Annotated in this window: 43 protein-coding genes and 2 tRNA genes (1 of these 45 only partly in view); 23 read left to right on the forward strand and 22 right to left on the reverse strand. The window is 45.5% G+C overall.

Going from position 1 to position 57,671, the window contains the following annotated elements:
- Nucleotides 1-128: 128 nt before the first annotated feature.
- The 3 genes from BC643_RS06555 to BC643_RS06565 all read right to left on the reverse strand — a co-directional run bounded on the left by BC643_RS06555 (nt 129) and on the right by BC643_RS06565 (nt 3,250).
- Nucleotides 129-2,060 (reverse strand): dipeptidyl-peptidase 3 family protein, encoded by a 1,932-nt coding sequence (locus BC643_RS06555; RefSeq protein ID WP_120274178.1) that lies wholly within the window; start codon nt 2,058-2,060, stop codon nt 129-131.
- A gap of 138 nt (nt 2,061-2,198) precedes the next feature.
- Nucleotides 2,199-2,891, reverse strand: coding sequence for a TrmH family RNA methyltransferase (locus tag BC643_RS06560; RefSeq protein WP_120272332.1), 693 nt, complete (start codon nt 2,889-2,891; stop codon nt 2,199-2,201).
- 89 nt (nt 2,892-2,980) lie between these two features.
- On the reverse strand, nt 2,981-3,250 hold the full coding sequence (locus tag BC643_RS06565) for an HU family DNA-binding protein (protein ID WP_120272333.1): 270 nt from the start codon (nt 3,248-3,250) through the stop codon (nt 2,981-2,983).
- Nucleotides 3,251-3,526: 276 nt separating this feature from the next.
- On the opposite strand from BC643_RS06565, the gene BC643_RS06570 reads away from it, so the two are divergent.
- Nucleotides 3,527-3,611, forward strand: a tRNA-Ser gene (locus tag BC643_RS06570).
- Between the two features lie 122 nt (nt 3,612-3,733).
- On the opposite strand, the gene BC643_RS06575 is transcribed toward BC643_RS06570, so the two are convergent.
- From BC643_RS06575 to BC643_RS06620, 10 genes are all read right to left on the reverse strand, one after another.
- Nucleotides 3,734-4,324, reverse strand: a complete 591-nt coding sequence (locus BC643_RS06575) for a hypothetical protein (RefSeq protein WP_120272334.1) — start codon at nt 4,322-4,324, stop codon at nt 3,734-3,736.
- Nucleotides 4,311-5,864 carry a hypothetical protein gene (locus tag BC643_RS06580; protein WP_120272335.1) on the reverse strand — a complete coding sequence of 518 codons (1,554 nt, stop codon included), beginning with the start codon at nt 5,862-5,864 and terminating at the stop codon, nt 4,311-4,313. Before BC643_RS06580 ends, BC643_RS06575 begins: the two co-directional genes overlap by 14 nt.
- Before the next feature lie 141 nt (nt 5,865-6,005).
- Entirely contained in the window at nt 6,006-7,634 is a 1,629-nt protein-coding gene (locus BC643_RS06585) for a sulfatase family protein (RefSeq protein WP_120272336.1), read from the reverse strand.
- Between the two features lie 31 nt (nt 7,635-7,665).
- Entirely contained in the window at nt 7,666-9,402 is a 1,737-nt protein-coding gene (locus BC643_RS06590; RefSeq protein WP_120274179.1) for a family 43 glycosylhydrolase, read from the reverse strand.
- Nucleotides 9,403-9,434: 32 nt separating this feature from the next.
- Entirely contained in the window at nt 9,435-11,786 is a 2,352-nt protein-coding gene (gene bglX, locus BC643_RS06595; RefSeq protein ID WP_120272337.1) for a beta-glucosidase BglX, read from the reverse strand.
- A 51-nt stretch (nt 11,787-11,837) separates the two neighbouring features.
- Nucleotides 11,838-13,190: a glucoamylase family protein gene (locus BC643_RS06600; RefSeq protein WP_120274180.1), complete on the reverse strand. Its 1,353-nt coding sequence runs from the start codon at nt 13,188-13,190 to the stop codon at nt 11,838-11,840.
- A 12-nt stretch (nt 13,191-13,202) separates the two neighbouring features.
- A complete protein-coding gene (locus BC643_RS06605) occupies nt 13,203-15,176 on the reverse strand; it encodes a glucoamylase family protein (protein WP_120272338.1) in 1,974 nt (657 codons plus the stop codon).
- A gap of 90 nt (nt 15,177-15,266) precedes the next feature.
- Entirely contained in the window at nt 15,267-17,006 is a 1,740-nt protein-coding gene (locus BC643_RS06610; RefSeq protein WP_120272339.1) for a LamG domain-containing protein, read from the reverse strand.
- Between the two features lie 11 nt (nt 17,007-17,017).
- Complete coding sequence (locus tag BC643_RS06615) at nt 17,018-18,550, reverse strand: RagB/SusD family nutrient uptake outer membrane protein (RefSeq protein WP_120272340.1); 1,533 nt, start codon at nt 18,548-18,550, stop codon at nt 17,018-17,020.
- Nucleotides 18,551-18,561: 11 nt separating this feature from the next.
- Nucleotides 18,562-21,597, reverse strand: a complete 3,036-nt coding sequence (locus BC643_RS06620) for a SusC/RagA family TonB-linked outer membrane protein (RefSeq protein ID WP_120274181.1) — start codon at nt 21,595-21,597, stop codon at nt 18,562-18,564.
- A gap of 346 nt (nt 21,598-21,943) precedes the next feature.
- Here BC643_RS06620 and BC643_RS06625 point away from each other — a divergent pair, with 346 nt between their 5' ends.
- Nucleotides 21,944-24,769 carry a helix-turn-helix and ligand-binding sensor domain-containing protein gene (locus tag BC643_RS06625; protein WP_120272341.1) on the forward strand — a complete coding sequence of 942 codons (2,826 nt, stop codon included), beginning with the start codon at nt 21,944-21,946 and terminating at the stop codon, nt 24,767-24,769.
- 61 nt (nt 24,770-24,830) lie between these two features.
- On the opposite strand, the gene BC643_RS06630 is transcribed toward BC643_RS06625, so the two are convergent.
- Nucleotides 24,831-26,192, reverse strand: a complete 1,362-nt coding sequence (locus tag BC643_RS06630) for a rhamnogalacturonidase (protein ID WP_211338000.1) — start codon at nt 26,190-26,192, stop codon at nt 24,831-24,833.
- Nucleotides 26,193-26,536: 344 nt separating this feature from the next.
- Between BC643_RS06630 and BC643_RS06640 the strand changes: the two genes are divergently transcribed.
- The 5 genes from BC643_RS06640 to BC643_RS06660 all read left to right on the forward strand — a co-directional run bounded on the left by BC643_RS06640 (nt 26,537) and on the right by BC643_RS06660 (nt 29,569).
- Nucleotides 26,537-26,609 (forward strand) — tRNA-Trp (locus BC643_RS06640).
- Between the two features lie 164 nt (nt 26,610-26,773).
- Entirely contained in the window at nt 26,774-27,721 is a 948-nt protein-coding gene (locus BC643_RS06645; RefSeq protein WP_120272343.1) for a glycoside hydrolase family 43 protein, read from the forward strand.
- Between the two features lie 87 nt (nt 27,722-27,808).
- A complete protein-coding gene (locus BC643_RS06650) occupies nt 27,809-28,531 on the forward strand; it encodes a (Fe-S)-binding protein (RefSeq protein ID WP_120272344.1) in 723 nt (240 codons plus the stop codon).
- A gap of 239 nt (nt 28,532-28,770) precedes the next feature.
- A complete protein-coding gene (locus BC643_RS06655; RefSeq protein ID WP_120272345.1) occupies nt 28,771-28,974 on the forward strand; it encodes a hypothetical protein in 204 nt (67 codons plus the stop codon).
- Nucleotides 28,975-29,374: 400 nt separating this feature from the next.
- Entirely contained in the window at nt 29,375-29,569 is a 195-nt protein-coding gene (locus tag BC643_RS06660) for a hypothetical protein (protein WP_120272346.1), read from the forward strand.
- Nucleotides 29,570-29,635: 66 nt separating this feature from the next.
- On the opposite strand, the gene BC643_RS06665 is transcribed toward BC643_RS06660, so the two are convergent.
- The 3 genes from BC643_RS06665 to purB all read right to left on the reverse strand — a co-directional run bounded on the left by BC643_RS06665 (nt 29,636) and on the right by purB (nt 33,796).
- Entirely contained in the window at nt 29,636-30,463 is an 828-nt protein-coding gene (locus BC643_RS06665; RefSeq protein ID WP_245994880.1) for an alpha/beta hydrolase, read from the reverse strand.
- Nucleotides 30,464-30,571: 108 nt separating this feature from the next.
- The gene (locus BC643_RS06670) at nt 30,572-32,392 is read right to left on the reverse strand and encodes an ABC transporter ATP-binding protein (RefSeq protein ID WP_120272347.1); all 1,821 of its coding nucleotides are present in this window, start codon (nt 32,390-32,392) and stop codon (nt 30,572-30,574) included.
- 57 nt (nt 32,393-32,449) lie between these two features.
- On the reverse strand, nt 32,450-33,796 hold the full coding sequence (gene purB / locus BC643_RS06675; RefSeq protein ID WP_120272348.1) for an adenylosuccinate lyase: 1,347 nt from the start codon (nt 33,794-33,796) through the stop codon (nt 32,450-32,452).
- A 254-nt stretch (nt 33,797-34,050) separates the two neighbouring features.
- Between purB and BC643_RS06680 the strand changes: the two genes are divergently transcribed.
- The 7 genes from BC643_RS06680 to BC643_RS06710 all read left to right on the forward strand — a co-directional run bounded on the left by BC643_RS06680 (nt 34,051) and on the right by BC643_RS06710 (nt 43,076).
- A complete protein-coding gene (locus BC643_RS06680; RefSeq protein ID WP_120272349.1) occupies nt 34,051-34,584 on the forward strand; it encodes a lipocalin family protein in 534 nt (177 codons plus the stop codon).
- 69 nt (nt 34,585-34,653) lie between these two features.
- Complete coding sequence (locus tag BC643_RS06685; RefSeq protein ID WP_120272350.1) at nt 34,654-36,060, forward strand: NfeD family protein; 1,407 nt, start codon at nt 34,654-34,656, stop codon at nt 36,058-36,060.
- A 196-nt stretch (nt 36,061-36,256) separates the two neighbouring features.
- Complete coding sequence (locus tag BC643_RS06690) at nt 36,257-38,605, forward strand: TonB-dependent receptor (protein WP_147377156.1); 2,349 nt, start codon at nt 36,257-36,259, stop codon at nt 38,603-38,605.
- Between the two features lie 82 nt (nt 38,606-38,687).
- Nucleotides 38,688-39,794, forward strand: a complete 1,107-nt coding sequence (locus BC643_RS06695) for an alpha/beta hydrolase (protein WP_120272352.1) — start codon at nt 38,688-38,690, stop codon at nt 39,792-39,794.
- A gap of 27 nt (nt 39,795-39,821) precedes the next feature.
- On the forward strand, nt 39,822-40,991 hold the full coding sequence (locus BC643_RS06700) for a PepSY-associated TM helix domain-containing protein (protein ID WP_120272353.1): 1,170 nt from the start codon (nt 39,822-39,824) through the stop codon (nt 40,989-40,991).
- 127 nt (nt 40,992-41,118) lie between these two features.
- Nucleotides 41,119-42,492, forward strand: coding sequence for an SO_0444 family Cu/Zn efflux transporter (locus BC643_RS06705; RefSeq protein ID WP_120272354.1), 1,374 nt, complete (start codon nt 41,119-41,121; stop codon nt 42,490-42,492).
- Entirely contained in the window at nt 42,492-43,076 is a 585-nt protein-coding gene (locus tag BC643_RS06710) for a methyltransferase family protein (protein WP_120272355.1), read from the forward strand. Before BC643_RS06705 ends, BC643_RS06710 begins: the two co-directional genes overlap by 1 nt.
- A 445-nt stretch (nt 43,077-43,521) precedes the next feature.
- Here the strand turns inward: BC643_RS06710 and BC643_RS06715 are convergent, their stop codons facing one another.
- The 4 genes from BC643_RS06715 to BC643_RS06730 all read right to left on the reverse strand — a co-directional run bounded on the left by BC643_RS06715 (nt 43,522) and on the right by BC643_RS06730 (nt 49,030).
- A complete protein-coding gene (locus BC643_RS06715; RefSeq protein ID WP_120272356.1) occupies nt 43,522-45,681 on the reverse strand; it encodes a protein-disulfide reductase DsbD family protein in 2,160 nt (719 codons plus the stop codon).
- Between the two features lie 177 nt (nt 45,682-45,858).
- Nucleotides 45,859-46,905 carry a helix-turn-helix domain-containing protein gene (locus BC643_RS23675; RefSeq protein ID WP_170154484.1) on the reverse strand — a complete coding sequence of 349 codons (1,047 nt, stop codon included), beginning with the start codon at nt 46,903-46,905 and terminating at the stop codon, nt 45,859-45,861.
- A 66-nt stretch (nt 46,906-46,971) separates the two neighbouring features.
- A complete protein-coding gene (locus BC643_RS06725) occupies nt 46,972-48,522 on the reverse strand; it encodes an Rne/Rng family ribonuclease (RefSeq protein WP_120272358.1) in 1,551 nt (516 codons plus the stop codon).
- A 220-nt stretch (nt 48,523-48,742) separates the two neighbouring features.
- Nucleotides 48,743-49,030, reverse strand: coding sequence for an HU family DNA-binding protein (locus tag BC643_RS06730; RefSeq protein ID WP_120272359.1), 288 nt, complete (start codon nt 49,028-49,030; stop codon nt 48,743-48,745).
- A 129-nt stretch (nt 49,031-49,159) separates the two neighbouring features.
- Between BC643_RS06730 and mutY the strand changes: the two genes are divergently transcribed.
- The 9 genes from mutY (at nt 49,160) to BC643_RS06775 (ending at nt 57,655) form a co-directional block, all read left to right on the forward strand.
- A complete protein-coding gene (mutY, locus tag BC643_RS06735; RefSeq protein ID WP_120272360.1) occupies nt 49,160-50,218 on the forward strand; it encodes an A/G-specific adenine glycosylase in 1,059 nt (352 codons plus the stop codon).
- A gap of 131 nt (nt 50,219-50,349) precedes the next feature.
- Nucleotides 50,350-50,787 (forward strand): single-stranded DNA-binding protein, encoded by a 438-nt coding sequence (locus BC643_RS06740; protein ID WP_120272361.1) that lies wholly within the window; start codon nt 50,350-50,352, stop codon nt 50,785-50,787.
- A 19-nt stretch (nt 50,788-50,806) separates the two neighbouring features.
- The gene (gldE, locus tag BC643_RS06745) at nt 50,807-52,126 is read left to right on the forward strand and encodes a gliding motility-associated protein GldE (protein ID WP_120272362.1); all 1,320 of its coding nucleotides are present in this window, start codon (nt 50,807-50,809) and stop codon (nt 52,124-52,126) included.
- Nucleotides 52,127-52,141: 15 nt separating this feature from the next.
- Nucleotides 52,142-52,711 carry a gliding motility lipoprotein GldD gene (gldD, locus tag BC643_RS06750; RefSeq protein WP_120272363.1) on the forward strand — a complete coding sequence of 190 codons (570 nt, stop codon included), beginning with the start codon at nt 52,142-52,144 and terminating at the stop codon, nt 52,709-52,711.
- A 47-nt stretch (nt 52,712-52,758) separates the two neighbouring features.
- Nucleotides 52,759-53,379 carry a 4'-phosphopantetheinyl transferase family protein gene (locus BC643_RS06755; protein WP_120272364.1) on the forward strand — a complete coding sequence of 207 codons (621 nt, stop codon included), beginning with the start codon at nt 52,759-52,761 and terminating at the stop codon, nt 53,377-53,379.
- Between the two features lie 158 nt (nt 53,380-53,537).
- Nucleotides 53,538-55,049, forward strand: coding sequence for a glucose-6-phosphate dehydrogenase (gene zwf, locus BC643_RS06760; RefSeq protein WP_120272365.1), 1,512 nt, complete (start codon nt 53,538-53,540; stop codon nt 55,047-55,049).
- A gap of 52 nt (nt 55,050-55,101) precedes the next feature.
- Nucleotides 55,102-55,827, forward strand: coding sequence for a 6-phosphogluconolactonase (pgl, locus tag BC643_RS06765; protein WP_120272366.1), 726 nt, complete (start codon nt 55,102-55,104; stop codon nt 55,825-55,827).
- Nucleotides 55,828-55,846: 19 nt separating this feature from the next.
- Entirely contained in the window at nt 55,847-56,242 is a 396-nt protein-coding gene (locus tag BC643_RS06770) for a DUF1801 domain-containing protein (RefSeq protein ID WP_170154485.1), read from the forward strand.
- Nucleotides 56,243-56,428: 186 nt separating this feature from the next.
- Nucleotides 56,429-57,655: a DUF6051 family protein gene (locus BC643_RS06775; protein WP_120272368.1), complete on the forward strand. Its 1,227-nt coding sequence runs from the start codon at nt 56,429-56,431 to the stop codon at nt 57,653-57,655.
- Here the strand turns inward: BC643_RS06775 and BC643_RS06780 are convergent, their stop codons facing one another.
- Nucleotides 57,656-57,671, reverse strand: partial view of an alkaline phosphatase family protein gene (locus tag BC643_RS06780; RefSeq protein ID WP_120272369.1) — the final stretch only. The gene runs 1,622 nt beyond the window's last position; 16 of the gene's 1,638 nt are visible here — the last part of the coding sequence; its start codon lies off the right edge, out of view; the stop codon is at nt 57,656-57,658. It abuts the gene before it with no gap.

Raw genomic sequence — 57,671 nt, forward strand, 5'->3', positions numbered from 1 at the left:
GTGATACCACCCTTTCTCCACTTCCCAGTGCTCAATGCTCAGTTCTCTTCCTTTCGTGCATCGAATTTTAGGCAACTAGCTTCAGAAAAAATCCGGAGCTAATCATCCGATGACTCATTGGGCAAAGCTTACTTCACCAGGAAACCAAATTGATCGCTATATTGGAGCATCTGCGCCGTGTAGTCCGACTGGTATTCCACCGCCACATCGGTCACCGTTCCGTCGGCCGCAGTTACCAGCTTCAGTTCCGGGTTCAGGAAACCGGCGTAAGGCGCAATATTCAGCTTTTTGAAACGCTCCAGCACTTCACGGTGCAGGTCGATATCAATCTTAACGGCATAGCTTTCAACCAATGTCTTTGCCGCCGCATAATCGCCCTCCGATTTAATGCGCTGCACTTCCTTCAGCAGCTCACCGAACAGCTCGCGCAAACGGGCGTAATCGTTAATCTGCACATAGGTTTTGCCGTCGCGCTTTACCAGTTCCACCACCCCATCGGCCTTGCCGTGTTCGTAAGCCCATTTGGCAATCAGCTGGCGGTTGCGCATGTGCGATTCCTCCAAGTCCTTACCCAATTCAATGCGGGTTAACTGGGTCAGCAGTCCGTTGCGCAGGTAGGCATCAAATTCAGCCTTCCCTGTCTCAACCGACGGCACCAGGCCTAGCTCCAGCAACTTCTCGTCGGCAATGTAGTACAGGGCAAACAAGTCAGCACGGGTTTCTTCCAGGGTCGAATAGTAGTTCTTCAAATCTTCGGGCTTCACGCCTTGCATCATACGTCCCGAACCATGTCCCAAACATTCGTGCAGGTCGGTGTGCAGGTTTCCGGCCAACTGCCCAAATTCCCGGGCACGTTTTATTTCGGCTTCCGAACCGGCAAACTCTTCCAGCATGCCGTTGCCCAGCGAATCCTGGAAATAAGCCTGTGTAATGTTTTCGATGGTCACCGATTTGGAACCGAATTCCTCGCGAATCCACTCCGAGTTGGGCAAGTTAATACCGATCGGGGTAGCCGGGTAACAGTCGCCGCCCAGCATGGCCACGTGAATCACCTTGGCGCTGACTCCTTTAACCTCCGTCTTTTTATACTTCGTATCGACCGGAGAATTGGCTTCGAACCAACCCGCATTCTCCGACAAAATGAGTGCCCGTTTGGTTCCCTCCAGGTCTTTGTAGTTCACAATCGACTCCCAGCTGGCCTTGATGCCAAGCGGGTCGCCGTATATTTCGATGAAGCCGTTGACAAAATCAACCAGCCCCTCATTTTCGTTTGTCCAGGCAATGCTGTAATCGTCAAAGCGCTTCAGATCGCCGGTTTCGTAATAATCCACCAATTTGGCAATCACTTCTTTTTGCAGGTCGTTTTCAGCAAATTCAACGGCCTTCTTCAACCAGGAAACAATCTGTTGAATGGCCTTCCCGTATTTACCGCCGCTAAACCAAACGTCTTCTTTCAAGGTCCCGTTTTCCTTCACCAAGGTTGAATTCAGTCCAAACGAAGGCGCGTGTTTCGGAACGCTCTTGCGCTTGGCTTCATAAAATTCTTCAGCCTCCTCCTGCGCCACGCCCTGGTAATAGTTCATGGCCGATGCTTTCAGCAAGTCGCTGTTGCTGTCGAGGCTGATTCCTTTCGCGTCCAGTTCCGGGTTGAAAATCACATCCAGCACCGCTGGCAATTCATGTTGAAAACTCAAACCACTCAAATCAGCCTGCGCTAAAAGTTGTTCAAATGCCTCGCGACTCAAAGTCGGTTTAAACTTCTCGGTGGAATAATGATGGTGAATGCCGTTGCCAAACCATACCTGTTTCAGGTACAGGTGAAAAGCCTTGAACTCGTCCGAGTCCCGATCGCCACCAAAAGTTTTGTAGACCGTCTCCAGTAATTGACGAATCCGCAGGTTCCAGCGGTTATTCTGATCGAACAAAATATCGCGGCCGCACAAAGCCGCCTGACTCAAATAGTAGATGTATTGCTTTTGCTGAAGGCTCAACTTTTCGAAGCCCGGCAATTCATAACGCAATATTTTGATATCAACAAATTTCTCAACAAATACAGTCATAATCAATTGACAGTTTAAAGTTTTCAGTTTCAAGTTTCGGGTTTCGGGTTCACAACCACCTCAAATTATAAACGGAGCATTAAGCCCCTTTAGGGGTTTGGGGTAACTTTTGGGTTGTCGGTATGCATCTCTCAACCACTATTTACTGGAAGTTGCTCCGCCCTGGTGTGCGTAATATTCTTCTTCAATTAAATCGGAAGATTTGATCGTCCGGCGTAACCATTCCAGCTTAATCGCGGCCCGTTCCTCCGGGCTCAGTCGCCAGTCGATCTCGGGATCGTTCCGCATCTTCCAGGTCAGGTGATGTAGAATAACAGAAGCGGAAACAGAAATGTTGAAACTTTCGGTGAAACCATGCATGGGAATTTTCAGGAACTCGTCGGCTTCATTTTTCACCACATCGGAAATCCCGGTCAGCTCAGTTCCAAAAACAAATGCAGCTTTTCCTTTTCTCAAGTCGAAGTCTTCCAGGTTGGTGTCGCCTTCGTGCGGTGTTGTTGCCACAATGCGGTAGCCTTTTTGACGCAAGCTACGGATGGCGTCCAGACTATTATCATCTTTTTTATTATAACTCTTCACGCTCAGCCATTTTGTAGCTCCCATCGCCACCTCCCGATCCACTTCAAACGAGTTGCTGTTTTCGATCACATGCGCATCCTGCAAACCGAAACAATCGACCGACCGCATGGCGGCGCTGGCGTTTTGAGGCTGGTAAATATTTTCCAAAACAACCGTTAAATATTTGGTGCGTTGATCTAAAATCCGTTCAAACAATTCGTTGCGTTCGTCAGTGATAAAACCGGAGAGATAATCGACTAGTTGGTAATCCATTTTAAATGCTAACAATTTGGTGATGGCACAAAATTAAGAAAGGGAAGCTAAAAAGCCTCCCTTTCAAATCTCTTTCTATCGGAAATGTCTTAGATTGCGTCGTCCAATTCAGCTCCTGGCTTAAATTTCACCACTTTCTTTTCAGGAATTTCAATTGGAGCACCTGATTGTGGGTTTCTGCCAGTTCTGGCACTACGTGTTGATACAGAAAATGATCCGAATCCGATTAGGGCAACACGATCGCCATTTTTCAATGCATCAGTGGTAGCAGCAACAAATGCATCGAGGGCTTTTTTTGAGTCGGCTTTGGTCAAACCAGCTTTCTCAGCGATGGCGTCAATTAATTGAGCTTTGTTCATAGGAAAACATGTTTAGGGTTAAAAAAATAAACTGATTATTATTATTTGTTTATTGACATAGTTACCATTATTTTTCTTAAAAAGCAACTGCCCCATCCCAAAACCTCAGTAAAATCAATACTTTCGGTTGCTTAAATTTTAAGTTTCATAAAATTCTAAAATAACATTTAAATATGCAAACCAATCGGGCTTTTTTTTTTTTTGAAAATATTGGATTTTTTTGGGTTCAAATTTTTGCAGTTTAAAAATTTCATATACTTTTGCCGCCACATCCACGGAGAGATGGCAGAGTGGTCGAATGCGGCGGTCTTGAAAACCGTTGATCTTCACGGGTCCGGGGGTTCGAATCCCTCTCTCTCCGCGATCAAAAGCCGAAGCAAATTGCTTCGGCTTTTTTTGTTTTTAAGTCTTTTGGTTTCATTATTTTAAACAAATGTCCTTAAACATATCTAAAGCCTGAAGGTCTCGGAACCTCCAAGGGGACTAACGGGATCTTTTCCCTGGCCCTGATTTATAGGGAGATTGACGTTCCGGCTCAGATAGAATAAACAGACGCGGCTCCAGCTCTTTCAGACTTATCTCAGCACTCAGCCCCTGCGGAAACCGGGCATACTTGCGAAATTCAGCCCACGGTTGCTCCGGAAAATCGATGTAGTTCACCCGCTTCGCTTCCTCGTTAACCGTTACTGCTCCTGTGATCATCCACAACGGAAACGAAAAGACAAAGAAATATCCATTCGTTATGGACAGAAATCCTCCCGCTGCCGTCCAGCTTGTGAATCGCTGCGCATCCGTTTTATAGAAAATCAGACGTGCCTTATTCACATCCTGAAGTAACACCGTCTCCACCCCCGTATTGGTCAGCACATAAACACTCTCCGGCGTCAGGGCGATCAACTCCCCTGTCAATTCATTCACGCCGACCAGGTAGTTGACAGAGATCCACCCTCCGAAGGTATTCTCGGCAAGCTCTGTCCTCCGGGGTACAGTGCCCCGAGGCGCATTGACTGCTGTCTTACAACTCCACAGCGACAGCACAAGGCAAAACCAGATTAGATGTTTAATTTTTAACATAGCGGCTGTTCCAAAAAGTCTCTTCCATGGTTGGCTCAACCAACTTATAATCCTTGGCTGCCCTTTTTAAAAACAGCTCAGGCTTGTTCACCATCAGGTTCAGTTTCTTAAAATTCTGCTCCTTTACCCATTCATCGCGAATCCATTCGAGGTAATAGCCACGGGACCGCAGAAAAATCTCCGCCGATTCAAAAGGCAATTCATAGTGAATCGTGTAGGCATCACCGGGCATCGTCACCAGGTATTCATCGTCATTCAACAAGCGGGCTAACGCATCCTCTTCCTGCCCGACCAGCGTTTCTACCCGACATGACTCAACAATAATAGGCTCAGCTTTCCCTTCGATATTCGCGAGTGCTAAGTAATCGATGCGCCACAATCCCTTGTTCATTTTCAATTTCAGCCGAACGGTTTCGGCTTGCTGGTCGGGTAACAGAACGAGATTAAAATCGGTAGCAATTGGCCCCGTTTCATGGATCACATCGCACAGTTGCCAATTCCCCTCTGGCGATTCTGCATAAACCTCAATTCCGCCCAACAGGCTGAAAATACTTTCGCCCGCATCAAAGCCTTTTCTTTCCTGCTCCGCCATCCAATAGCCAACGCCACCGCCCATGTAGGCCAAGCCCTGGTACATCAGGTAGGTGGTCAGCAATGTCTGCCGTTTTCCAATTACCAGCCCCTTTTGTGCGCTTGGACTTCCAGAGTCAAAGCTGATGATTAATTCTTCCTTCGAACACAGATTATCGCCGTCAGCAAGGCTGTAATACTCTTTGTCGTCTGCCGCCAAAAAATCAGAAAGATCAGGCTCCGTTACTCCCGCAACTGCCGTTGGACCGATCAGATCACGGCAACGATAAAATTCATCCCCGGAAGTGGCAAAAACACGTTCACCGGCCTTCCTCTCAAACGCGAGAATATCGGCCGAACAAATGGAATGTGTCTCCAGCGCTTCGTTGGTCACCAGAAGCTCAAAGTTCTTTGCTGATTGTGCGTGATAGAGCATGTCGACATCGCTTTTCTCCAGCGATGGTGATACGCTGGTCGAAAAACCTTCTGCCATCAATACCAGCGAATCGCCGTTACTTGCGTAGAAGGTTGGGCACGAGCCAAAACACGCTTTGGGATTGGTAAGGCAGATTACAGCAACCACTGCCGTCACTCCGGTCATAAAGGTCAGACCGCCGGCAATCGACGTACCGGGATCATTTGTTTCAACCAGGGCAATGCGTTCAAACGGAATATCAAATGGAATCACATCTGTTGCACTCTTTTTCGGCTTCAACCGCTCCTCAATCACTTTCCGATTTAAATCCAAATACCTTCCGAATCCGGTTATTGTACTTTCCTCGGTGTGGGCTCGCCACTGGTACAGCACGTAAACCGAGCCGTCGTTAATATGGGCTTTCAAGTAGGAACTGGATGAACTCATCGAAGAGATTTCTTCAACGTTCCTTATTTCACGGGTTACCGGAACAGTGGCACAACTTGTAAAAAATAAGGCAAGCGCGCACAGCAAACGAATTGGAACTGGTTTCATCCAAAGAGTTTTAACTGAATTGTACTTCTATTTACATTGGCAAAAAAAAGAAGTTTCAATTCAGCCCTGATTTCCAGCCAAAACCGACAAAAACACTCACCTCATCACAACGGAATAAAACAGGAGTAATAAACAAAACTGCTATTTAATCAGTCCTTTCTCCTTGTACTTTTCGATATAGAACTGATCCAACTCATCTGAATCTTTGTAATAGCGTCGCAGCTCATCCAGTTTTTGGTGCAGTTCTTTTTGCACCGATGCATAAGCCGGATCATCGTACACATTTTTCAATTCAAAAGGATCGTTCTTGCGATCGTACAGTTCCCATTCGTCAACATCGTAATAAAAGTGTACCAGCTTGTACTCCTTGGTTACAATTCCATAATGGCGTTTCACCATATGGAATCCCGGATATTCATAGTACTGGTAATAAACGGCATCACGCGTCCACTGTTCGGGGTGTCCGGTTAGCAGCGGCATCAGGCTTTCGCCCTGCATATCGGCCGGCGCTTCAATTCCGGCAGCATCCAAAAAGGTTTGTGCAAAGTCGAGATTTTGCACCATCTCATCCGAGCGCGAACCGGGCGCAATATGCTCAGGCCAACGAACAAGCAGCGGCGTTTTAAACGACTCGTCGTAAATGAAACGTTTGTCAAACCAACCGTGCTCGCCTAAATAGAAACCTTGATCAGAAGTATAAACAACGATGGTATTTTTATCCAGACCACTTTCTTTCAGGTAGTCCAGCACCCGACCGACGTTTTCATCAACAGCGGCAATGCAGCCCAGGTAATCCTGCATGTAGCGCTGGTACTTCCATCGCATAAAATCACTGTCGTTCATCGCCGGGTAATTCTGTTTGAACTGCTCATTAATCGGTCCGTAAACAGAATCCCATTGCGCCTTTTGTTCCGGCTTTAAACGAGCATATTTTTGGCGAAACACATGCTTACCCCATTCGCTTGGCTCTTTAATTCCAAGCTCGTCAGCAACCTCGGGATAGATTTTGTTATCGGCCGAAACCGTCATGTGTTTCAGCAAATTCATCTCTGCGGTGTGTGCTGCAGTGCCACGCCCGCTGTAATCGTCGAAAAGCGTTTCGGGTTCGGGGAACGTGCGTTTTGTAAATTCTTTGTAGTGACGGGGAGCGGGAATCCATTCCCGATGCGGCGCTTTATGCAGGTACATCAGCAAAAACGGCTGATCCGCTTTTCGATCCTTTTTCAGCCATTTCAAAGTGAGGTCCGTAATGATGTCCGTGACATAGCCCATAATCGTGGTATCGCCTTTATTGGTGATGAATTCGGGGTTGTAATAGTCGCCCTGATCGGGCAAAATCATAAACTCGTCAAACCCCTTCGGACTATTGCCAAAATGCAATTTCCCAAACATGGCAGTTTGGTAGCCGGCCTGGTGAAACAATTGCGGGAACGTGACATTGGTGGTATCGAACGGGAAATTGTTGTCGATTTTGCCATTGATGTGCGTGTGTTTTCCGGTCAGAATGGTCGCCCGGGACGGCGCACAGATCGAATTTGTTACACAGGCATTGGTAAAGAGCATCCCCTGATCCGCCAGTCGATCGATGTTCGGTGTTTCGATGAGTCGGTCGCTGTAGGCACTGATCGCCTGGTACGCATGATCATCGCTCATGATAAAAAGGATGTTTGGGCGCTGCGGCTCCGGTTCCTGCTGTACGCAAGATGAAAAAAGGACAACTAGCCCAAAAGCCAGCCAAATGAACTGTACCAAATTTCGATCGTATTTCATGAGTTAGGTTTTTAGTTGTTACCAGATTAATTTAGTCAATCCGGATAATTTCAGAAAAAACAGAAACGCCGTTTTCATTAAATGCTTCCACTGCGAAATAGTAGCTTTGGTCAGTCCCCAGGCTTTTTAACAGCAATTCAACATCATCGTACACCATCCACGAACTGTAGAGCTTGTTGGGAGCAATTCCCCACAGTACATTGTAGCCCTGCGCTCCGGCAACCCGACTCCACGAAATGGAAATATCCCGACGGTCGGCATGCCGGTCGAGCGTCAGTTGTTTTACTTTAGCCGGAGCTTTTCCTGCTCCTGTTCCAAACACCCGAATGTCGGAAATCGCCAGGTTCGGCGTCGGCACATGGATATTCTCATAGCGAATGTATCTCGCCTGCGTTGCCACAGCCAACTCCACGTAATCGTTCGGCGTGTCCTTGAAACTGTTGCTGCGATCAACCAGCGGCGTCCAGTTTTGCGCATCGGTTGATCCGAGTATCTGATACTGATGTTTCAAGCCCGGAATTTTACCATACAAATCCGATTTGTAATCAAAGTAATTGACTTGCACAGCACAGACTGTTTGCTCGGATCCCAAATCGATTTCGAGCCACTGCTGGTCGTTGTTGGCTTCAGCCAACCAAAATGATTTCACATTTTCATCGGTGATATTTTGCACCTTGTGATCGTCAACTTCCGAAGAACCACGAACCGGCTTTTTGTACGAAAGCAACATCCAGCCCCGAAATTCGCCCTTTTTACCGGGCACGGCCGGCGCATAACGTGGATAATCGCCAAAGCGGGTATCGCAATACATGATGCCGTCGTCATCAAAACCGAGCGGATACATACACAGCCGGCGCTCCCAGTTCACGTTGACAGACAAAGCCATGGATGCAAAATGCCAGTATTGTCCGCCCGGACCAACTACCGTGCTACCATGGCCGGCACCATTCATAAAACCACCGGGCTTGTACGAAACCGGGTTGTGCTCCTGGTAATGATACGGCCCCAATGGATGATCGGCAATATAAACGCCATCGCCATAAACATTGAACTCGGTGCCCGGCGCGGCATATTGCATGTAATACTTGCCCGCGTGTTTGGTCAGCCAGGGGCCTTCCATGTAACCACCCAAAACAGTATCCGAATGATTCTCGCCGAAGCGTTCCCAACCATGTTTCTCACCATCGAGATTGAAAAGCTCAACAATCTCATCACTGGCGATGAAGCGCTTTTCCCGGTTCAGCTCAACAGCACGAATCGGATAAGTATTGGACGATCCCCAAAACATGTACGCTTTACCGTCGTCGTCGATAAACAGATCCGGATCCTGCAGGTTATTCAGGATCGCGGGAACAATCTTCCAATCGCCTTTTTTCGGATCGTCGGTGTACAACACACTCATCGATCCCGAAGGATCGCCCGCAACATACAACACCGAGTCCTTGTAATTATGAGCAGCAGGTGCATTCGAGCCCTGAAAATACCAATGCTCAGGCGTGATGAATTCCCAGTTCTGCAAATCGGCCGAATGCCAGTAGCCGAGCGAGCGGGTCACAAACATGTAATACTCGCCGCGAAACTCAACCACCGCCGGATCGGCACCCGAACGATAGGAAAGATCCTTGTTGGAATTATAAATCATGTAGGTGTAATCAACATTCAACGGGTTACAGTAGGTATCCATTCGCATGGATTGCCCCCAACCTATTTGACTGGCCATCATGATAACGACAAACAGACTCAGCTTCAACAATTTTTTGTGTTTCATTGGTTTTGTAATTCTGTATTCCGGTTGAACGTTTATTTTTCCCAATTGATCCGGGAAGTCTGAACATCGCGCGAATTACCGCCGACCATCACGTCAAACTCCCCGGTTTCCCAATCATAGTTCAATTCAGAATTATAAAATTTCAGATCTTCCGGCGTAATTTCAAATTCAACTGTTTGCGTCTCCCCCGCTTTCAAGCTAATCTTTTGGAAAGCTTTCAGCTCTTTCACAGGTCGGGTAACCGTTCCCACCAAATCGCGAATGTAAAGTTGAACGACCTCTTTGCCGTCTACTTTTCCAGTGTTAGTCACCGGGATTGAAACCAGTAACTTTTGATCGCCTTTCAGTTCAGCACTGCTCAATTTCAGCTCGCCATAGTTGAAACTGGTGTAGCTCAAGCCGAAGCCAAACGGGTACAACGGATCGTTGGACACATCGAGGTAATTGGAGCGGAATTTCTGAAACCAGGCTCCTTCGGGTAGAGGGCGTCCGGTATTTTTGTGATTGTAGTAAATCGGAACCTGCCCCAGGTTTTGCGGGAAAGTAGCACTCAGTTTGCCCGATGGATTCACATCGCCAAAAAGAACGTCGGCAATGGCATTGCCCGCTTCGGTACCGCCAAACCAAACATTCAGAATAGCCGGAACATTTTCGTTCTCCCAACTCAATGCCAATGGCCGACCGGTAAACAAAACCAACACAACCGGCTTTCCGGTTTTCAGCAATGCTTTTAACAACGCTTGCTGGTTTTCTGGCAAATTAATATCGGAGCGCGAAGAGCACTCTCCGCTCATTTCGGCTGCTTCCCCCAAAGCAGCAACCACCACATCCGATTTCTGAGCTGCAGCGACAGCCTCACGAATCATCGCTTCATTGCTGCGCGTGTCCCAATAGGTGGGTTTCCCAAAAATGGCCACGCGCGACTCGGCAATTGAATCCGGCAGCACATTGGCCCCTTTTGCATAAACAATGTTCACCTGGTCACCGGCAACGTTCCGGATACCATCCAGTACCGAAACGGATTGATCGAAATCGGCTGCCACGCTCCATGTTCCAGGCATGTTCAACCGGTTGTCGGCCAACGGCCCAATCAATGCTATCGTTCCTCCTTTTTGAAGCGGAAGAAGCTGGTTATCATTTTTCAGCAGCACGAAACTTTCGGTCGCTATTTCGCGGGCAAGCTTGCGATGTTCTGGTGTAAATATATCTTTTGCAGGACGGCTGAGATCGCAATAACGATACGGATCGTCAAACAATCCCAGCTTGTATTTGGCTTCCAATATCCGCCGACAGGCGGCATCAATTTCATTTATCGTCACCGAATGATCATCCAGCGAACTTGCCAGGGTAGTCAGGAAACCTTCGCCCACCATGTCCATGTCGACTCCTGCCTTCAACGACAGGGCTGAAACAGTCTTCAAATCACCCAAGCCGTGATCAATCATTTCGTTAATGGCCGTGTAGTCGGTCACGACAAATCCGTCAAATCCCCATTGATCGCGCAATACGTCTGTCATCAACCATTTGCTCGCACTGGCCGGGATTCCGTCAACTTCGTTAAACGAAGTCATTACGCTACCGACACCGGCCTCAATGGCTGCGTGATAGGGTAAAAAATATTCGTTATACATGCGAATGTGACTCATGTCGGTGGTGTTGTAATCGCGCCCGGCTTCAGCTGCACCATACAACGCGAAATGCTTCACACAAGCCATGATCGTGGTGCTGGCCGAAAGGTCATCGCCCTGATAGCCTTTCACCATCGCCCTTGCAATTTGAGCGCCCAGGTACGGATCTTCACCTCCGCCCTCCGCGACACGTCCCCAGCGCGGGTCACGCGAAATATCTACCATTGGTGAAAAGGTCCAGCAGATGCCGTCGGCACTTGCTTCAACCGCCGAAATCCGGGCAACCGTCTCAATGGCGTCCATGTTCCAGGTACACGACAATGCCAACGGAATTGGGAACACTGTTTTATAGCCGTGGATGACATCCATTCCGAAAATCAGAGGTATTTTCAACCGGCTTTCCTCAATGGCAATACGTTGCACATCGCGAATCTTCTCTGCTGTTTTTATATTGAAAAGCCCGCCAACCGAACCGGCTTTAATCTTTCCTGCAATGTCGGAATTGGAAGCCTGCCCTGTTGTGATGTCTCCAGCGCCCGGCAAATTCAATTGTCCCAGCTTCTCCTCCAAGGTCATTTGTGACATCAGCTGATTCACCTTCTTGTCCATGTCGCCCGTTTTTTTGGCTGATTCAGTAGCACAAGCAGCTCCGATGAGCAAAATCGCGACAAACGCCAACTGCCTCAACCAACCCGATTTTATCGGACTCGAATTCCTTTCACCTGATCGAAAACAACGCCCATTAATTGTGTTCATATCGTATTCGGTTTATTTGTTTAATCGTATTTCATCGTAATTTGAGTTCGGTTATTCACCCGGATAATTGAAACCGAGTTTCGCCAATCCGTTTTGTACATCTGTGTTTTGCATGAACAGTTTCCACAGCAAACCACTTCTGTAGTTCTCAATCATCACCGGAATCGGCCCCTGATCAATCGCCAAATAGCGCGGCAAGTACCAATGATGTTCCTGGCTATAGGCGTCGTATGGCCCATATTCTCCGACCAACGAGTCAGCCACCAGATACAAGTATTTGAGAAACTGCATCGACTCCTTTGGAGTGTAGGGGAAGGACGACAATGCCGCCGTTGGCGAGATGACACCGAGATCCATCTCCCCCGGTCGGTGCCCGGCATAACCGTTCATTGAATAGCTGGACGTAAATCCCCACTGTTTTTCGCCATAACCCGCATAATGCTTGGGGTTATCAACCGCATATTTGTAATGGATGAGCGCGTGATTGACATTCAGCTGCCAATAGTCACCGTACTTGTCTTTTAATCCTTTCGGGTTTAAACCTAAATAGGAATAGTGCGCCCAAAAGAGCGGCCCGGTCGGATCGTCGGAATGCTCGTAAAAGTTGAGAACCGTTGGCAGCCCATAGTAGACAGTGTCCTTGGCAATTGCACCATCAAGCGCCCAGCCTTTGTCGTAAACCGCCGGCTCCACACCGTGGGTAGGCGATGCCGCTGCCAAAATGTACATGATCATACACTCGTTATAACCGCCAACCGGGAAGTTCATCTCCCACCCATAATCAGGCGACCAGTGCCAGTACAACACATCTTCGCCCTTGGTGTACCACTGCCAGTCAACTTCCTGCCACAACTGCTGAATATCACTCACCAATTTTTGCTCGGCTTCGTTGCCGTTTTTAAAATATTCTGCCACCGTGAGCAACCCCTCAATCATGAAAGCAGTTTCAACCAAATCGCCGCCATCATCCTTCGTGCTAAACGGCTTCACCTTTCCGGTTGGACCGTCGAGCCAATGCGGCCAGGCCCCGCGAAAACGATCGGCTCGCCCCAGGTAGTCCACAATTTGCTGCAAGCGCAGCAAAGCTTGCTCCCGGCTAATGAAGCCTCTTTCAACACCTACTAAAATGGCCATCACACCAAAACCGGATCCACCCAGGGTGACGATGTCCCGGTCATCTTGCGGATAGACATTATCGAGATGGATGCGCTCACGAGCCATGCCCGAGCTTGGCTCCGCTCCATCCCAGAAATACCGGAAGGTTTGGTACTGTACCAAATTCAACAGTGAATCTTCCAGTGCTTGTTCCTCCTGGCCTGCAATTTCAGGCGACGGCTTTTTCGGTGCATTACAGCCCCAGAATCCGATCGTAATTACAAGAAGAGGTATGAGTATATTTTTCATTTTTTTCATGTATCAATAGGTAAAACCAAGCTTGGTTAATCCAGCTTTCACCTCCGGACAGGACATGAGCAAGTCCCAAATCAAGCCCGAGCGGTAATTTTCAATCATCACAATGATCGGTCCCTGATCGATGGCCAGGTACGAGCTGGCCGTCCAGCTTTCGGTTACATTAAACGCGTCGTAGAAACCATAATCTCCCCAGAGACGATCTCCCAGTTGGTAGTAGAAGAAACGAAGCGCCTGCATCGACTCCTCCGGCGTGTACGGGATGGACGAAATGGCTGCAGTCGGTGTAATGACTCCCAAATCATTCGTAGGCGAATGAGCCGAATAGCCATCCTGGTTATCACTGGCTGTCAATCCCCAGCAGGCATCGCTGTAGCTCACGAAATTCTTTGGATTCGCCACACAATAGGCCTGATTGATCAGGCTGTGATTGCGAGTCTGGTCCCAGTAGTTGGCGTATTGATCAACCAACTGCCGCGGATCAATCCCCAAAAACGAATAGTGAGCAAAGAACAAGGGGCCACCATAATCGCTTCCGAGCGGCAGCGTCAATCCATAAAATTCGTTGCCATTCGCAATAGCACCGCTTTTCGCCCAGCCCTGGTGATAAACGTCAGCTGCAATGGTATGCGTTTCCGAAGAAGCAGCCATAATGTAGGTGATCAACGCTTCGTTGTAACCCTGAATCTTCATGTTCATGTCCCATGCATAATCGGGAGACCAGTGCCAGTAAAGCACATTTTGTCCGCCTTGCGTGTACCAATCCCATTCGATGGCGTCCCAGAGTTCATTGATTTTTGTTTTCAATGCACTCTCGGTTGCATTTCCCGAACTCAGGTATTGACGGGCAGCCAGCAACCCGGCAGCCATGTACGAAGTTTCGACCAAATCGCCGCCATTGTCTTTTGTACTGAAGGGTAATGCCTTTCCGGTTGTGCCGTTTAGCCAGTGCGACCAGGCTCCGTGAAAACGATCAGCATTTGCCAGAAAATCGACGATTGTTTGCAATCGTTCAACCCCCTCGCTGCGGGTGATAAATCCACGTTCGATGCCCACCAAAATCGCCATCACCCCAAAACCCGACCCGCCCGAAGTGACTGTTTCGTTGGATGTGTTGCGCTCGCGAGCCAAACCACTTACCGGGTGACCAAAATCCCAGAAATACCGGAATGTTTGCTGCTGAACAAGGGTCAGCAATTCGTCATCGCTGATCGTTGGAAATTTCGGTGTCAGATCAACTTCTGTGTAAAAATCCAGATCCAAACCATCGAAAGGTTTCCCAATGCGATCTTCTATGGACGAAGAAATTGCAAAACTGTATTTGGCAAACCCATCCAGTGTTGCACTCGCGTCAACTGCAATTGTATTTTCATCAACCTGGCTCAGCGTAAATCCAACAGCCGAAGTGCCCGCTTTAAAAGATGCGTAAGGCATCACATCGTCTTTACTGATCGCCGTATTGAAATTCAGTTTAAGCTGCGGTGTTCGCCCGATTTCCTTGATACGATTTAAGGGATTAACGACCACATCGTCGATTGAAATCTGCTCCACTGTTAGCGGCGGAATCAAGGCTTTAAAACGGTAAGTCTGTCCGGCAAAGGTTTCGCCATCCGCTCCCTTCAGATTTTCCGAAATCCGTATGGAATAAGAGGCTCCTTCGCTAAACGCCGGATGCGCAATTTTCACCAGCTGGTTTTGACTGAAAAACGAAAAAGTCGCCGTCAACGGTTGATTGGCTTCATCAAGCAGCGAAATATTACTTTCGGCTGAAGCTACATCCAATACTTTGTCGAAACGAATTTCAACCGGATCTTCCAACGGAACATTCTCCGTTGTTGCACCGGCACTCAACGCCACATCGCCAACATACACGTATGTGATTGCCAACTGCTCAGGAGTCGGTTCAGATCCGTCGTCGCCTTTACCACAAGAACTAAAAAGGATCGCTGCAACCAGGAAAAACAAAAAGGGATATCGCATCAGTTCAGACTAACTTTTGTGATTGGGATAAATGTCCCGCTGCATCAAAACAGCGGGACTTTGAAAACTATTTATGAAAGCTGGCTTAGGTTACATACCGTCTTGCATCAGCAAAGTGACTTCGTCAGCTGTAAGGGCCTTGTGGAAAAAGTAAAGCTCATCCATTTGCCCTTTCTCCGTCTTGTGGCTCCATCCGGAGAAGTTTGGATCGCCCGACATGATGGACAAATCTCCAACGTCGGTCCAGTCGATGCCGGTAAACGCTCCCTGGCTTACCTGAACTCCGTCCATGTAGAATGCCACTTCAGTTGCAGAAATCGATATCGCGAAGTGAATCCAATCTGTTTGTACTGTCGGATCAATTGTTGCCGGTGTCCCCGGGTTAAACCAGGATGCATTCGTTCCGTTTCCGACCAAAAGGATGAATTTTTGGCTGGTCGCCGATCCTTCCCGAATAAAACCGAAACCACTCGGTTTATCAGATGGGCTGGTTGGGTCGGCCGGTGAGATAGAAAGGATACCAGCACGAGTGTCTGAAGCATCTATTTTCAACCAAAAACTTGTACTAAATTCCTGTCCTGTTGCCAAATCAGCCGACGGGAAAGTCAGGTACGAATCAGTAGAGCCCTGATAGGCATCGCCACTCACACCTTCACCATAAGCAAAGCCCGGGCTGCCAACTTCAGTGGCGTCGTCACCGGTTAATGTTTCTTTAAAATCCCCGTTGAAGTCCATATAGAAACTGGCCTGCTCTTTCAGCATGATTGTTTGCACTTCTTCCTGGGTCAACGCTTTGTTGAACAACCTCAACTCATCCATGCCACCTTGCTCCGCTTTGTGACTCCAACCGGAGAAGTTCGGGTCACCCGACATGATCGACAAATCTCCGACATCAGACCAATCGATACCGGTGAACGCTCCCTGACTAACCTGCACACCATCCATATAGAAGGCTACTTCAGTTGCAGAAATCGAAATGGCAAAGTGAATCCATCCATTTTGCACTGTCGGATCAATTGTTGCTGGTGTTCCGGGGTTAAACCAGGATGCATTGGTACCATTGCCCACAAGTAGAATGAACTTCTGACTGGTTGCAGATCCTTCGCGAATAAATCCAAATCCGCTTGGTTTATCGGACGGGCTGGTCGGACTGGCCGGAGAGATTGACAAAATACCAGCACGTGTATCAGTCGCATCTATCTTCAACCAGAAACTCGCACTGAACTCCTGCCCGGTCGTAAGTCCGGCTGATGGGAAGGTCAGATATGAATCTGTCGCTCCCTCGTAGCCTGTTCCGCTTTGTATACCGGAACCGAAACCCGGTGATCCGACCGCCGTAGCGTCGCTCAAACTCACCATGTCTTTGTATTCGTTGTTGAACGGCATGTAGAAAATTTCGCCGTCGTATTTAGGCACGTAAGGAGGTGCTTTCGTAAAGTTCACATTCTTTGTGGTGATGTTATCATCGGTATCGGTTGCTACAACCGAGAGTATATGCGAACCGGTAGTCACATTATCGTACGTGTATTCTTCCATGGCTACGCGGTAATCCTTAAACTCCGTAAAACTCGCTATTTCTGAGCCATCCATCTGCAATACAATGGATTCAATTTCGATATCATCGCGTACTTCCAGGTCGATGTCGATTGATGCCACGGCATCATTGGTCTGAAGTTCGTAGCCTTCGGGCGGGAAGTTTACCGTTACCACCGGAGCAGAAGCATCTGTTCCCGGATCCACAGCTGAAATCCCGTCAATATAATTTTGATCGCAAGCATTGAGCATGAATAAACTCAACGCCAATATAATTAGTCTGTTATAATTCTTCATGTCCGTTAGTTTTAATTGATTCCATCTTCCAACTGTGGTAATTCAGAAACCTGATCGGCAGGGAACGGATAATAGGCTTTATCCATCGTAAAGGTTTTCCCTTCGTGACTTAGCTCCGAGGTATTTTCGGTGCGAATCATATCGTAAAAGCGGGTTCCCCATTCCATCGCCAATTCAGCGAACTTTTCATCCAGCACATCGTCTGTTGTCACCGTTCCGAGAGCACTCAATCCGGCACGTGTGCGAACCAAATTAACCGCATCTGCCGCAGTCATCGATATGCTGCTTGTGGAACCACGAGTCAATGCTTCGGCATACATCAGCAACATTTCGGCATAACGGATGACAATAAAGTTCTTGTTACTGCCGAACGACAAGCGACCTGATATCAACTCGGTAGAGGGCAGGAAGTGCTTACCGCTGGCAAATTTCAAGCGGGCATTGTTGTTGAAAACGTCCCCTTCGCGATTGGCATTAGTAATCCAGGACGGAATTGTTCCGTAATCCTCCTCCAGCTCCGTGATTCCGTCAGGAGTAAATACAACGCTGGTTTCCAGGCGAACAGTCTCACCACGATCAAGCATGAATTCGATGTATTTCATTGTTGGTTCGTAGAAACCCCAACCGGAGCCGGCTCCTGTTACAACCGGAGTCCACCCCCCGATACCGAACGGCGCAAACAGAAACGAAGTGCGGTCTCCTTCACCTTGATTAAAGTCCGAATACTGGAACTCGAGAATATTCTCGTCGGCGAGCTTACCAGCCGTTTTAAACAGGTGGTAAAAGTCTGAAGACAATTCAAACTCACCGGAGCTGATAATTTGCGATGTAGCATCCACTACGCCCTGGTAATCTTCCATTTCCTGGTAAGCGAGAGCCATTACAGCATAAGCTGTGTATTGCGTTATTCCGCCGGGAATGTCCGTTCTTTTATTTGGAGCTACATCCGGCAGATCAGCTATAGCAGCAGTTGTTTCGTCAACAATGTATTGCATCACTTCATCCTTATTACTCAACGGAGTGCTCTGGATATTATCCAGCTGGTCAATCACGATACATCCGCCAAAAGCACGCGCCACGTTCAGGTACAGAAAAGCGCGGATTACGCGACACTCGGCAATGTACTGATCGGCCAAGGCGTCGTTTGCAGCTGCAGGCCGATACTTTTCAATCTCCTCCATCGCCGTGAACATGGTTACGATATCGTTGTAGTGCAATTGCCAAACGGAATTAAGGTTCCACTGGCTGCCCAGATAATTGAATGCATCTTGTTCCTGCATGGGCACCTGGTCGCCCGCAGCATTAACATCGTCGCCACGAATTCCCAGCGTCAGCGGTTCTTCCCAGGCACGGGTGTATAGTGCAGAATAAGCACCCAGCAAGGGCTTAATCATGTCCTCACCAATGGTGTAGTCCACATCACTGGTAAATGCTTCATCTTCGAAAGGTTCATCCAGTTTATCGGTACAACCAATCACCGACAACATCAATATCCCACCCAAAACGATGGGCATATAGTATTTTATAATTTGAAATCGTTTCATCTTTGTGGAATTTAGAATTTAAGATTAAGACCCAAGGTGTACACTGCCGGAACCGGGTAGAACTGACGGTCGATTCCGTCGGGAACTTCCGGGTTAAAGCCATTGTATTTAAATGAAGTCAGCGGTCTCTCAGCTGTGAAGTAGATTTTTGCATCAGGCATCCCCTTGCCCAATAGCTCTTCACCTTTTATATTGTAAGCAACCTGAACGTTTTGAATCCGGAAGAAAGCACCGTCTTCAACCAGGTAATCACTAAAATTCTGGTTCCATCCGCGTCTGAGGCCGGAAGCTGAAGGATACTTATTCGAAGTTCCCTCACCATTCCACAAACCGGTCGCTAAATCAGCATCGATATTCGTGTCATTGGTCCAAATGATCTCACCTCTTTTCCGGTTCAGGATTTTGTTGCCGGTTTGCCCCATGATGTTCATAGAGAACTCGATATTTTTATAGGAAAGTCCGACAAAACCACCGTAAGTGAAAGTTGGAATGTAAGATCCCAGGAACACTTTGTCATTGTCATCGATGGCATCGTCGTTGTTCTGATCTTTGAATTTCAAATCACCGGGAACGAGGCTGTTTGCTACAGCAACCGGATCATTGGCAATTTCCGTATCGTTCTGATACACTCCGGCAACTTCATAGCCATAGAATGACAACAGTGGTTCGCCAATTTGTGAGCGCTGCCGAAACTCTGCCGATCCACCATTAATGTAGGTCTGACCGTAAAGGTCGCGCACCTCGTTTTTCAACGTCGCAATGTTACCACCGAACGAATATTTTAGACCTGAGGCTGTTTCGCTACTCCAGGAAGCAGCCAACTCAAAACCGGAGTTCCGAATGGTACCAACATTCCGCAACACACTACCCGACTGCAGTTTCAAGCTAACCGGGATCGCTGCATTTTCGGTATCACGAACGTAGTAGTCAGCTTCAATACTTAAACGGTTGTCAAACAACTGGGCAGTGATACCACCATTGGTTCCTTTCACGGTTTCCCAACCGAGGTAGCCAAAAGTACTGGTCGTAGTGGTTCCGTTCACCTGGGTGTCGTCAATCGCTAAGTAGACCGGGTTCGTGGTATTTGCACCATCCTGACGGGCAATTTTGTCGTTACCCAGTTTACCCCAACCACCACGCAACTTCAGGTAGTTCACAAAGGTTACTCCGTCAAAGAAATCTTCTTCGGAAATCACCCAACCTAAACCGAAGGCCGGGAAATTGCCCCATTTTTCCTGGTACTTGGAAGTACCTTCGCGACGAAACGTGAAGTAAGCGATGTAGCGACTATCGTAATTGTACGACACCCGTCCAAAGTACGACAGTCCATAAATGCGCTCTGCATTGTCGTCAACTTGCTTGGATGTTTCCGACTGAGACTGGCCGATATACCACGAATTTTCATTCAACGGAATATCTTCTGCATAACCGTAGAGGTAATCGTACCACTCATCGCGATAGGAAGTTCCGACCATCGCCGACAAGTTGTGCTTGCCGAAATTATCATTGTAAGTCAGCGTATTGTCAATAAATTGATTGACCTCAGTAGTCCGTGAAGATGAAATGTTTGACAACGCTACGTTTGTGGAATTGGTAATGTAGTAAGGTAAGTTCACTTCGCGAGCCTTCACAAACATCATCGAACTATTGTAATTCGTTTTGAATTTCAATTTTCCGGGTACCAGATCCACTTCCGCATAAATCCCGGTAAGCACCTTCCGAATATCCTGGCGGTTGTTATTGAAAGCCAAATTCAGGAATGGGTTTTGAGAACCACGGTAGCCCAACAACTGAGCGCTGGAATAGTCACTTGGATAGCTGATTCCGGCTGCAACCAATTCGTCGTAGTTTTCCTGATCGTGAACTGGCAAAATAGGCACCGCGTGATAAGCACTAAACCAGGCATCATCGTTACCAATGTACCGGATTCCGTTGCTGACATTGAAATTAGCGCCAATCTTCAGCCAATTATTTGCCTGGTGGTCAATTTTGGAACGGATATTCATCCTTTTGTAGGAATTCTCTGTTTCCAAAAGGCCTTCCTGGTCGAAGTAACTGATGCCGACGGAGTAGTTGGTTTTGTCATTTCCACCAAGAACCGTCAAGGAATGGTTTTGCTGCAGAGCATGAGATTTCATGATTTGTGCATACCAGTCGGTATTTACATCCGGGATGTTCGGATTGACGCGACTACGACCGTAACGCTGCATGGCATTTTCAACAAAACTAATATCGGCGGATGCTCCGGTCTGATTGACGTAGTCAACAAACTGAGCAGCATTTGCCATCTTCATGACATTTTGAGGCACCTGAACCCCAATGTAGCCTTCGTAAGTAATTGTTGTTTTTGAGTTTCGAGAACCTTGTTTTGTGGTGATCAGCACAACACCGTTAGCCGCACGAACACCATAAATAGCCGAAGCTGAGGCGTCCTTCAATACTGAAAGTGTTTCAATATCCGACGGGTTCAGGAAATCAATATTATCGAAGTACATGCCGTCGACGACATAAAGCGGATTGGAATTACTGCTACTCGGGAAAGATCCAACCCCGCGAATCCGCACCGTTGGCTCGCCACCGGGAGCACCGGCACTGACAATCTGAACACCGGCAACTTTTCCCTGAAGGGCCTGCATGGTTTGTCCGGCAGGTGTCTTTACCAATTCGTCCGATTTTATAGTTGTGATCGAGGATGTGAGGTCTTTCACTTTCAACTCACCGTATCCAACGACAACGACTTCATCCACAAATTCGGTCGATTCCGTTAATGATACATTGATTACAGATTGTCCCCCAACCGCTATCTCCTGGCTGTTCATTCCAACAAAACTGAATAATAGGGTGGCATTTGCAGAAACCTTGATGGAATAGTCTCCATCGAAATTAGTTATCGTTCCAATTGTAGTTCCTTTCACAACGACACTAACTCCGGGAATTGGTTTACTGTCGGAAGCCTGAATTACTTTACCTGTTACGGTCCGCTCCTGTTGAGCATAAGACCAAGCAACTGCAAAGCTCAGGCAGAGCAGAATCATTAGTTTTTTCATAAGATTAAATTTTTGAATCAGTTTGGAAATTAAAATTAACAGGCCGAACTGTTTTCGTGAATTTTTCAAATACACCACTGCTTCTCCCATGATGATGAAGTGCAAACACCACCTCATCCCAACTACGCCACCAATAACAAACACAAAAATAGATCCCTAAATATCAACAAGTTAAAACACGATTATTTTCTAAAATATGTAATAAATCAATGATAGGTTATACAACACATTCTGCAGAAGACCCATTTTAAGCTATTTGAATCTATTTTTAATTGTGCAAAAAGCAGTGTTCTGAAACTGAACTTTGGTTGAAAAGGTTTGATTACTCCATCTAAAAACGACTCGAATGCCTCGTAAAATTGTCATACAAGCAACACTTCTGACTTTATTCATTGCCCTTTCCAATCCGGCTTGGGCAATCATCCACGATAAGGCTGTCCAAAATTTCACCAGAATGGACTACCGGGCTGCGAGCCAAAACTGGGCAGTGAGTCGCGGTACCGACGGAATGATGTTTTTTGCCAACCACAATGGTCTGCTCGAATTTGATGGTACGAACTGGCAACTACACCGTCTGCCAAATGAAACAATACTGCGATCAGTCTACGCAGTAACCAACGACTCGATATACACGAGCGGATACCGGGAATTGGGCTACTGGGTTCGGGATAAACTGGGCCGTTTACAATATCACTCGCTGACAGCAAAAGCACAAAATTACATTGAGGACAACGACGAATTCTGGAACATCAGCGTTATTGATCAGAAAGTTTATTTCCATGCATTCACCCGGCTACTGGTCTACCAAAATGATTCAATCAAACGAATCGGATTGGCTGCGTTTACCAACACCATGCAAAACATAAATGGGAATCTCTTTCTTGCTGAACGCGATATGGGAATCTACAAGATCAGCGGAAATACGGTCAGCCCTTTTTTAAAAACCGACTTCTTTACCGGTAAAACAGTGCGATTCATTTTGTCCCTGGATGACAAAACGATCTTGATCGGCACTGCCTCAAACGGAATTTTTGCATTCGATGGTAAAGACCTAAAAGAGTGGCTCCCAACCTGGACAAACTATTTTAAAGAGAAAGAACTGAATCGCGGCTACATTTCACCGGAAGGAGATTTCATTTTTGGTACAATACTCGATGGGATTGTCGTTTTTGATGCCAGTGGAAATTTCAAGAAAAAGTACAATACTGAAAACGGGCTTCAAAACAACACCGTACTGGGAATCTCGACCGACCAGTTCAATAATATCTGGTTGGCACTGGATCGCGGCGTCAGCGTGATTTCATCTTCAGAGATGGCGGGAATTGAAATCGAAAGTATACCGAATGTGGGAGCAGTTTACACCGCCGCGATCTATAACGACCAACTTTACCTCGGGACTAATCAGGGGCTTTTCCACCGGAAACTAAACAGCCCTCAAGCCCCGTTTGAACTGGTTCCCGAAACACAAAGCCAAATCTGGGACATCAAAGTAATTGATAACCAACTGCTGGTTGGGCACAACCAAGGAACCTTCTTGATAACGCCAACTGAGTCGAAATTCATCACCCGGCACTCGGGTGGCTTTTCTATTCGGCAAGACACACAGAATCCCAACCTGCTCATCCAATCAACTTATTCGAACCTGATCGTTTTCGAGAAAAAAGACGGCGAATACCAATACCGGAACTACATTGCCAACTTCAACGACCTGATCCGCTACCTGGAGATTGACCATTACGGCAACATCTGGGCCAGCCACATGCACCGCGGCGTGTATAAAATGCTGCTCGACGATAGCCGCAGGAAAGTGGTGAGCAGGGAATATTTCGGCGAAAATTCGCTGTTTGGAAAAGATCACTCCTTACATGTTTTCAATGTTGAAAACCGAATTGTGTTTACAACCAAAGAAAAACTTTACACCTACGTCGACATCAATGACACGATCATTCCTTACGACTTTCTGAACCAGCACCTTGGGAAATACAAAATAGCACATCGAATTATCCAGGCTCCGAATCATCATTACTGGTTTATCACCAACGACTCGTTTGCTCTGTTTAAAATCCAGAATGACAGCGTTGAACTTATCCGAACATACCCTAACCTCATTTTTGAGTCGAATCCGCCGATTGATGAATACGAGAATATTTACCCAATTACGGATACCAAAGCGATTGTTTGCCTCGAAAACGGAATTGCCTGGCTCGATGCGTCAGTGGTTGACGAGAATCCGACAATCAACTACTATCATCCCAAACTACGAGAGATCCAGTTATCGAACAACAAGGACAAGATGATTTTCACCTTGCCGACCAACAAATTTCTACGTGTAAAAAATCCTTACAATAATCTACGCTTCAAATTCTCTTTTCCACATTACACCAACGAGCCGATTTATTATCAATCCTATTTACAAGGAATTAGCCAGCAGTGGTCTGAGAAAACAACAAACCCGGTTTTTCGCTTCGATCGCCTTCCCCCTGGAATGTACGAGTTGAAAGTAAAAGCGGTTGATATTTGGGGAAGCGAAAGCCAGGAGCAACTGCTATCCATCGAGATTCTTCCTCCTTGGTACAAATCGTTGGTGGCTCGGGTTGTATTCATCCTGTTCACATTATCGCTTTTGATTTTATTCCGTGCATGGGGTGTTCGGAAGATTAAACGCAAGGAGCAGCTGGAGCACGACCGGCGTGAAAAAGAACTGGTAGAGTTGCGAAACGAGAAGCTAAACTCAGAAGTTGCTTACAAGAGTAAAGAACTGGCCAACTCAACGATGGCGATTATTAAAAAGAATGAGTTCCTGATGGATCTTAAAGCCGCTGTGACTGACCAAAAAGAACAACTCGGCTCCAGGTATCCGGACAAATATTACACAAATCTCATCAATAAGATAGATAAGAACATTGACAGCCACGACGACTGGAGTATTTTTGAAACCAACTTTGAGCGGGCCCACGAACAGTTTCTGAAAAAACTGAAAGAGGATTACCCGGACCTGACGAACAAAGATTTACGCCTCTGTGCCTACATTCGTATGAACCTTTCGTCGAAGGAGATTGCTCCCTTGTTGGGAATTTCTGTTCGCGGAGTGGAAAACCACCGCTATCGGCTGCGGAAGAAAATGGGAATGGATCACGACGACAACCTGATCGACTTCATCATGAAATACTAAAAACAAAAGCCGGCTTGGGGACAGCCGGCTTTTAATATATATGGGAAGATAATTTTTGTTCTTATTGCAGGAATGGCTCTCCGTTAACCATCACATTTTTGACAACGAAGTTTTTGATCAACGAAGTGTCTAAGGTCGCGCTGCCTGCTTCAATCGTCATGTCTTCAAACGTAATGTTTTCCAAACGATCGTATTCCGTAAGACCCACTTCGGTAAACTTTTCACATTTCAGATTGAAGTTGCGGAAGGTGATATTCTCAGACGATGAAATCGGCGGAGTCTCGCGGCCTTGCAAATCGAAGAACTGGCGCCACGGACGAATGTAAATACCTGTACGGGCAGTTCCCGAAATTCCATCCAAGGTGATGAACTCGTATTTTTGTGGCGTATCCGGACGCATTTTCAGGAAAATAACGCGGCTCACACCTTCAACGGTACAATTACGCACCAAGACATTTTTCGTGTGTACCGATTCGCTACCACAAGTAAATGTAGAGTGACAGAAACCGTACGTGTTGTTTTCGATCAGAATATTTTCGTTCGGTCCATTGTTCGGATCTTCATCAGCCCAGGGGCCTTTACCGCCTTTCATGGCGATTGCATCATCGTTTACCGACATGTAGCAGCCGCGAACCAAAACATTCGAGCAAACATCCAAATCCAATGCATCCGAGCTTGGTGCAGGAACCGGCTCTTTCGGCGCAAAAATATTCAGGTCCAGCAATTTCGCGTAGTTACATTGGTACAGGTGAGTTGTCCAAAAACCGGAATTGTGCAGTTTTACATCCTGCAGCTGAATACTGTCGCAGCCCCAAATGAAAACCAGGCGTGGACGCGAAACTTCCAGGTTCGTACATTTTGGATTTTCTTTCCGGCGTTGCCAGAAAGCTTCCCAGTATTTTTTGCCGTTTCCGTCAATTGTACCTTCCCCGGTAATTGTGAATCCGGGCACATTATAAGCGTTAACCAATGCGGGGAAATAATCCAGGTTTTGTCCTTCCATGCGCGATGGCATAATCGGATAGTCAGCAATATCATCTGATCCTTTCAACATCCCACCTTTCTCAACGTGCAGGTGTGTGCCGGGTTTAAAAAAGATAGCACCACTGCGGAAAGTTCCCTGCGGAACAGCAATTACGCCACCACCGTTTGCAGATACTGAATCAATCAACTGCTGGATAGCTACAGTATTCATTGTTGAATCATCAGCAACTGCTCCAAAATCGGCAATTGAATACATTTTGCCTAATGTTGAAGGATCAATTTTAGTTGTATCAGAAAACCAAGCGGGAATGGGAGTACCATCGGGAAAGGTGTCTACTTTCGCTGTTTCTTTCTGTTGGCACGAAGCAAACGACAGCGCAAGTGCAATTACAAACAAGCCAAATACCGACTTGTCAGTCATTTTTTTCAAAGCTCTCATGTCTATTATAGTAAAAGTAGTTAATAGTAGTGTCGAAATACGACGAGAGCAAAAATAACAATAGTTCTGAGTATGGGAAAATTTTCGGTCGAATATGACTGGTTATTTCAGTTTTCAGCATTTATTGTCAATCTTACAAAACCTGAAACTGGCCATTTGCTTATTTGCGAAACACGCAAAAGGAAGAAGGAAACAAGCATTGAACAGTCATTCAAAAAAATTCTAAAAAATGACAATCTGGTTATCAAAAGCTTAGTAAAACAACGGAAAGAAAAGCGCTCCAATTTCAAATTATTTCTAGGTTGTTTAGAACTTATTATTATATTTGCACTCGCAATTGAGAAACGGGTGTAGCTCAGTTGGTAGAGCACTGGTCTCCAAAACCAGGTGTCGGGCGTTCGAGTCGCTCCTCCCGTGCAAAAGCTGTCCAAAAGGACAGCTTTTTTTGTTTACAAACATCCTCTCCTCCGGCCTCCTATTACACAGCATTTTTTGATTCACCGTCAACTTCATTTCACCAAAATTTCGTATACTTGCATAAAAGTACAAAATACTTTTATAACAAACCTTAAACTGAAATCATGAACAAAAGAACGCTGACATCCGCCTTGTTTTTGCTTGTACTGTTCTCGTTAAAGCTACAGGCACAAAACCCGGTGATTACCGAAAAATACACCGCCGATCCTGCCGCACTGGTCTATAATGATACGGTGTACCTCTACGCAGGGCACGACGAATGCCCGCTTGACCACAACTTTTATGTAATGCACGAATGGCTGGTTTATTCATCGACCGATATGGTGAACTGGACGGAGCACCCAACCCCGTTAAAGGTAACCGATTTTGCGTGGGCCAGGGACGATGCCTGGGCGGCTCAAGTCATTGAACGCAACGGCAAATTTTACTGGTACATTACAACAACACACGCAACCATCCCCGGCAAAGCGATTGGCGTAGCGGTTTCCGACAGTCCGGTTGGCCCTTTCAAAGACGCGCTTGGAAAGGCACTCATTACAAACGACATGACAACAGATACGCCGATTGACTGGGACGACATTGACCCCACTGTTTGGATTGACGGTAACGGACAAGCCTATTTATATTGGGGAAATACCAAATGCTACTGGGCCAAACTGAAAGAAAACATGATTGAACTGGACGGCCCGATTCACACGGTCGATCTGCCCAATTACACCGAAGCACCATGGATTCACAAACACGGTGACAATTATTACTTGTCGTACGCCTACCAGTTTCCCGAAAAAACGGCCTATGCGATGAGTAAAAGCATTGAAGGCCCATGGGAGTTTAAAGGTATACTGAATGAGCTGGCCGGCAACAGCAATACCAACCACCAGGCCATCATCGATTACAAGGGAAAAACATATTTTATTTACCACAACGGTGGTATCCAGCCCCATGGACACAGTTTCAGACGGTCAGTCTGTATCGACGAACTTTACTACAATCCGGACGGGACAATCAAACGCATAATCATGACCAGCGAAGGGGTTCAGCCAGCCGAATAAGAAATCGTTATTAAATATCAAAAAGTGATCACCTGATCACTTTTTTTCTTTCTATTTACCTTTATCTTTACGAAAATTTTAGTAAACATGACTGTTGATTTATTCGTCCCCTGCTTTATTGATCAATTCTATCCGCAGACTGCTTTCAATGTAATTAAAGTTTTAGAAAAGGCCGGTGTACAAGCCGCCTACAATCCTGAGCAAACATGCTGCGGTCAGCCATCATACAACAGCGGCTACTGGGACGAGACCAAAACACTGGCTAAAAAATTCATCAAAGATTTCGAAGGAACAAAAACAATTGTCAGCCCTTCTGCATCGTGTACCGGTTTTATTAAAAACTATTACGGACACCTTTTCACAGAGGGCGATGAAAACTTCGGGCCGCAAAACCAATTGAAAGCCCGCCTCTTCGAATTCACTGATTTTCTGGTCAATCAACTGAATTTTACTGATTTTGGTGCAATCTTTCCTCATAAAGTTTGTTACCACGATGCCTGCACTGCCCTGCGAGAATACGGCATTAAAAAAGAGCCTCGCCTATTGCTGTCGAAAGTTGCGGGACTGGAATTAGTTGAAATGGAAGATACCGAAACTTGCTGCGGATTCGGCGGAACGTTTTCGGCCAAATTTCACTCCATCTCAAGTGCGATGACAGAGCAAAAAGTTGAAAAAGCTTTGGCCACCGGCGCTGAATACATTATTTCAACCGAATCGTCCTGCCTGATGAACATTGAGGCATATATCCTGAAAAATAAGTTGCCGATCAAACCGATCCATATTGCCGACATTTTAGCTAGCGGTTGGTAGGAAATCGTCTTAATTAATTGGTTTCCGCTCCTATTCTACTTAGGGTGCTTGCTTTGTCGTGGCTATTTAACAAACAAATACCCCATGAAATTCGTATACGCCATCACTAGCAGGCTTAGTTCGTTTCGATTCAACAATTGCCCGCTAGCGTAATGCTGCGACCATTTCTCTTTACTGCAAAGATCGAATCTCATACAGAATATTGAATCAACTAACCTTTAATTGCAAAACTCACCAACATGAACACAATCGCAAGACTAAAAAGCAATCCTGTTCCTCTGAAGGTGCATCGTTTACACTATTTGCGCATCGGAACCAAAATCAATTATACGCCTTGCAGAGATGATAACGGAATTCACTGCACTGGAGACAAATTCGATTATATTGTTCCCTGGCAAATTGAAGATAAAAAGAAGGCCAAATACATGGCTGAATTTATCTGATCCGATCGTATACCGCAGGAACTTTAAACGCACTGTTGAGCTAGATGTGAAAATCCAATTAACAGTGCTTTTTTTATGGTGTTCCGCCTCGATACTGGGGGCGCATTCGTCTTTCTAAAACAGTAAATCAGGTTCTTATTTCCCCATTCATCAAGCATAAAAAGAAGCTCATTTTGCAAGGGGCAGGAAGCCTAATTTATTTTCAAATTGATTAATATTCAGAGAAATTAACAAATGTTTAAAATTATTTTTTATATCTTAGAAACAGTTTAAAAGTATTGGCCCCTGAGTGGTTTTTAATTTTCGTTTTTCCTGAATGAATTAGAAAAACCCATATTCTCTCTTATCACTTTTCCAACAAATTGACGAAATGAAGAGTTAACCAACAAACAGTAAGAGAATGAAGACTAAAATGCAAACCAAAAAGAAATCATGGATCGACCAATTTCATCATGTACGCTATTTCAGTGCCAATGAAAATAAGCTCAATCAGCTAATGGCCAACCACAATGGAATCCACTGCGAGGGAGATAAATTTGAATACATTGTAGATTGGCAGGTAGGCGAGAAAAAGCCCAAAGATACTTTACATTAAATAATGCACCAGCATTTATGCAAAAAGAGCAGCTTCGTTAATCGTAGCTGCTCTTTTGCTTATCGGTTATCTCAAACCTAATTCGTTCAATATGCGCAAGGTTAACGGGTAGGCTGGCAAAGGCATGCTTCCATGGTCGAAGCCATCCATTTCATACAGGTAAGTATGTTTGTTACCAGCTACTTTCATCATCCGCCACATGTAGGCGTTCTCTTCATAACGACCCAACATTTCAAGATCCCGATCACCGGTGATCAAATACAACGGAGGTGTATCCGCACGAACAAAATAAAGTGGTGCATATTCATCCACGATTGGCTGGGTACCGGGAATTCCGCGCTCGGCCCGAACGGTAAAATGAGTGATCGTATGTCCGCTGAAGGGAACCAATGCCGCAATTGAGTCTGCATCTACCCCGAAAGCTTCTAGGTAATGTTTATCCAGTCCAATCATGCTTGCCAAATAGCCACCTGCGGAATGTCCCGAAACAACTATTTTTTCGGCCGATCCGTTGTACTCGTCAATATGATGAAAAACCCAAGCCACAGCTGCAGCGGCATCTTCTATATATTCCGGGCATTTCACCTTCTGGCTTAGACGATAGTTAACCGCGACAACGGCGATTCCTTTATTTTTCCATTCGTCTGGTATAAATTTTTCGCCACCGGTAATACCGCCACCATGAAACCACACAATTGTTGTGTAATCGGTTTTATTTGCCGGATAGTAAATATCCAAACGACATCGTTCCTTCATGTAATCCGTGAGCTCGCTTCCTTCCCGGTAAAGAATGTCTGACTTAGTTTGATAATCTGCCGCATCTTGAGCATATGCAGAAAAGCTTGTTGTTACAACAAGAAAAAAAAGCGCAAGGAGTGATTGCTTCATCTTCATTTTAAGGGATAATTGGTTAGGAGGATGAAGATACGCAATCGCGATTGAATGGCACATAAAAAAGGCGCCTGTTTTGCAGACGCCCTCATATAGTGTTGTAATGTTTGCTTAGAAACTTTGCATCCGGTGCAATCGGAAATATTGGCCCTCAGTGGCCAGCAACTCGTCGTGGGTCCCCATTTCAACGATCTTGCCTTCGTGCATCACACAAATAACATCGGCGTTTTTAATCGTTGACAAACGGTGTGCAATAACCAGTGACGTACGATTTTTCATCAGGTTTTCCAAAGCTTCCTGAACCAAACGTTCCGACTCGGTATCCAAAGCAGAAGTTGCTTCGTCCAAAATCAAAATTGATGGGTTTTTCAGGATCGCTCGGGCAATGCTCAAGCGCTGACGCTGTCCACCGGAAAGTTTACTCCCGCGGTCACCAATCATGGTATTGTAACCGTCTTCGGTTTCTGAGATGAAATCATGCGCATTGGCAACTTTCGCTGCCGCAATCACATCATCCATGGTCGCATTCTCAACACCAAAAGCAATATTATTGAAAATGGTATCATTGAAAAGAATCGCTTCCTGGTTTACATTCCCCATCAGCTCACGCAAATCGTGAATCTTCAGGTCGCGAATATCTGTTCCGTCAATGGTAATCGATCCTTGATCCACGTCGTAGAAACGAGGCAGCAAATCCACAAAAGTGGTTTTACCACTCCCCGACTGCCCAACCAATGCCACTGTTTTTCCTTTTGGGATCACCAGCGAAACATCTTTCAGTACTGCTTTACCTTCGTAAGCAAAAGTGACGTTTTTATATTCGATCTGGTTCTTAAATGCCTGAACCGTTTTCGCATTCTCTTTATCGTTAATCGTTATTGGTGCTTTCAGGATCATGTCAATCCGATCCATTGCAGCAAGCCCCTTCTGGATACTGTACAACGCATTTGAAAAGGCTTTTGCCGGGTTGATGATCTGGTAGAAAATACCGATGTAAGCAATGAAAGTCGGTCCTGTCAACGAACTTTTATTTCCTAAAATCAGCGTTCCTCCAAACCAGACAACAACAACGATCACAATTGTACCCAGGAACTCACTCATCGGGTGCGCCAACTCGCGCCGACTCATCAGTCGGTTCATTGTGCCTTTGTAGCCGTCCAGTTCCTTTTGGAACACTTCGTCCATCTTTTTCTCGGCATTGAAAGCCTTGATGATTCGCAGGCCGCCCAGCGTTTCCTCTATAACTGTCAGAATAACGCCCATCTTATCTTGTCCTTCACGCGAAACCTTTTTCAACGACTTACCAACTCGGCCGATGATGTAGCCGGCAACCGGCAGCACCAGGAAAATGAACAGAGTAAGTGTAGGACTCATGACTAGCATGGAAATCAAAAAGACGATAATCAGGACAGGGTTTTTCAGGAACATGTCCAGCGACGACATGATGGAGGTTTCCACCTCGGCCACGTCGCCGGTTGCCCGTGCGATGATGTCACCTTTACGCTCGTCGGAGAAAAAACGCATGGAAAGCCGCAATACCTTCGAGTAAAGCTGGCTGCGAATATCGCGTACAACTCCGTTCCGGATGTGCACCGCTTCGTAGGCTGCCATATAGGCAAAACCAACTTTCAGCAAAGTCATCAGAATGATAAAGATGCCAACAAAAAGCAGAGTATATCCACCGCCATATTCGTTTTTCACAAAGGTGACGTAATAATAGAGGTTGTTCTTGATGGTACCGAGATCAAACGTCCATTGCTGCAATGCCATGACATCCCGCGATTGCCCGAAAATGATTTCCAGAATCGGGATCATCAGTGCCATTGAAAAAACAGCGAAAATGGCAGATAATAAGTTGAATAAAAAGTTCAACAACATCCTGCTTTTGTAGGGTGGTATAAACCGCCGCAGGATATTTATAAAATCCTTCATTACAGATTTTTAATATTTAAAAGAGACATCCAGTTCTCTTCTTTTCCAATCCCCGAATTAAAAAATACCTGTGTAATTCTGAGGAGTAATTGTTTTCAATTCAGCCTTCAGTTCATCGCTTACATTCAGCGTATCGATAAACTCGTGAACAACCTGCTGATTGATCTTCTTGTTCACACGAGTCAGGTCACGCAATGCCTCGTAAGGATTTGGGTAGCCCTCGCGACGCAAAAGCGTTTGAATAGCTTCGGCAACTACCGGCCAGTTGTTTTCCAAATCAGCATCAATCGCATCTTTGTTCAGCAACAATTTATCCAAACCGCGCATGGTCGAATTGACCGCGATCAACGTGTGAGCCAAAGGCATCCCAATTGTTCTCAAAACAGTTGAATCGGTCAGGTCGCGCTGTAGACGAGAAACTGGTAATTTTGCCGACAAGTGCTCGAAAATCGCATTCGCCATGCCCAGGTTACCTTCTGAATTTTCGAAGTCAATCGGGTTCACTTTATGTGGCATCGCCGACGAACCAACTTCGCCTGCTTTAATTTTTTGCTTGAAGTATTCCATGGAAATGTAGGTCCACATGTCGCGATCCAAATCCAGGATAATTGTATTCACGCGTTTCAGTGCGTCGAAAATCGCTGCGTGGTTGTCGTAATTGGCAATTTGAGTGGTGTATTGCGCACGTTCCAACCCCAGGTAATTTTTCAGGAAATGGTTTCCGAAAGCTTTCCAGCTAATTTCAGGATACGCAATATTGTGAGCATTGAAGTTACCCGTTGCACCACCGAATTTAGCATCGCAGTTGATGTTGCGCAGTTGCTCCAATTGTTTTTTGATGCGTTCAGAGAAGACCCGGATTTCTTTACCCAAGTTGGTTGGTGAAGCTGGCTGACCGTGCGTTTTGGCCAACATTGAAATGCTCTTCCATTCCTCTGCCAACTCATCCAGTTTATCTACCAAATCGTTAACTGCCGGGAAATATTCGAAATCCAATGCATCGTGAATTGACTTTGGAACAGCTGTATTATTAATGTCCTGCGAAGTCAATCCGAAATGGATAAATTCTTTGAATGCCTGAATTCCCAGTTTATCAAATTCCTCCTTCAGGAAATACTCCACAGCTTTCACGTCGTGGTTCGTCACTTTCTCAATATCCTTAATGCGTTGCGCATCCTCCACCGAAAACTGTTCAACCAATTTTCTCAGGCTCGGGAACAAGCTTTTATCAAACGCTGCCAACTGAGGCAGAGGCAATTCGCACAAGGCGATAAAATATTCAACTTCAACAAAAACGCGGTACTTGATTAACGCGTATTCAGAGAAGTAATTTTCGAGACTGCTGACTTTTGAACGGTAACGACCGTCTATAGGGGTAATTGCTGTTAATAAATTCAGTTCCATGTTTTTAATTTTTCGAGTCGCAAAGTTAGCAAATATTTAGTTTTAACCTTGCTCAAATATAAACCGCTCAACTTCCTCCGAATCCCGCAATATCTCGATTGAAAATTGAAGGCCTTTTCTGCAAAAACCATCCGAAGATTACCTAAATCTAATTTATCAAAAAAAGTAGTTATTTTCAGAAGAAAACATTCCTACCCTTTGGTTAACATTTTGTATATTGGGTTGATACTGGGATAAACAAAAAGCACCAATCTATGACCCGACTTCCAATAATAACAGTCCTACTGTTTTTGATTCTGACTTCGTGCGCTAAAAAAAGCGATATTGATACGACGACCGTGAAAAGCCTCGACCTAAACCGATACATGGGAACCTGGTACGAGATTGCCCGCTTTCCGCATTCATTCGAAAATGATTTGGTTGGAGTAACGGCAAACTACAGGCTTCGTGATGACGGTAAAATCAGAGTTCTGAATTCGGGTTGGAAAGGAACGTTGGAGGGCGAGTACGACGCGGCCGACGGGGTTGCCAAAATTCCGGATCCATCAGATCCTGCGAAATTGAAGGTTTCTTTCTTCTTGTTCTTCTATGCCGACTACTACATTCTGGATCTCGACACCATCAATTACCAGTATGCGCTCATCGGAAGTTCCGATCCTAACTATTTATGGATATTGGGGCGTCAGCCTCAAATGGATCCCAAACTCTATCAAAAGCTTGTCAACGAAGCTGCCCGACGCGGATACGATACGTCAAAATTATATAAAGTACCCCAACCTGAATTATAATGTCGACTTTCCTTCGTAATGCGCTTATTATGTATTATTTTTGAGAAAACCCACTAACAATGAAACGCGATGAAACTGGTACTGGCTGTCATAATACTGTCCTTCGGCTTCCTCCTAAACTATACACAAATAAGCGCGCAGGACTCTTCTAAAAAACTGGTTTACAAGTTAAACATCAAGGATAACATCATGCCCAAAACCTGGCGGGATACGCAACATGCGTTTGCCGAAGCCGACAGTCTCGGTGCCGACCTTATCCTGATCCACATGAATACCTACGGCGGAACCGTGCTCGATGCCGACTCCATCCGCACTAAAATATTGAACAGCCCGATTCCCGTCTATGTATTTATTGATAACAACGCAGCCAGTGCAGGTGCATTAATCTCAATTGCCTGCGATAGTATTTACATGCGAAAAGGCGCGAGCATAGGAGCCGCAACTGTTGTCAACCAAACGGGAGAGAAAATGCCGGACAAGTACCAGTCGTACATGCGTTCGATTATGCGATCAACAGCAGAGTCGCATGGAGGAGATACCATCATTGCCGGGCAGGATACAACCTTTCATTGGTTTCGCGATCCTAAAATTGCCGAAGCAATGGTTGACGAAAGCGTATATATCCCTGGGGTTATCGACTCGACAAAAGTGCTGACCCTCACCCCGACCGAAGCCATGAAATACGGTTTTTGTGAGGGAATTGCAGAAAACGTTCCGCAGGTTTTGGAAAAAATCGGAGTTGAAGACTACGACATTGTTGAATACACACCCTCATTCATTGAAAAGATTATCGGCTTCCTAGTAAATCCAATTGTATCGGGAATTTTGATCATGGCTATATTGGGTGGAATTTATTTTGAATTGCAAACGCCGGGTGTTGGGTTTCCCCTCGTCGTTGCCATCATCGCAGCATTCGCCTACTTTGCCCCGCTCTACCTTGAAGGTTTGGCTGCCAATTGGGAGATACTGCTCTTCATAGTCGGTCTTATCTTAATAGCTATCGAAATATTTGTCTTGCCGGGTTTCGGTATTGCCGGAGCTGTTGGTACTCTATTTGCGTTTACCGGACTGGTCTTAAGCTTGATTGAAAATGTTGTGTTTGATTTCGACGGCGTTCACCCGGACAAAATAATGACTGCACTTGCCACCGTTCTGATTGCACTTGCCGGCGGGTTTATTTTAAGCCTCATGCTGAGTAAGCGCATATTCTCGGCTGAAAGAGGCATCTTCCAAAACCTTTCGCTACACGAAATCCAGGATAAAGAAAAAGGCTTTGTTGGCGTCGATTCAACAATCAAAACCCTCAAAGGGAAAACCGGGCTTGCTTACACCGTTCTGCGCCCATCCGGGAAAGTACAAATTGAAGGGAAAATCTACGATGCAGTTGCCAATTTAGGCATGATCGATCGCGGAGAAACCATCATCGTCGTTCGGGATGAAGCGGCACAATTGTATGTTGAAAAAGCGGAAGGTTAAACTTTCGGACTTGTGTTAAAATCACAATTAGTATGTATTTGTTTTGACTTTTCGTCTCATTTTGAAGATTTGGTTTGAGTAAAATCCCCACTTCTTGGGATTTCAAAGGTCTGTTGATCTTTTCAATTTTACATTGTTGAAATTTGGTATATCAGGACCACTGCTCAACAGCAAAATAACAAATCTTCAAAAATCCATGAAAAGAATAACATGCCAGGCAGCAGTTCAACTTCTGCTCGCTTTAATTTTACATCTCAATCTTTCCGCTCAGAAAACCGGAACAATCCAAGGTAAAGTCGTCACTTCCGACGAGCAAAAAGCAGCCTTTGTGAATGTTTTCATTCCCGGAACGACCTACGGAACAACAACCAACAACGACGGTATCTTCACATTGCGTGGAGTTCCTGCCGGACAACAAGAGATCTCCTTCTCGCTAATCGGCCTCGAAACCAAGACGGTGAAACTGGACGTGAACGAAAATCAGCTAACCGATGCCGGCACCATCGTGCTGACTGAAAAATTAAGTGTGCTGGAAGAAGCAGTGGTTGTTGCCAACCGACTCAACCAGTTTGCTGCCAAAAGCACCGAATATGTAGCCGGAATTCCATTGAAAAATATCGACAATCCACAGTCCTATTCTTCAATCACCGGTGCGTTGATGGAAGAACAAATGGTGACCGACCTCACCGACGCCATGAAAAGCATCACCGGTGGTGGTGGCTACGTGAAGTCGAATGAAGGCAACATCAGTGTTTACCTGCGTGGTTTCCGTTCCGATGCCTACGTAAAAGACGGAATGCTTTCTTTCGTTCGCGTACCTGTTGATCCGCAAAATGTGGAGCGCATGGAAATCATCAAAGGCCCTTCGGCTGTGATGTACGGATCAGCCAACAACAATGTATCATCATACGGTGGTGTATTGAACCGCGTGAGCAAGAAGCCGATGGAGCATAAAAGCATGGAACTCTCGTACAGCACCGGCAGCTGGGAATTAAACCGACTGACTGCCGACATCAATTCACCGCTGGATAGCGCGGGAAAAGCGCTGTTCCGCGTTAATGGCGCCTACCACTCTGAAAACAGTTTCAAAGACGCTGGCATGCAGCGCGACTACCTTTTTGCACCTTCTTTGACCTACCAATTTAACGACAAACTAAAGATCAGCTTATTAACCGAGTTCTTCCATACCAAACGTACCTTGACTTTTGCAAACGGCGTTGCCAACACTGTTACAGCTAAAACCTGGAACGACCTGGCGTGGGATTACGACAAGTCATACTGGTCGAATGCCATGGCCGGAGAAATGAGCTCGAAAACAGTAACTGGTTTTGTTGAGTACCAGATTTCACCGCGAATCAAATCGACAACAGGTTTGTCGACTGCTGAAATTGATGTTGAAGCGAATTTCCTTCGCCTCTACTTCACCAGCGACACAACTGTTCAGCCTTGGGTTCTACAGTACATGCCTCGCACCGCGGGATCAATCCACGCAAAACAAGAATTCAGCGGCGACTTCGACCTCGGAAAATTAAACAACAAGTTTCTGGCAGGTGCCAGCTACGTTCGTGTTTACGATCGCTATCAACGAAATACCGGGACATGGATTCGTTACGATGTGGTTGACATGACCACCGGCACAAGTCCTACTTACTCGCCGGATGCACATCAACAACTGGCGGACGCAGCCGGAATTACTGCGACACGTACCTCTTACGATACTTATTCAGCCTACCTGTCGGATGCCATCAGCTTTAACGATTACGTGACCTTCCTCGGCGGTATTCGCTATGATCGCAATAGTTTAGACAATACTTTCACCAACGGCGTTGAAGGTACAAACGGCTACGACCTGAATGCCTTCTCGTACAAAGCAGGTTTGGTGATTTCGCCGGTAAAAGACCAGGTTTCTGTTTTTGGGAATTACATGAATGGCTACAATCTGGTTTCGCCGGGAGCAGATAACACCGGCGAACAAATCGACTGGGATCCTGAATATGCCAAACAATGGGAAGTGGGAACGAAAATCGACCTATTCGAAAAAAAGTTGATGAGTACCATCAGCTACTACCACATCAACATCGAAAACCAGGTGATCACCTCAAACGGAGAACAATTCCAAAACGGAACCAACACAACCAGCAAAGGGGTTGAAGTGGAATTGATTGCCAACCCAATTCCCGGATTAAACTTTGTGAGCGGATACACGCATAACAAAGCTTATTACGACGAAACGCCGGAATACCGCATGACTTACTCTCCGGAAAACCTGTTCAATTTCTGGGGAAGCTACCGGGTGATGAAAGGTGACTTGAAGGGATTAGGCTGTGGTCTTGGTTTGAACTACGCCAGCGAAACCTTCGTGAACACGACCAACACCTTCGGTTCTGAAGCCTACACCGTTGCCGATGCAACCGTATTTTACGATCTGCCGAAGATCCGCTTCAGCCTGAAAGTTGACAACCTGAGCGACAAACAATATTACAATCCATACGGGCAAGCACAAAAGCCCCGCAACTTTAAAATTGGTATTACCTACCAGTTATAGTTAGTTAAGTTGATTTGAAAACAGGACGATCAGGGCAGCGCTTTCGCTGCTCTTTTCTTCCTTTTACCAGCAAGAAGAACGCATGAAACAGAGAACAGCCTTTTCGCGGTATAAATACCGTATCATCCATACTTTTCTTCTACTTTTTATTTGGAGCAGTCAGCAGACTGCTTTTGCTGTTTCCGAAGGTATCCACAAAACCGTCTTTAGCCCCGAAATCAACGACTCCATCCGAATCGACATTCAACTGCCAGACAGCTACGAGCGTTTCCCTGACCAAAATTACCCGGTAATGTATCTGCTCGACGGAGACTTCTACTTCGATTATGCGGCTGCCACCAGCCAGATGCTCTCGCGAGGCATTCAACCATTTACACCACAATTTATTTTGGTAGGTATCAGCACAAACGATCGTTTCCGCGATTTTACCCCAACCAATGCAAAACTGAATAACGATGACACTCCAGTTCCTCCCAATTACCATGTGAGCGGTGGTGCCGATCGCTTTACGCAGTTTTTGACAACGACATTAAAACCTCAAATCGAAGCGAACTACCGAACCAATGGATTCAACATGCTGTTTGGCCACTCCTTCGGTGGTTTGTATGCCATGGACTTGTTGCTTCATCAAAAGGCGGAATTCAACGCCTGGCTGATTGCCGATCCTAGCCTTTGGTGGGACAAGGAACATTTATTCCGGGATCGGGAGGATTTGCTCAAACGCACCTTCAAACCAACAACTGTGTACATCGGGTACACCAATTCCATCAGCATTCCGCCAGGTATCGACACGACTTTAATGGCCGATTGCAACCGCACGATGACGGAGCAACTTCAAGCAACAATGAAAAACTTTCATCTGCAAACCCGGTTTTACCCGGAATGCAGTCATGGCTCGGTGGTGATCCCCACTTTTTACGACGGCCTTTGCTTCTTTTTTGAAGGTTATTCCATCAACCCCAAACTAGAAGGCTTTAACCTGGCCATGCTACTCAAAACCTACCAAACCATTAGCGAACGAATCCATTTCAAACTTGTTCCGCAACAAGATCAACTGGAGACTTTGGTTCGTTTTTTTATGCGCACACCTCAAACCCGAGCTCAGGCAAAAGAGTTCCTGAACTTTTGGCAAGAGCAATACCCGCAAAGTAACGCCTGGGTGAAATACAGTCAGAAGCTTTCCAATTAATTCAACAATACAGAAAACAGAAGCCACATGTTCAAAAATCTAATTTATCAAATCCACCTGTACCTGGGAATCGCCAGCTCTATCATCATGATCGTTTTGTGTCTGACGGGAACCATTCTTGTTTTCGAAGAAGAGTTTATCGATGCGTTCGATCAATCCTACCGCGTTTCGCAAAACGAAGGGAGCAACAGGTTGACGCTGGATGAAAAGATTGCCAAAGTAGAAGCGTCGACCGGGAAGACGGTGAGCGGCATGATGATTTACCCCGAACCAGAAAAGAACCACACTTTTGTGTTGTCTGCATCGGGCACCGGAACCCCCGAAGGCGGACACGCCCGCCCGCAGCAGGTGTGGATTGATTCGTACACCGGCGATTTGGTTGCCAAACCGGAAACCGGAACGGCAGACGGCTTCTTCCACTGGGTGATGCAACTGCACCGCTGGCTTTTGCTCGACAAAAAAGTGGGCCGTCCAATAACAGGTGCAGCCACGGTCATCTTCCTGATATTGTCGATAACCGGGCTTATTTTATACGCTCCGGCCAAACTTTCAAGATGGTTGAAACGAGGCAGCTGGTTCCCAATAATTGGGTTAAAAAAGGCGGGGAATACCAACCTGATTCTCCATAAAAACTACGGTTGGTATGCGCTTTTGCCACTTTTACTGATGGGCTTTTCTGCTTTAATCTGGTCGTACCCGGGCTACTATTCCGCCCTGGAGAAATTGCTCGGCGACCAATTGGGGAAACAACGATTCGACAAAACCATCCCATTGAATTATCAAGCCGATAGCCTGGCTCAGCGCTTGTCCATCGAAGAATTGATTGCCGACGCAGATGAAGCACTCCCCTATCAAACAAAGATTTATCGAATCGACCTCCCCAAAACGAAGGATGAGAGCATCATGATCCGGAAAAAAAGTGCAGCGTTCGTGGCCTACGATGCCGCCGACAAAATCCAGATCGATCCCTACAATGGAGAAATACTTTCAGTTGATGAGTTTAAAAACTGGAGTTTCCGACAGAAAGTGGCGGCATTGATCCGGACAATTCACATCGGATCTTTCATCGGCCTCACGTCGAAAATCATTTATTTCCTCGCCGCATTGATCGCCACATCCCTTCCCGTTACCGGCCTACTGCTGTGGTTTAAGAAACTTCGTTCTAAAAAGAAACGCAGACAAGTGCAACTCGTTTAAACATGACGCCAACGTTAAATAAGCCATCGCAACGAATATCGAAATTTCTAAATAACTGAATGTTTTCGGTAAGTTTGAGAACAATTTCCCGGTTGGAACATTTATAGATTACAAAAGAGGATTTGAAATGACAGACTTTCTATTGAAATACATTAACGAGCTGGTTTACCTGATGAATGAAATGGCGCCCTGGCTTTTGCTCGGGCTTGTTTTCGCAGGATTGCTCAAAGTGTTTTTTCCGCAGGACAAAGTTCAAAAGTACATGGGAAAGTCGAACACGAAATCGGCTGTTAACGCGTCGATTCTGGGAATCCCTATGCCCTTGTGCAGCTGCGGGGTCATCCCTACCGGAATCTCGTTTTTTCGGAACGGAGCCTCTAAAGGTGCAACCAACTCATTTCTGATTTCAACGCCGCAAACCGGAGTTGATTCAATATTCGCCACCTACTCGATGCTGGGTTGGCCTTTCGCGGTTCTGCGCCCGATTGTCGCTTTTGTAACCGGTATTGCCGGTGGTATTCTGACCAACTGGCTGGTGAAAGAAAAACCGGCTCCCAAAGTGGCGCCGAAACCTGCTTTTGCGGGCTTTGCCATGGCTGCACAGCCTACCAAACCGGCAACCGGAAGCTTGCTGACGGTAGCACCTCAGGTTCAATCCAAGTCAACAAATGGTGCTACCTGCAACGACACCTCCTGTGGTTGTCACAGCGAGCCACCAAAAGGAAATGCTTTTGTGCAGGCAACGCACTACGCTTTTATCGAATTGTTGCAGGATATTGCCAAATGGCTGATCATCGGCTTCCTGATTGCAGCATTGATTTCGGTTATTCTTCCAGACGACTTTTTCAGTCGGTTTCATGGGCTCGGGTTTCTGGAAATCCTCGTGATTTTGGCAGCTTCAGTTCCAATCTATATTTGTGCAACCGGGTCAATTCCGATCGCCGCCGTGTTGTTGCTGAAAGGTGTTTCGCCCGGTGCAGCGCTGGTATTCCTCATGGCTGGCCCGGCAACCAATGTGGCTACGATCTCGGTTATCGGCAACACGATGGGGCGCAAATCCCTGCTGGTTTATTTGGGAACAATCATCGGCGGGGCCATTATCTTTGGCATGTTGACGAATTGGTTGATTCCAGCCGATTTCATTCTAAGCAAAGTCATGCATATTCACAACGGCGAGCACGAAATGCTTCCGATGTGGGTGCAAATCGGTTCGTCTATCGTGCTGATCGGTTCGCTTATTTTTGGCTACTTTTACCAGCGTTACGAAAAAACAAATCAAAAAGCCACCGCTATGGACTTCAAAACATTAAAAATCGAAGGCATGACTTGCTCACACTGCGAAGCAAGCGTTACCCGCAACCTGATGAAACTGGACGGAATCGACGAAGTGATTGCCGACAAAAATACGTCGGAGGTAAAAGTATCGGGTAAGAAAATCGATTTGAAAGCAATTGAAAAAGTAGTCGACGAAATTGGCTACCACTACAAAGGCGAAATTTAATGCAATTCATTCAACTTGGTTTAATTATTCTTAGCCTGGTTCCAACCTTGGCCACGTTACTGCTCGCCTACCAAATCATGCGGGCAGGTTTTAGTGCATTGGGAAAACCGAGCATCAACAGCGCTCTTTTCTATTATTCAAAATCGGTTGTTGCGCTCGTATTTGCCTTATTAATCATCGTATCCTTTTTCCCGGGGTTCTTTCTGGCAATGCCTCTTCTGATTCAGAATGACATTGCCGCCGTTCAAAAACTGATGAGTATGATCTTCCTTTTCGCCGGAAACATTTTACTGCTGCCAGCTTACTACACCATGGGAATTTTCACGCGCGTTGGCTTACCAACAAGCGAGCATGTATTGCAAACAGAAGGTGTTTACCGGGTCACCCGAAACCCCATGTACACCAGTTTCTTTTTCTTCTTTGCGGCCGGTTTCCTGTTGATTCCTTCAATTTTACTGGCGGTATTGATGTTGGTTGCTCTCATTCTTCATCATCGTATCATTAAAAAAGAAGAAGTTTATTTGAAATCCGCTTTTGGAGAAGTCTATCTGGATTATAAATCACAAGTCGCGCGCTATTTATAATATTCTCTACTTCCTTCATCAAGGGAAATCGATTTGAATAATAGGAGCCGGGAATTCCAATTGCCGACCGTCAAAATGAACTTGCGACCGGCGAGGCGGAACCCGCTGTACCCGGATTAAGATTTGAACACCGTTTGAATCCGACTTTTCGTCTTTATGAAATCCAGCGGATTTTCACATTTGTAGCTATCACCCCCCCTCGTAGTACTATGCGACTCCTACGATGTCGTTTAAAAAGGTATTTCTGCTCTATAAACATCCGATGCCAGCAGTTTTCGGTGTCCGCAACGGTTAATCAGCGAGAACAGCTTAAACAACTCAAATCACTTCAAAATTTTTGTCGAATTTCTTTACCCCAAATAAGAAAGTCCCGACCAATGGCCAGGACTTTCAGGAGATTACGTTGTAAATTAAACTAAACTATGGTGAAAAAGTAAAAATGTCGTTAGTTTGCCTGTGCTTTGAAATTCGCGAGTCCTTCGTCCAGGAACTTCACAAAGTTATCCGCATTTAGGTCGTAAGCTTTAGGCTCAGTTAATTCCTTGCCTGCATGATCCAGTAATACGTAGTAAGGCTGTGCATTCACACCAAAACGCGTAATCTGGAAGTCGGCATACTTCTTACCGATCGTTTTCTTAACACGACCATCGTAGCTTGAAGTCACCCACTCGCCTTCGGGCAATTCCTTTTTATCGTCTACATAAAGTGCAATAATCACGTAGTCATTCATCATGCGTTGAAGCACGCGCGGATCCGACCACACATTGGCTTCCATTTCTCGGCAATTTACACAGCCGTGCCCGGTGAAATCGATGAACACGGGTTTGTTCACTTTCTTGGCATAAGCCATCCCTTCTTCGTAATCGAAGAAACCTTCCAGACCGTGTGGCAAATGCAGGAATTCACGGTATTTGGGTTTCACGTCAAGGCCAGTCACTTTTCCATTGCCGGCACCCCCACTCAACTTAATTTCTTCGCGAACAACCGTGCGCAAATCAAAATCGTGCGTCGACATTGGCGGCATATAACCGGAAATAGCTTTCAGTGGTGCACCGAACATACCCGGGATCAGGTAAATGACGAAAGCAAAAGACGCGATCGACAACATTAGTCGGGGAACCGTAACGTGTTTCACATCGCTATCGTGCGAGAATTTCAATTTACCCAGTAAGTAAAAACCGAGCAAAGTGAAAATAACGATCCAGATCGCCAGGTACACCTCGCGGTCCAAAATACCCCAGTGGTAAGTTTGATCGGCAACGCTCAGGAATTTCAAGCCCAAGGCCAATTCCAGGAAACCCAATACTACTTTCACCGAATTCAACCAACCGCCTGATTTGGGCAGACTGTTCAACCAACCCGGGAAAAGCGCGAATAAAGTAAACGGTAAAGCGAAGGCCATCGAGAATCCAAACATTCCAACAATCGGCTTCAACACGGCACCACCTGCCGACTGCACTAAAATAGCACCAACAATTGGCCCGGTACACGAGAATGACACCAACACCAACGTCAAGGCCATGAAAAAGGAGCCCATAAAACCGCCTTTATCAACCTGACTATCCGATTTGTTTACCAACCAACTTGGCAATACAATCTCGAACATTCCGAAGAATGAAAAAGCGAAAATCATAAACACCAGGAAGAAGATAATATTCGGAATCCAGTGTGTACTCAACCAGTTTGCGATGTCAGGTCCAAAGATCAGCGCAACGACTGTTCCAACGATGGTATAAATTGCGATGATAGATATTCCGTAGAAAATCGCGTACATGCGCGACTTGGCTTTTGTGTCGCCACTATGCATGAAAAACGAAACCGTCATCGGGATCATTGGGAACACACAGGGCGTAAGGATGGCTGCCAAGCCGGCTAAAAAAGAAAAGAACAAGAACATCCAGAGATTTTCGGCTGATCCTTCTTTTCCTTTATCAGTTAAAACTTTGCCTTCAGCAGCAGGAGTAGATTCTACTTTCTCTGCAATATCAATTGTTGACGCCACTGCGCCTGCAGCACTATCATCTGTTGTTTCAGTTACCGCTTCTGACACTTCCCCTGAAGTGGTTTCGACAACTTCAGTTACTTCCTTTTTTTTTTCGGGAACCGCAGTTTCCTTTACAGCTGGTTTTGCTGCTTCCTTTTCGGTAGCGGTGTATGCTTTTGTTTTAAAACTGAAATCAACTTCGGTTGGCGGCAGACAGGTTTCGTCGTTACAGCACATGAACTCCAGGTAACCGTCAATCGTTACCGGCTCGGTTGTTTTCAATTTTACAACTTGAATAAATTCCGCTTTTTTTCCGAAATACCGCAACTCCATTTGGAAGGTATCATCGAACTTATCGATCGGCGCGGGATTAGTTGTCATTTTACCAACAAACTCAATTTGCGAATTGTCATTAAAATGAAACGAGGTTGGAACAGGTCCACCTTCCGGCAATTGGGTGTCATAAAGATGCCATCCCTCATCGATTGTGGCTTTGAAAATTAATTGAACCTCGTCACCATTCTGTTTCGAGTCGAACGACCACTTCACGGGTTCCTGAATTTGGGCGAAAGATTGCAGCGCAATCAACGCTAGCAAAATTAAAGCTGAAAATTTCTTCATAATTGACGTTAAAGTATTTCGTAGAAATCAAAAATTCGAACTCTATGTGAGCGTAAACATTACTTCCTCACATTCCACAGCTCAAAAGTAAATGCTCTGCGACTAATCGTCAATTATACAAGGTTCCAAAACTGGCTGGAAAAGGTTGAAAAAGGGTCTAGACCCTTTTAATTTAGTTTATTTCTGGCTGTTAAAAAGGAGGATAGCCTCTTTGCGGTTCGCCACGCCAAGTCGTTTGTAGAGGTTGTTTATATGCGTTTTTACGGTACTCAGCTCGATAAAAAGATCGGCTGCAATCTCCTTATTCGTTTTGCCGGCAGCAAGACTTTCCCAAATCTTGCGTTCTTTCTCGGTTAACAACTGGCCATAGTCAATCTTCTCCTCTACTTCTTTCCGACTTTTTAGTTTCCAGATCCAAAGCAGCAAAGCTATAATTAAAATAGACTGCCCCCAGATAATCCAGGTTCGCCAGGGTTTCGTAATTTTCGGAATTTCGCAGACCAAATCCCGATAGCCAACCAAGCTGTTCAGCAAATCGTCATAGGCGGCGGTATACAACGCTTTCGGATATGCGGCTTTCATGCGCTCCTGAAAATCGAAGTAGAAATTCGCATTACGTAAAAAGTCAGTTTCCCGATCATCGATATGGTACACGGCAAACAATCCAACCATTGGATCCTCGCACTTCACTACAAAATCACGAATACTACGATTCAAACTCTGACTCTGAAAATCGCGTTTCGCGATGGTGTTGATCTCGTTGAGCTTAATCCTCTTCTGAAAATACGATTGTTCAAAATCGGACAAAATCGTATTGGCCTCCGAACCTTCAATCTTAACATGATCAAACAGCTCCCCTCCACCTGTATCTGTAACCATCAACTGTGTGGAATTATCCAATAACAAGTGAATGAAGTTACGTTGGTAATCGTTTGTGAATTCAATAGCCAATGAATTATTCCGGACAAAATACAGGCGGTAGAAGCGAGGATCTTCAGGCAAATCGTTTCCGGAAAGGGTGAAATTACCATCCGGATCAACAAAGGCTTCATTGATGACAAAATCGGGAGAAGCAACAAAGAGATTTTCCGGCGATTGTATTGATGCAAGGTAAACACGGGGCTGCCAATCCTCCGACAGCTTCACTTGCCCCTTCAGTTCATAAGCGTGTACCGACTGAATGGACAGTAATAAAAATGGTAGTAAAAACAGAAATTTCTGCATAAATCGAGTTCTAGACCCCCTAAAAATAGCAAATCCCGAGTACATTAACCCGGGATTTACAATTATTTAGAGTATTATTTCCTCCATGTTCTCGTCGAAAAACTGGTAATCGAGAAAACTCAAGGAGTTTACTTCTTCTACTGCGACTTTGCGCATAAATTTCAAAGCCCACTTCCGACGCTGTGACATAAATCCACGTGTCAGGTAAGCTGCAACATAAGGATGAACTTTAATAGTCAACTTCCGCTTATTCAAATCTTTGAAAATGTAATTGACCTTGTTGTCCAGTTCATCAGTAAAGAGAATCGTCGGCGTCACTTTCCCGGTGCCCTTACATGCCGGACAAACCTCTGCGGTTTCCACATGTTCCTCAGGGCGAACCCGTTGGCGGGTGATCTGCATCAAACAAAACTTGCTCAGTGGCAAAATGTTGTGTTTTGTTCGATCGACATCCATCGCCTCCTTCATGCGTTCAAAAACCTTTTGTCGGTTTTCGGAATTATGCATATCGATGAAATCGATAACGATAATTCCCCCCATGTCTCTAAGCCTCAATTGTCGTGCTATTTCTTCGGCAGCGGCCAGGTTCACTTCCAGTGCGTTCGTTTCCTGATCCACACCGGCTTTCGACCGGTTTCCGCTGTTTACATCGATCACGTGGAAAGCCTCCGTGTGTTCGACGATTAAATACGCCCCGTTTTTAAACGAAACGGTCTTTCCGAAAGACGACTTAATTTGTTTCTCAACCCCAAAATGCTCAAAAATTGGTTGTCCGCCTTTGTAAAGCTTCACAATCTTTTTCTTTTCCGGGTCAATAGTACCAAGGTACTCTGCAATGTCTTCGGCGACTTCAGCATCGTTAACAATGATGCTATTGAAGTTTGGGTTGTAAATATCTCGAAGTAGAGCCGTTGTCCGATCCATTTCCCCAACGATCAGCGAGGGTGCTGACGCCTTCTTTAATTTTTGGAAGATGGTTTCAAATTTTGCCACCAGTTTCTTCAGCTCCTGGTCTAGTTCGGCAACCCGTTTCCCTTCGGAAACAGTTCGGATAATGACTCCATATTTCTTCGGCTTAATGCTTTGAATCAGCTTCTTCAGCCTGTTTTTTTCTTCGGTTGAGCTAATTTTCTGCGAAACACTAACTTTTTCGCTAAATGGCATCAACACTAAATTTCTTCCCGCTACCGATAGTTCGGAAGTTAAACGGGGGCCTTTGGTTGAAATTGGCTCTTTGGCAATTTGCACCAAAATGTTCTGGCCTGCTTTTAACACTTCCGTAATTTTGCCCTCTTTATTAATATCGGGCTCGGAGTGAATCTTTGATACCGAAGAAATACGGTTCTTTTTCGAACCGGCAATTTTCATAAACTTGTTTAAGGTTGAAAATTGCGGGCCCATGTCGAGATAATGCAAAAATGCATCTTTTTCGTACCCAACGTCGATGAATGCAGCGTTCAAGCTCGGCATAATTTTCTTGACTCGACCTAAATAGATATCGCCAACTGCAAATTTTGCTCCGCTTCTTTCCCTTGATAGTTCAACTAAGCGTTTGTTTTCTAATAAGGCAATAACGACTTCTGAGGCAGTGACATCAATAATCAGATCGCTACTCACAACGTTACTTAATTTGATAAATTTTTAAGCGTATAAAATACGACTTGTAAAACGGATTAAACCTAAAGCACCCTGTACTTTAGGTTTAACCAACAGCTCATAAGTTTTACCTAAAATAAAACTTATTTTTTCTTCTTATGTCTGTTTTTACGTAGTCTTTTTTTACGCTTGTGCGTAGACATCTTGTGTCTTTTTCTTTTTTTTCCGCTTGGCATAATTCTTATTTTTTAACTTGGTCTTTAACTTGAGATACGAACGTTTTAGCCGGTTTGAAACTTGGGATAAAATGCTCAGGAATAATGATTGTTGTATTTTTTGAAATATTGCGTGCAGTCTTCTCAGCTCTCTTTTTTACGATGAAGCTTCCAAATCCGCGCAAATACACGTTTCTTCCCTCTGTCAATGAATCCTTTACAGTTTCCATGAAAGCTTCAACAGCTTTTTGCACCGTTACTTTTTCGATGCCAGTGTTCTTGCTAATTTCGTTAACAATATCTGCTTTAGTCATCTCTAAAATTATTTAGTTTTCAATAAATTATAAAATCGTGTCAAATGGTGTGCAAAAATAAAAATTATTTGAGAACTAGAAACATATGAAATGAATTATTTTTGCAATTCACGTAGATTCTAAATAGTTATGGTGTATTTCGAGGGGTTCGGACAGATTATTCAACAATGGTACAAACAATTCAAACGGCATCTTCCCTGGCGTGAAACATCTGATCCCTACCTGATATGGCTGTCGGAAATTATTCTCCAGCAAACCCGCATTGATCAAGGATTGGCGTACTTTAACCGGTTCGCAGAGAACTATCCCACGGTTGAAAAACTGGCGGCCGCCTCCGAAGACGAGGTATTAAAATTGTGGCAAGGACTTGGGTACTACTCCCGAGCACGAAATCTTCACTTTACCGCGAAAACAATCACCAGGGAGTTTGGTGGACAATTCCCAAAACAATACAGTGATATAATAAAACTAAAGGGAGTTGGCGAATACACGGCTGCCGCGATCGCCTCAATCTCCTACAAACAGCCATATGCAGTGGTGGACGGAAATGTCTACCGGGTACTTTCACGCATTTTTGGGATCGACACACCTATAGATAGTACAGAGGGAAAAAAAGCCTTCAAACAACTGGCGGAAGATTTGCTGGATCGCAATAATCCGGGAGACCACAACCAGGCAGTGATGGAATTCGGAGCAATACAATGCACTCCAAAAAATCCGAATTGCGCTGCCTGCCCCTTCTGCGACCGCTGTTTTGCTTTGCAGGGAAAAGCGATAGAACGCCTGCCTGTCAAACAAGGTAAAGTAAAGATCCGCCACCGTTATTTTAATTATCTGGTTTACGACCTCGAAGAATCTACCTTTTTGACCAAAAGAACCTCCAACGATATTTGGAAAAATCTTTATCAATTTCCCTTGATTGAAACAGCGTACAAAGCGGAAGTTGAAAGTTTGCACCTGGAATCAGAGCTACCTATTAATAATAGTATCGGTGATATCTCAGAGGTGACCGATTGGAAGAAACAAGTTTTAAGCCACCAGCACATTCACTATCGGTTTATTCACGTTCAGTTAAAAAACAAAAAAAATCTCCCAACCGATTTGATCGAAGTGAATAAAAAAGATATTTTTAACTTCGCTGTTCCAAAACCGGTCGAAAAACAACTAAATTATTTGAACTGGTTTTGATGCATTCGTATTGAGAAATGACACCGTTCATCACAAGAATAGCTACATTCATGAAATACTGATAGTTACAGAAACAAACAGACTATCATTTTTCGTACATTGAATGTTATTAATTTAAAACGAATCTAACTATGTCAGTAAACAAAGTTATTCTAATTGGCAATGTGGGACAGGATCCCGAGGTAAGACATCTGGATAAAGATGTGACTGTAGCTAACTTTTCATTGGCAACTTCAGAAAGTTATACCGCCAAAAACGGTGAAAAAGTAACCACAACCGAGTGGCACAATATCGTTGTTTGGCGAGGATTGGCTAAAGTAGTGGAACAATACGTAAGCAAAGGTGACAAACTGTACATTGAAGGCCGTATTCGCACCCGCTCGTGGGACGATAAAGACGGCAATAAGCGCTATACCACTGAGATATATGCTGACAACCTGGAAATGTTGACACCGAGAGGACAGTCGACCGGTGGTGGCCAGCAAATGTCGGAACCAAAAAATCAACAGGCAGAATCGGTTAATGAACCTGATTTTAGTTCATCGGAAGAAGATGACCTGCCATTTTAGTAACCAAAACATTAACTAATTGGAAACGGACCCTTTACCTCATTTACTTTCCCTGTCGTGGGATGTGTACTTCCACCCATTGACAGGTTCGGCTGTAATCAGCCTTTTTTTAATTGCATTATTACTTATTTCGTCTGCTCTGATTTCCGGCTCGGAAGTCGCTTATTTTTCGATAAGCCCTAAGGACCGCCAAATGTTGAGCAATCAAAAGGAAAAGAATAGTCATTTTATATTACACAATCTGGAGAATCCGGAAAAATTATTGGCTACCATCCTGGTGGCCAATAATTTTGTGAATGTAGGCATCGTCATTCTGTCGTCGTACGCCACTGAAATGCTGGTTGACTTTACGAATGCGCCTACAGTCGGCTTCATCTTCCAAATCATTGTCATTACTTTCTTCCTGCTGCTTTTCGGCGAAGTTATTCCGAAAGTTTATGCCACGCGGCACTCGTTGCGCGTCGCTCGAATTATGGCACTTCCGCTGAATGTATTGGAACGGATCTTCAGCCCGATCAACGCCATTCTGATTTACTCAACTTCATTTGTAAATCGCAGAATTCAAAAGCACTCACAAAACATCTCTGTTGATGAGTTGTCACAGGCGCTGGAGTTAACCGACGACCACGAGATCTCAGAAGACAAAGATATTCTGGAAGGAATCGTCAAGTTTGGGAATAAAAATGCTGTTGAAATCATGCGGCCACGCGTTGATGTTGAAGCCATCGACATCAAAGAATCACTCGACAAGCTGATCAACCTGATTAACGACTCTGGCTACTCGCGTATCCCGGTGTATTCGGAATCCTTCGATAATATTCGGGGAATTCTTTACATCAAAGATTTGCTCCCCTATACACACAATCGCGAAAATTTCCACTGGCAGTCCATCATCCGGCCACCCTTCTATGTTCCGGAAACCAAAAAAATTGATGACCTGTTGGAGGAGTTCCAAAAGAACAAGGTGCACATGGCCATTGTTGTTGACGAATACGGCGGCAGCTCCGGCATTGTGACACTCGAAGACATTCTGGAAGAAATTGTTGGCGAAATTGCCGATGAGTTTGATGAAGATGAAAACTACTTCACCAAAATAGCGGAGAATAAATACCTGTTTGATGGGAAGATTCTACTTAGCGATTTTTACAAGATTGTCGGGGTCGACGACCATGTTTTCGACGACTACAAAGGTGAAGCAGATACCCTGGCTGGGTTGATTCTGGAGCTGAAAGGTGAAATACCGGCGCTGAACGAGAAAATCTCGTGCCTCAACTTCATCTTCTCCATCGATAGTGTCGACAACAGACGGATTAAAAAAATTAAAGTCGAAATTAAATAGCATTCAAGCTCGTCAATGAAGAAACTGACATTTATTCTTATTCTGTACTTGTTCTTTTCGGCCTGTAACGAAACGCATATTCCGAAGCCGCGAGGTTATTTCCGAATCAGTTTCCCGGAGAAATCATTTCACGAAACCAGCGAAAAGTTGCCCTACTCATTCGAGCTGGCCGACTATTCGAAAATCGAATACAAACAAGGCAAACATGCCGAGGGAGAAGAATGGGTAAATGTGGTTACGCCGGCTAACAAAGCCGACCTTCATTTAACCTACCTGAAAGTTGACGGCGACCTGAATCACCATATCGAAGAATCGCGCAAACTGGCATACGATCACTCGATCAAAGCCGACGCGATTAACGAGCGTCTTTACATCAATCCGAAGGAACACGTCTACGGAACCATTTATTATATCGAGGGAAACGCAGCTTCTCCCCTGCAGTTTTATTTAACCGACAGCACCAGCCGTTTTTTGCGGGGAGCATTCTACATCCGTGAAATCCCAAATATCGACAGTATTCAACCGGTAATCGATTTCCTGGAGCCTGATGTAATCCACCTCATCGAAACATTCAAATGGGAATAGTTTTGGATGTATAATCGTAAATTTACCTTTCATTCGCCAAACAGAAAATGCCTCTTTTTCAACAATATCATATCGAAAACGGAATCCTGCTTCTTTGGGAGATGACAGAAAGCAAAGAGGAGATCCTTATGTTTGCGGGCGAATTTGAGCGAGATCCTAATTTCAAGCAGATAACCCACCCGCAACGACAACGCGAATGGCTCTGCGTCCGAAAATTGCTTCAATCTGCGGCTTGCCACCATCATCAGATCAGCTATACCGAGAACGGTAAACCGGTGATCAATCATCCAACGTTCAAGTCGATTTCGATTAGTCATTCTTCAAAAATGGCTGGAGTATTCTTGCATCCCGGAGAAATGGCCGGATTGGATATTGAGTCGGCAGAACGAAATTTTGCCAAAGTTGAACGCAAATATTTGAGCGCGGCTGAATCTGAACTGGCAGCTCAAATTCCCGATGGACTGGCCTGGTTTTGGTGCATCAAAGAAGCGGCGTACAAAGCTGCGGGAATCCCGGGCTTAATTTTTAACAAGCAGATCGAAATTGAAAAAGGAATTGACGGAACTCTGCAAGCAATAGTCATGGGCAATCATACACTCAGATTCAAAATTCATCAGAAAAAGATAGACGGGCAACTGATTGTTTGCCTTAGCCTTCAAAGCGGCTAGTACCCCGTATTCAAAAAATTCCGAAAACATAAGTCCGATATACTTGTTTAAGGACACGAATTGATTTTAATTTCCCCCGTCCGATATCTTTTTGCGACCGGCAAAAGCAAAAATCAATTCTGGTTCAGACATCATCGAATAGAAAAATTAGAAAGATCATGAGTCAAACAAAACCACAAATATTGGTCATTTTTGGTGCCTCCGGCGATTTGACCAAAAGAAAACTGATCCCGGCTCTGTACGAGCTCTTCCGACAGAAATTGTTACCCAAAGAGTTCGCCGTTTTGGGTGTAAGCCGTACAGACCTGGATGACGACGCTTTCCGGGAGAAAATGAAAGAATTTCTTCCGAAAGAGGACGACAAGAAAACAGCTGTGTCCGAATTTCTGCAAATGTTGTATTACCAGCCACTGGCAACCGAGGATGCTTACGACTACCCGGTTTTGCGTGATCGTTTGACGACGATTGCCAAGCAAAACAACATTGCCGAAAACTACATTTTCTATCTTTCAACACCGCCTAAGTTGTACGAGATTATCCCGGCAAACCTGGCCAGCGTTGATCTGAATAAGACAGAAGACGGATTCCGTCGACTGATTGTAGAAAAACCTTTCGGAACAGATCTGGAATCAGCAAAACAGCTGAATAAAAATTTGTTGAATTACTTCAACGAGGATCAAATCTACCGTATCGACCACTACCTGGGGAAAGAAACCGTTCAAAACATGCTGGTGACACGTTTTGCCAACGGTATCTTCGAGCCGATCTGGAACCACAATTTCATTCATCACGTCGAAGTTACCTCGGCAGAGAGCCTTGGTGTTGAAGAACGTGGCGGTTACTACGACAGCTCTGGTGCGATGCGCGACATGGTGCAGAACCACCTGATGCAGGTGGTCGGAATGGTGGCGATGGAACCACCGGTTATTGTCGAAGCAGATGCGATCCGGAACGAAGTGCTCAAGGTGTTCCAATCCTTACGCCCGATTAAAGAAGAAGATGTGCAAAACCACGTCATTCGTGGCCAGTATATCGAATCGCACATCAAAGGAGATTTGGTGAAAGGTTACCGTCAGGAAAAAGGTGTTGATCCTGAAAGCCGCACTGAAACCTTCATGGCGATGAAATTTTTCATCGACAACTGGCGCTGGAGCGGTGTGCCGTTCTACATTCGCACCGGAAAAAAATTGCCGACCCGTGTAACCGAAGTTGTTATTCACTTCAAGAAAACGCCTCACCACCTGTTTGGCACAAACGCCGGCTACGAACATTCCAACAATCAGTTGGTTATTCGTATTCAACCCGATGAAGGTATTTTGCTGAAGTTCGGCATGAAAGTTCCGGGCGCCGGATTCAATGTTCAAACGGTGAACATGGATTTCCACTACGACGATCTTCGGAATGTACACCTCCCATCAGCTTACGAACGCTTGCTGCTCGACTGTATGCAAGGTGACGCAACGCTCTACTCACGTGGCGATGCTGTTGTGAAAGCCTGGGAGTATGTGCAGCCCATTTTGAATGCATGGAAAAACAACCCCGAAATACCGGTATATGGTTACCCAGCAGGAACCTGGGGACCGGATGTTGCCGACGATCTTGTTGAAGACGGCACCTGGCGATACCCCTGCAAAAACCTGTCGGACGACGGAAACTATTGCGAATTATAATACAACTGGAGCCTGATTATTCAGGCTTCCTTTTTTCATTACAAGCGAAAACATGGAATCACCGAAAGTAAAAATATACAACGACAACCAGGCAGTTGCTGAAGCTTTTGCCAAAGACCTTTACCAATTTGTATCCAGCCGCGAAGATTCGGTACATATCGCCTTATCCGGCGGATCGACTCCGGCCCTTTTGTTCGACATTTTAGCCAAAGATTACGTGGAAAAAATGCCTTGGGAGAAGATTCATTTTTGGTGGGGTGACGAACGTTGTGTACTCCCGACCGACGAACAAAGCAACTACAAAATGACGGTCGACCATTTGCTGGGTAAAATCAAGATGCCGGAAGAAAACATTCACCGTGTGTTGGGTGAGTTGACTCCGGAACAAGCAAACAAAGCTTACATCCACGAAATTTCCGAGTTGGTTCCTGAAGCAAACGGATGGCCAGAGTTTGATCTCATCATCCTGGGCATGGGAAATGACGGACACACTGCCTCCATTTTCCCGCACGAAATTCAATTGCTGCACGATGCAAAAATCTGCGCTGTAGCAACCCATCCGGAATCCGGACAAAAGCGCGTAAGCCTGACCGGAGCGGTGATCAACAATGCAAAAGAAGTGAGTTTTCTGGTTACCGGTAAATCGAAGACCGACCGCGTGAACGAGATCTTCAACAAACTGGATGGCTACAAAGAATTGCCGTCGACCTACATCAATCCAACGCACGGTCAGCTGACCTTTTACTTCGACAAAGACGCCGCAGCTAAAATCAGTTAGCATGGGCAAAATGCAGCCAATGAAATTCAGATCGGTTGAAGAAATGCTGGATTTTCTTCCCGAGAATGAATTGGCTGTTGTGGAAAAACTTCGGGATATGATTTATGCAAACATTCCCGAAGTTCGCGAGAAGCTATCCTACAATGTTCCCTATTTCTCCATTCATTCGCGCATTTGCTTCATCTGGCCTTCGGCCATCCCTTGGGGTAAAGTCGAGCGCCACGGCATCAAACTCGGATTTTGCAAAGGCCACTTGCTTCACGACGAGCTGAACTACCTCGAAAAAGAGAACCGAAAAGAAGTGTACTGCAAAACTTACTACAAGCCGGAGGATATCGATGAGGATTTACTGAAGACTTTCCTATTCGAAGCTGTTGAGATCGATCGCATGACAGCTGTGGGAAAACCGAGATAAAGAAATTCCGCCATCCATCACTTCCCCCTTCTTTCACTCAGGAATTTTGCACCAATTGTTGCGTCGGAATAACCTCAATTTAACAATCCCCGAAATTTTATTTGCTACTTTCCCAATGCGGGAACCGGACAAAAAGTTCTCGACATTTGAAAGTCATAGAAACGAAACAAAAGGGTAGCAAAAAAGATGAAACAATACCTGGAAGCCTATTGGGAATTGATCGGAAAACTGGAAGAGAATTCCCCAAAGATTGAACTGGACGAACTGGATGTTTTGCGCTTTGATTTCGAGTCGGAAGCGCACGATTTGTTGCCCGGAATGGAAGAATATTGCTGCCATCAACACAAGGACCATTTCGACGCTAACCAATCGTTTTTTCACGATATTGGCACCTTCGACAACCAGATTCAGATTAAAGACATTGACATCGCCGAGAACAAGCAATTTGAATACATGATCTTCCGACCAAAAAGTGAGTCGATCTCTCGGGAAGCCATTTTCCTGTTCCACGGGTTCAATGAGAAAAACTGGAATAAATATTTGACCTGGGCCCAGTATTTAGCCGAAACAACCCGGAAACCGGTCATCCTTTTCCCTATGGCTTTTCACATGAACCGAACACTTTCCATTTGGAGCGACAAACGAAAAATGTTCCTAATGAGCGAAAAGCGGCGGCAAATGTTTCCCAATATTGTCAACTCGTCGCTGACGAATGTCGCGATTAGTATGCGACTGCACAGCCGCCCGCAGCGTTTTATCTGGTCAGGACTGCAAAGCTACTACGATGTGATTCGATTTATTGATCAGGTTCGGGAAGGTAGTCATACGGTATTGCACGCTGACACACAGTTCCATGTGGTCGCCTATTCTATTGGCTGTCTGCTTTCGGAAATCTTGAAGTTAGCCAACCCTAAAGGCTATTTTACCAAATCCAAATTGGCCTTATTTTGCGGAGGGCCGGTCTTCAACCGCCTGTCGCCGGTATCAAAATTCATTATCGACAGCGAGGCCAACGTCGCCCTCTATTCGTATTTGATTGAGCATTTCGAGAAACACACTGCCAAGGATAAGCATCTTCAACACTACATTAAAGGCCCTCACGCGGAAGGTCATATTTTTCACGCCATGCTGAACTACAATGAAAATCGCGCGTACCGTGAGCAGCTTTTTCGAAATGTGAGCGACGATTTAATGGCCATTGGACTCGAACAGGACGAAGTGATTCCATCGTACGAGATTGTGAACACGCTGCAAGGCGCCAACCGGGATATCCGGATTCCGGTTCACATTGTCGATTTTGAGTTTCCTTACAACCACATTGCCCCCTTTCCGGCAGTGGCTAAAAACAGCGAACTGATTGATCGGGAGTTTCGAAATATTTTCGGAAAGATTGCTGACTTTATTACCGCTTAGTTAGCGTAAAATCTCT

The sequence above is a fragment of the Mangrovibacterium diazotrophicum genome (assembly GCF_003610535.1).
Classification (GTDB): Bacteria; Bacteroidota; Bacteroidia; order Bacteroidales; family Prolixibacteraceae; genus Mangrovibacterium; species Mangrovibacterium diazotrophicum.

What these genes read in the sequence shown, in the direction of transcription:
- BC643_RS06770 (WP_170154485.1), top strand. Translation starts at nt 55,847, where the DNA reads ATGAAATTCAGATCGGTTGAAGAAATGCTGGATTTTCTTCCCGAGAAT.
- BC643_RS06560 (WP_120272332.1), bottom strand. Translation starts at nt 2,891, where the DNA reads ATGGATTACCAACTAGTCGATTATCTCTCCGGTTTTATCACTGACGAA.
- BC643_RS06670 (WP_120272347.1), bottom strand. Translation starts at nt 32,392, where the DNA reads ATGAAGGATTTTATAAATATCCTGCGGCGGTTTATACCACCCTACAAA.
- BC643_RS06690 (WP_147377156.1), top strand. Translation starts at nt 36,257, where the DNA reads ATGAAAAGAATAACATGCCAGGCAGCAGTTCAACTTCTGCTCGCTTTA.
- BC643_RS06700 (WP_120272353.1), top strand. Translation starts at nt 39,822, where the DNA reads ATGTTCAAAAATCTAATTTATCAAATCCACCTGTACCTGGGAATCGCC.
- BC643_RS06715 (WP_120272356.1), bottom strand. Translation starts at nt 45,681, where the DNA reads ATGAAGAAATTTTCAGCTTTAATTTTGCTAGCGTTGATTGCGCTGCAA.
- BC643_RS06650 (WP_120272344.1), top strand. Translation starts at nt 27,809, where the DNA reads ATGACTGTTGATTTATTCGTCCCCTGCTTTATTGATCAATTCTATCCG.
- bglX (WP_120272337.1), bottom strand. Translation starts at nt 11,786, where the DNA reads ATGAACACAATTAATGGGCGTTGTTTTCGATCAGGTGAAAGGAATTCG.
- BC643_RS06600 (WP_120274180.1), bottom strand. Translation starts at nt 13,190, where the DNA reads ATGAAAAATATACTCATACCTCTTCTTGTAATTACGATCGGATTCTGG.
- BC643_RS06695 (WP_120272352.1), top strand. Translation starts at nt 38,688, where the DNA reads ATGAAACAGAGAACAGCCTTTTCGCGGTATAAATACCGTATCATCCAT.
- BC643_RS06655 (WP_120272345.1), top strand. Translation starts at nt 28,771, where the DNA reads ATGAACACAATCGCAAGACTAAAAAGCAATCCTGTTCCTCTGAAGGTG.
- BC643_RS06660 (WP_120272346.1), top strand. Translation starts at nt 29,375, where the DNA reads ATGAAGACTAAAATGCAAACCAAAAAGAAATCATGGATCGACCAATTT.
- pgl (WP_120272366.1), top strand. Translation starts at nt 55,102, where the DNA reads ATGGAATCACCGAAAGTAAAAATATACAACGACAACCAGGCAGTTGCT.
- BC643_RS06575 (WP_120272334.1), bottom strand. Translation starts at nt 4,324, where the DNA reads ATGTTAAAAATTAAACATCTAATCTGGTTTTGCCTTGTGCTGTCGCTG.
- BC643_RS06555 (WP_120274178.1), bottom strand. Translation starts at nt 2,060, where the DNA reads ATGACTGTATTTGTTGAGAAATTTGTTGATATCAAAATATTGCGTTAT.
- gldD (WP_120272363.1), top strand. Translation starts at nt 52,142, where the DNA reads ATGAAGAAACTGACATTTATTCTTATTCTGTACTTGTTCTTTTCGGCC.
- BC643_RS06740 (WP_120272361.1), top strand. Translation starts at nt 50,350, where the DNA reads ATGTCAGTAAACAAAGTTATTCTAATTGGCAATGTGGGACAGGATCCC.
- BC643_RS06665 (WP_245994880.1), bottom strand. Translation starts at nt 30,463, where the DNA reads ATGAAGATGAAGCAATCACTCCTTGCGCTTTTTTTTCTTGTTGTAACA.
- BC643_RS06585 (WP_120272336.1), bottom strand. Translation starts at nt 7,634, where the DNA reads ATGAAATACGATCGAAATTTGGTACAGTTCATTTGGCTGGCTTTTGGG.
- BC643_RS06565 (WP_120272333.1), bottom strand. Translation starts at nt 3,250, where the DNA reads ATGAACAAAGCTCAATTAATTGACGCCATCGCTGAGAAAGCTGGTTTG.
- BC643_RS06625 (WP_120272341.1), top strand. Translation starts at nt 21,944, where the DNA reads ATGCCTCGTAAAATTGTCATACAAGCAACACTTCTGACTTTATTCATT.
- BC643_RS06730 (WP_120272359.1), bottom strand. Translation starts at nt 49,030, where the DNA reads ATGACTAAAGCAGATATTGTTAACGAAATTAGCAAGAACACTGGCATC.
- BC643_RS06620 (WP_120274181.1), bottom strand. Translation starts at nt 21,597, where the DNA reads ATGAAAAAACTAATGATTCTGCTCTGCCTGAGCTTTGCAGTTGCTTGG.
- BC643_RS06630 (WP_211338000.1), bottom strand. Translation starts at nt 26,192, where the DNA reads ATGAGAGCTTTGAAAAAAATGACTGACAAGTCGGTATTTGGCTTGTTT.
- mutY (WP_120272360.1), top strand. Translation starts at nt 49,160, where the DNA reads ATGGTGTATTTCGAGGGGTTCGGACAGATTATTCAACAATGGTACAAA.
- BC643_RS23675 (WP_170154484.1), bottom strand. Translation starts at nt 46,905, where the DNA reads ATGCAGAAATTTCTGTTTTTACTACCATTTTTATTACTGTCCATTCAG.
- BC643_RS06680 (WP_120272349.1), top strand. Translation starts at nt 34,051, where the DNA reads ATGACCCGACTTCCAATAATAACAGTCCTACTGTTTTTGATTCTGACT.
- BC643_RS06590 (WP_120274179.1), bottom strand. Translation starts at nt 9,402, where the DNA reads ATGAAACACAAAAAATTGTTGAAGCTGAGTCTGTTTGTCGTTATCATG.
- BC643_RS06610 (WP_120272339.1), bottom strand. Translation starts at nt 17,006, where the DNA reads ATGAAGAATTATAACAGACTAATTATATTGGCGTTGAGTTTATTCATG.
- BC643_RS06615 (WP_120272340.1), bottom strand. Translation starts at nt 18,550, where the DNA reads ATGAAACGATTTCAAATTATAAAATACTATATGCCCATCGTTTTGGGT.
- zwf (WP_120272365.1), top strand. Translation starts at nt 53,538, where the DNA reads ATGAGTCAAACAAAACCACAAATATTGGTCATTTTTGGTGCCTCCGGC.
- BC643_RS06710 (WP_120272355.1), top strand. Translation starts at nt 42,492, where the DNA reads ATGCAATTCATTCAACTTGGTTTAATTATTCTTAGCCTGGTTCCAACC.
- BC643_RS06605 (WP_120272338.1), bottom strand. Translation starts at nt 15,176, where the DNA reads ATGCGATATCCCTTTTTGTTTTTCCTGGTTGCAGCGATCCTTTTTAGT.
- BC643_RS06705 (WP_120272354.1), top strand. Translation starts at nt 41,119, where the DNA reads ATGACAGACTTTCTATTGAAATACATTAACGAGCTGGTTTACCTGATG.
- BC643_RS06755 (WP_120272364.1), top strand. Translation starts at nt 52,759, where the DNA reads ATGCCTCTTTTTCAACAATATCATATCGAAAACGGAATCCTGCTTCTT.
- BC643_RS06775 (WP_120272368.1), top strand. Translation starts at nt 56,429, where the DNA reads ATGAAACAATACCTGGAAGCCTATTGGGAATTGATCGGAAAACTGGAA.
- BC643_RS06645 (WP_120272343.1), top strand. Translation starts at nt 26,774, where the DNA reads ATGAACAAAAGAACGCTGACATCCGCCTTGTTTTTGCTTGTACTGTTC.
- BC643_RS06685 (WP_120272350.1), top strand. Translation starts at nt 34,654, where the DNA reads ATGAAACTGGTACTGGCTGTCATAATACTGTCCTTCGGCTTCCTCCTA.
- BC643_RS06580 (WP_120272335.1), bottom strand. Translation starts at nt 5,864, where the DNA reads ATGAAACCAGTTCCAATTCGTTTGCTGTGCGCGCTTGCCTTATTTTTT.
- purB (WP_120272348.1), bottom strand. Translation starts at nt 33,796, where the DNA reads ATGGAACTGAATTTATTAACAGCAATTACCCCTATAGACGGTCGTTAC.